This is a genomic window from Clavibacter sp. B3I6, from assembly GCF_030816895.1.
Classification (GTDB): Bacteria; Actinomycetota; Actinomycetes; order Actinomycetales; family Microbacteriaceae; genus Clavibacter.
On record NZ_JAUSYL010000001.1, the window covers coordinates 2084946 to 2140080 of the forward strand.

The 55135-nt window shown below is 73.6% G+C and carries 52 protein-coding genes and 1 pseudogene (2 of these 53 only partly in view); 14 read left to right on the forward strand and 39 right to left on the reverse strand.

Annotated elements, in window-relative coordinates; translation table 11 throughout:
- From QFZ62_RS09975 to QFZ62_RS10010, 8 genes are all read right to left on the reverse strand, one after another.
- A protein-coding gene (locus QFZ62_RS09975) for an excinuclease ABC subunit UvrA (protein WP_307505019.1) crosses the window boundary here: on the reverse strand, positions 1-435 show its beginning. Its footprint begins 1932 nt before the window's first position; the window shows 435 of its 2367 coding nt (coding positions 1-435); its start codon is at positions 433-435; its stop codon lies off the left edge, out of view.
- A gap of 49 nt (positions 436-484) precedes the next feature.
- The gene (locus QFZ62_RS09980) at positions 485-1543 is read right to left on the reverse strand and encodes a methionine synthase (RefSeq protein WP_307505022.1); all 1059 of its coding nucleotides are present in this window, start codon (positions 1541-1543) and stop codon (positions 485-487) included.
- On the reverse strand, positions 1540-2532 hold the full coding sequence (locus tag QFZ62_RS09985) for a putative oxygenase MesX (protein ID WP_307505026.1): 993 nt from the start codon (positions 2530-2532) through the stop codon (positions 1540-1542). The genes QFZ62_RS09980 and QFZ62_RS09985 overlap by 4 nt, the downstream gene beginning before the upstream one ends.
- Positions 2533-2834: 302 nt before the next feature.
- Positions 2835-3716, reverse strand: coding sequence for a carbohydrate ABC transporter permease (locus QFZ62_RS09990; RefSeq protein WP_204568856.1), 882 nt, complete (start codon positions 3714-3716; stop codon positions 2835-2837).
- Positions 3713-4699: a carbohydrate ABC transporter permease gene (locus tag QFZ62_RS09995; RefSeq protein WP_307505030.1), complete on the reverse strand. Its 987-nt coding sequence runs from the start codon at positions 4697-4699 to the stop codon at positions 3713-3715. The genes QFZ62_RS09990 and QFZ62_RS09995 overlap by 4 nt, the downstream gene beginning before the upstream one ends.
- Positions 4700-4741: 42 nt before the next feature.
- Positions 4742-6070 (reverse strand): ABC transporter substrate-binding protein, encoded by a 1329-nt coding sequence (locus QFZ62_RS10000; protein ID WP_307505032.1) that lies wholly within the window; start codon positions 6068-6070, stop codon positions 4742-4744.
- A gap of 59 nt (positions 6071-6129) precedes the next feature.
- Positions 6130-6942, reverse strand: a complete 813-nt coding sequence (locus QFZ62_RS10005) for a hypothetical protein (RefSeq protein WP_307505036.1) — start codon at positions 6940-6942, stop codon at positions 6130-6132.
- Complete coding sequence (locus QFZ62_RS10010; RefSeq protein WP_307505040.1) at positions 6939-8012, reverse strand: Gfo/Idh/MocA family protein; 1074 nt, start codon at positions 8010-8012, stop codon at positions 6939-6941. Before QFZ62_RS10010 ends, QFZ62_RS10005 begins: the two co-directional genes overlap by 4 nt.
- A 256-nt stretch (positions 8013-8268) precedes the next feature.
- Between QFZ62_RS10010 and QFZ62_RS10015 the strand changes: the two genes are divergently transcribed.
- On the forward strand, positions 8269-8871 hold the full coding sequence (locus QFZ62_RS10015) for a TetR/AcrR family transcriptional regulator (protein ID WP_307505043.1): 603 nt from the start codon (positions 8269-8271) through the stop codon (positions 8869-8871).
- Positions 8872-8929: 58 nt separating this feature from the next.
- Here QFZ62_RS10015 and QFZ62_RS10020 read toward each other — a convergent pair whose 3' ends face one another.
- The gene (locus QFZ62_RS10020; RefSeq protein ID WP_307505047.1) at positions 8930-10471 is read right to left on the reverse strand and encodes a DHA2 family efflux MFS transporter permease subunit; all 1542 of its coding nucleotides are present in this window, start codon (positions 10469-10471) and stop codon (positions 8930-8932) included.
- 187 nt (positions 10472-10658) lie between these two features.
- Here QFZ62_RS10020 and QFZ62_RS10025 point away from each other — a divergent pair, with 187 nt between their 5' ends.
- Positions 10659-11246, forward strand: coding sequence for a TetR/AcrR family transcriptional regulator (locus QFZ62_RS10025; protein WP_307505050.1), 588 nt, complete (start codon positions 10659-10661; stop codon positions 11244-11246).
- A gap of 61 nt (positions 11247-11307) precedes the next feature.
- Here QFZ62_RS10025 and QFZ62_RS10030 read toward each other — a convergent pair whose 3' ends face one another.
- The 7 genes from QFZ62_RS10030 to QFZ62_RS10055 all read right to left on the reverse strand — a co-directional run bounded on the left by QFZ62_RS10030 (position 11308) and on the right by QFZ62_RS10055 (position 17406).
- Complete coding sequence (locus QFZ62_RS10030) at positions 11308-12615, reverse strand: LLM class flavin-dependent oxidoreductase (protein WP_307505052.1); 1308 nt, start codon at positions 12613-12615, stop codon at positions 11308-11310.
- A 2-nt stretch (positions 12616-12617) separates the two neighbouring features.
- On the reverse strand, positions 12618-14051 hold the full coding sequence (locus tag QFZ62_RS10035; protein WP_307505055.1) for an O-acetylhomoserine aminocarboxypropyltransferase/cysteine synthase family protein: 1434 nt from the start codon (positions 14049-14051) through the stop codon (positions 12618-12620).
- Positions 14048-15235: a cobalamin-independent methionine synthase II family protein gene (locus tag QFZ62_RS10040; RefSeq protein WP_307505060.1), complete on the reverse strand. Its 1188-nt coding sequence runs from the start codon at positions 15233-15235 to the stop codon at positions 14048-14050. The genes QFZ62_RS10035 and QFZ62_RS10040 overlap by 4 nt, the downstream gene beginning before the upstream one ends.
- Positions 15232-15501 carry a hypothetical protein gene (locus QFZ62_RS15610; protein ID WP_373425954.1) on the reverse strand — a complete coding sequence of 90 codons (270 nt, stop codon included), beginning with the start codon at positions 15499-15501 and terminating at the stop codon, positions 15232-15234. The genes QFZ62_RS10040 and QFZ62_RS15610 overlap by 4 nt, the downstream gene beginning before the upstream one ends.
- Positions 15498-16508, reverse strand: coding sequence for an aminotransferase class I/II-fold pyridoxal phosphate-dependent enzyme (locus QFZ62_RS10045; RefSeq protein ID WP_373425955.1), 1011 nt, complete (start codon positions 16506-16508; stop codon positions 15498-15500). Before QFZ62_RS10045 ends, QFZ62_RS15610 begins: the two co-directional genes overlap by 4 nt.
- A gap of 87 nt (positions 16509-16595) precedes the next feature.
- A complete protein-coding gene (locus QFZ62_RS10050) occupies positions 16596-16958 on the reverse strand; it encodes a hypothetical protein (RefSeq protein ID WP_307505063.1) in 363 nt (120 codons plus the stop codon).
- Positions 16959-17037: 79 nt separating this feature from the next.
- Positions 17038-17406: a nuclear transport factor 2 family protein gene (locus tag QFZ62_RS10055; protein WP_307505066.1), complete on the reverse strand. Its 369-nt coding sequence runs from the start codon at positions 17404-17406 to the stop codon at positions 17038-17040.
- Between the two features lie 125 nt (positions 17407-17531).
- On the opposite strand from QFZ62_RS10055, the gene QFZ62_RS10060 reads away from it, so the two are divergent.
- The gene (locus QFZ62_RS10060; RefSeq protein ID WP_307505068.1) at positions 17532-18347 is read left to right on the forward strand and encodes a MerR family transcriptional regulator; all 816 of its coding nucleotides are present in this window, start codon (positions 17532-17534) and stop codon (positions 18345-18347) included.
- Between the two features lie 31 nt (positions 18348-18378).
- Here the strand turns inward: QFZ62_RS10060 and QFZ62_RS10065 are convergent, their stop codons facing one another.
- Positions 18379-19758, reverse strand: coding sequence for an NAD-dependent succinate-semialdehyde dehydrogenase (locus tag QFZ62_RS10065; protein WP_307505070.1), 1380 nt, complete (start codon positions 19756-19758; stop codon positions 18379-18381).
- 95 nt (positions 19759-19853) lie between these two features.
- Entirely contained in the window at positions 19854-20747 is an 894-nt protein-coding gene (locus tag QFZ62_RS10070; protein WP_307505073.1) for a LysR family transcriptional regulator, read from the reverse strand.
- A 69-nt stretch (positions 20748-20816) separates the two neighbouring features.
- On the opposite strand from QFZ62_RS10070, the gene QFZ62_RS10075 reads away from it, so the two are divergent.
- The 4 genes from QFZ62_RS10075 (at position 20817) to QFZ62_RS10090 (ending at position 22878) form a co-directional block, all read left to right on the forward strand.
- On the forward strand, positions 20817-21344 hold the full coding sequence (locus QFZ62_RS10075; protein ID WP_307505076.1) for a GNAT family N-acetyltransferase: 528 nt from the start codon (positions 20817-20819) through the stop codon (positions 21342-21344).
- Between the two features lie 79 nt (positions 21345-21423).
- Complete coding sequence (locus tag QFZ62_RS10080) at positions 21424-21765, forward strand: transcription initiation protein (RefSeq protein WP_307505079.1); 342 nt, start codon at positions 21424-21426, stop codon at positions 21763-21765.
- Positions 21766-21795: 30 nt separating this feature from the next.
- Positions 21796-22623 (forward strand): phosphotransferase family protein, encoded by an 828-nt coding sequence (locus QFZ62_RS10085; protein ID WP_307505082.1) that lies wholly within the window; start codon positions 21796-21798, stop codon positions 22621-22623.
- A 51-nt stretch (positions 22624-22674) separates the two neighbouring features.
- A complete protein-coding gene (locus QFZ62_RS10090) occupies positions 22675-22878 on the forward strand; it encodes a hypothetical protein (RefSeq protein WP_307505085.1) in 204 nt (67 codons plus the stop codon).
- 13 nt (positions 22879-22891) lie between these two features.
- Here the strand turns inward: QFZ62_RS10090 and QFZ62_RS10095 are convergent, their stop codons facing one another.
- The 4 genes from QFZ62_RS10095 to QFZ62_RS10110 all read right to left on the reverse strand — a co-directional run bounded on the left by QFZ62_RS10095 (position 22892) and on the right by QFZ62_RS10110 (position 26429).
- Positions 22892-23599 carry an alpha/beta fold hydrolase gene (locus tag QFZ62_RS10095; protein WP_307505087.1) on the reverse strand — a complete coding sequence of 236 codons (708 nt, stop codon included), beginning with the start codon at positions 23597-23599 and terminating at the stop codon, positions 22892-22894.
- A 150-nt stretch (positions 23600-23749) separates the two neighbouring features.
- A complete protein-coding gene (locus tag QFZ62_RS10100; protein ID WP_307505090.1) occupies positions 23750-24133 on the reverse strand; it encodes a cupin domain-containing protein in 384 nt (127 codons plus the stop codon).
- Between the two features lie 70 nt (positions 24134-24203).
- Positions 24204-24422, reverse strand: a complete 219-nt coding sequence (locus QFZ62_RS10105; RefSeq protein WP_307505092.1) for a hypothetical protein — start codon at positions 24420-24422, stop codon at positions 24204-24206.
- Between the two features lie 144 nt (positions 24423-24566).
- On the reverse strand, positions 24567-26429 hold the full coding sequence (locus QFZ62_RS10110) for a glycoside hydrolase family 2 protein (RefSeq protein ID WP_307505094.1): 1863 nt from the start codon (positions 26427-26429) through the stop codon (positions 24567-24569).
- A gap of 50 nt (positions 26430-26479) precedes the next feature.
- Between QFZ62_RS10110 and QFZ62_RS10115 the strand changes: the two genes are divergently transcribed.
- On the forward strand, positions 26480-27493 hold the full coding sequence (locus QFZ62_RS10115) for a LacI family DNA-binding transcriptional regulator (protein WP_307505099.1): 1014 nt from the start codon (positions 26480-26482) through the stop codon (positions 27491-27493).
- Between the two features lie 655 nt (positions 27494-28148).
- Here QFZ62_RS10115 and QFZ62_RS10120 read toward each other — a convergent pair.
- The 10 genes and pseudogenes from QFZ62_RS10120 to QFZ62_RS10165 form a co-directional block, all read right to left on the reverse strand.
- Positions 28149-29963: pseudogene (locus QFZ62_RS10120) on the reverse strand (TIM-barrel domain-containing protein); the annotation flags it as partial.
- A 28-nt stretch (positions 29964-29991) separates the two neighbouring features.
- Entirely contained in the window at positions 29992-30873 is an 882-nt protein-coding gene (locus QFZ62_RS10125; protein WP_307505104.1) for a carbohydrate ABC transporter permease, read from the reverse strand.
- Positions 30870-31805 (reverse strand): carbohydrate ABC transporter permease, encoded by a 936-nt coding sequence (locus QFZ62_RS10130; protein ID WP_373425956.1) that lies wholly within the window; start codon positions 31803-31805, stop codon positions 30870-30872. The genes QFZ62_RS10125 and QFZ62_RS10130 overlap by 4 nt, the downstream gene beginning before the upstream one ends.
- 37 nt (positions 31806-31842) lie before the next feature.
- Positions 31843-33135, reverse strand: coding sequence for an ABC transporter substrate-binding protein (locus QFZ62_RS10135; RefSeq protein ID WP_307505106.1), 1293 nt, complete (start codon positions 33133-33135; stop codon positions 31843-31845).
- A gap of 86 nt (positions 33136-33221) precedes the next feature.
- Positions 33222-34016 (reverse strand): aminotransferase class V-fold PLP-dependent enzyme, encoded by a 795-nt coding sequence (locus QFZ62_RS10140; protein WP_307505109.1) that lies wholly within the window; start codon positions 34014-34016, stop codon positions 33222-33224.
- A 613-nt stretch (positions 34017-34629) separates the two neighbouring features.
- Complete coding sequence (locus tag QFZ62_RS10145) at positions 34630-35505, reverse strand: carbohydrate ABC transporter permease (RefSeq protein WP_307505112.1); 876 nt, start codon at positions 35503-35505, stop codon at positions 34630-34632.
- Entirely contained in the window at positions 35498-36484 is a 987-nt protein-coding gene (locus QFZ62_RS10150; RefSeq protein WP_307505114.1) for a carbohydrate ABC transporter permease, read from the reverse strand. Before QFZ62_RS10150 ends, QFZ62_RS10145 begins: the two co-directional genes overlap by 8 nt.
- A gap of 5 nt (positions 36485-36489) precedes the next feature.
- Positions 36490-37806 (reverse strand): sugar ABC transporter substrate-binding protein, encoded by a 1317-nt coding sequence (locus QFZ62_RS10155; RefSeq protein ID WP_307505116.1) that lies wholly within the window; start codon positions 37804-37806, stop codon positions 36490-36492.
- A gap of 32 nt (positions 37807-37838) precedes the next feature.
- Positions 37839-39020, reverse strand: coding sequence for a Gfo/Idh/MocA family protein (locus tag QFZ62_RS10160; RefSeq protein ID WP_307505118.1), 1182 nt, complete (start codon positions 39018-39020; stop codon positions 37839-37841).
- Positions 39021-39223: 203 nt separating this feature from the next.
- Complete coding sequence (locus QFZ62_RS10165; RefSeq protein WP_307505120.1) at positions 39224-40054, reverse strand: DeoR/GlpR family DNA-binding transcription regulator; 831 nt, start codon at positions 40052-40054, stop codon at positions 39224-39226.
- Between the two features lie 236 nt (positions 40055-40290).
- On the opposite strand from QFZ62_RS10165, the gene QFZ62_RS10170 reads away from it, so the two are divergent.
- From QFZ62_RS10170 to QFZ62_RS10180, 3 genes are read left to right on the forward strand one after another with little or no spacing between them, the layout of a single operon-like run.
- On the forward strand, positions 40291-41628 hold the full coding sequence (locus tag QFZ62_RS10170) for a D-tagatose-bisphosphate aldolase, class II, non-catalytic subunit (protein WP_307505122.1): 1338 nt from the start codon (positions 40291-40293) through the stop codon (positions 41626-41628).
- Positions 41621-42778, forward strand: a complete 1158-nt coding sequence (locus tag QFZ62_RS10175; RefSeq protein ID WP_307505125.1) for an SIS domain-containing protein — start codon at positions 41621-41623, stop codon at positions 42776-42778. The genes QFZ62_RS10170 and QFZ62_RS10175 overlap by 8 nt, the downstream gene beginning before the upstream one ends.
- 2 nt (positions 42779-42780) lie before the next feature.
- Positions 42781-43770, forward strand: coding sequence for an N-acetylglucosamine kinase (locus QFZ62_RS10180; RefSeq protein WP_307505127.1), 990 nt, complete (start codon positions 42781-42783; stop codon positions 43768-43770).
- Between the two features lie 46 nt (positions 43771-43816).
- Here the strand turns inward: QFZ62_RS10180 and QFZ62_RS10185 are convergent, their stop codons facing one another.
- On the reverse strand, positions 43817-44605 hold the full coding sequence (locus tag QFZ62_RS10185) for a DeoR/GlpR family DNA-binding transcription regulator (protein ID WP_307505130.1): 789 nt from the start codon (positions 44603-44605) through the stop codon (positions 43817-43819).
- Positions 44606-44748: 143 nt separating this feature from the next.
- Between QFZ62_RS10185 and QFZ62_RS10190 the strand changes: the two genes are divergently transcribed.
- Both QFZ62_RS10190 and nagA read left to right on the forward strand, forming a co-directional pair.
- Entirely contained in the window at positions 44749-45696 is a 948-nt protein-coding gene (locus QFZ62_RS10190) for an ROK family protein (RefSeq protein WP_307505132.1), read from the forward strand.
- Positions 45693-46826 (forward strand): N-acetylglucosamine-6-phosphate deacetylase, encoded by a 1134-nt coding sequence (nagA, locus tag QFZ62_RS10195; protein ID WP_307505134.1) that lies wholly within the window; start codon positions 45693-45695, stop codon positions 46824-46826. Before QFZ62_RS10190 ends, nagA begins: the two co-directional genes overlap by 4 nt.
- 34 nt (positions 46827-46860) lie before the next feature.
- Here the strand turns inward: nagA and QFZ62_RS10200 are convergent, their stop codons facing one another.
- From QFZ62_RS10200 to QFZ62_RS10220, 5 genes are all read right to left on the reverse strand, one after another.
- Positions 46861-47778 (reverse strand): carbohydrate ABC transporter permease, encoded by a 918-nt coding sequence (locus QFZ62_RS10200; protein ID WP_307505137.1) that lies wholly within the window; start codon positions 47776-47778, stop codon positions 46861-46863.
- The gene (locus QFZ62_RS10205; RefSeq protein ID WP_307505140.1) at positions 47775-48746 is read right to left on the reverse strand and encodes a carbohydrate ABC transporter permease; all 972 of its coding nucleotides are present in this window, start codon (positions 48744-48746) and stop codon (positions 47775-47777) included. Before QFZ62_RS10205 ends, QFZ62_RS10200 begins: the two co-directional genes overlap by 4 nt.
- Complete coding sequence (locus tag QFZ62_RS10210) at positions 48743-50080, reverse strand: ABC transporter substrate-binding protein (RefSeq protein WP_307505142.1); 1338 nt, start codon at positions 50078-50080, stop codon at positions 48743-48745. Before QFZ62_RS10210 ends, QFZ62_RS10205 begins: the two co-directional genes overlap by 4 nt.
- A gap of 39 nt (positions 50081-50119) precedes the next feature.
- The gene (locus QFZ62_RS10215; protein WP_307505144.1) at positions 50120-51436 is read right to left on the reverse strand and encodes an alpha-glucosidase/alpha-galactosidase; all 1317 of its coding nucleotides are present in this window, start codon (positions 51434-51436) and stop codon (positions 50120-50122) included.
- A 167-nt stretch (positions 51437-51603) separates the two neighbouring features.
- Complete coding sequence (locus QFZ62_RS10220; RefSeq protein ID WP_307505147.1) at positions 51604-52071, reverse strand: VOC family protein; 468 nt, start codon at positions 52069-52071, stop codon at positions 51604-51606.
- 106 nt (positions 52072-52177) lie between these two features.
- Here QFZ62_RS10220 and QFZ62_RS10225 point away from each other — a divergent pair, with 106 nt between their 5' ends.
- The gene (locus QFZ62_RS10225) at positions 52178-53173 is read left to right on the forward strand and encodes a YafY family protein (RefSeq protein WP_307505148.1); all 996 of its coding nucleotides are present in this window, start codon (positions 52178-52180) and stop codon (positions 53171-53173) included.
- Positions 53174-53200: 27 nt separating this feature from the next.
- On the opposite strand, the gene QFZ62_RS10230 is transcribed toward QFZ62_RS10225, so the two are convergent.
- Positions 53201-55135, reverse strand: the 3' portion of a protein-coding gene (locus QFZ62_RS10230; RefSeq protein WP_307505149.1) for an iron ABC transporter permease. 219 nt of this gene lie beyond the right edge of the window; only the last 1935 of its 2154 coding nucleotides appear in the window; its start codon lies beyond the right edge, outside the window; its stop codon occupies positions 53201-53203.

The following is a 55135-nucleotide window of genomic DNA, read 5'->3' on the forward strand; positions in this document are numbered from 1 at the left end:
CACGCGCACGCTGGGCACGTTGAAGGAGAACGCGTTGGCCGAGCCGATGTGCGGGTCGCCCAGGCGCGAGAAGAGGATGCGCAGCATGGCGTTGACGTCGGTCGCGGTGCCGACGGTCGAGCGGGGGTTCGCGCCCAGGCGCTCCTGGTCGACGATGATCGCCGTCGTGAGGCCCTCGAGGCGGTCCACCTCCGGCCGCGCGAGCGACGGCATGAAGCCCTGCACGAACGCCGGGTAGGTCTCGTCGATCATGCGCTTGGACTCCGCCGCGATCGTGCCGAACACGAGCGACGACTTGCCGGACCCCGACACCCCCGTGAACACCGTGAGGCGGCGCTTCGGGATGTCGAGCGAGACGTCCTTGAGGTTGTTCTCCCGTGCACCCTGGACGCGGATGAGGTCGTGACGGTCGGCGGGGTGCGGTGCGGCGCTCATCGTGCTCCAGGGTTCGACGACGCGCACCTCGGCGTGCGTGACGCGCCGCTCAGCCTATGGCCCCGAGCTCCTCGCGGACGATGGCCGCTCCCGCGCTCAGGGCGCTCAGCTTCCCCAGCGCGAGGGGTCGCGCCAACGGCGCCATCCCGCAGTTGGTGCTCGGGAGGAGCAGCTCCGGGTCGACGAACCGGAGGGCCCGTCGGAGCGTGTCGGCGACCTCCTCCGGGGTCTCGATGACGTCGCTCGCCACGTCGATGGCCCCGAGCATGACCTTCTTCCCGCGGACGAGCTCGATCAGCTCCATCGGGACGTGCGAGTGGTGGCACTCCAGCGAGATGATGTCGAGCGTGGACCGCTGCAGGAGCGGGAGCGACTCCTCGTACTGCCGCCACTCCGACCCGAGCGTCGCCTTCCAGTCGGTGTTGGCCTTGATCCCGTAGCCGTAGCAGATGTGCACGGCGGTCTCCACGTGGAGCCCCTCCGCCGCCCTCTCGAGGGCCGCGACCCCCCAGTCCTTCAGCTCGTCGAAGAAGACGTTGAAGGCGGGCTCGTCGAACTGGACGATGTCGACTCCCGCGGCCTCGAGCGCCTTCGCCTCCTCGTTGAGGATGCCCGCGAACTCCCACGCCAGCTCCTCCCGGCTCCCGTAGTGGCGGTCGGCGAGGGTGTCGATCATCGTCATCGGACCGGGCAGCGCCCACTTGATCGGCTGGTCGGTCTGCTGGCGCAGGAACCGGGCGTCGGCGGCGAAGACCGGCTCCTCGAGGCTGACGGCACCGACGACGGTCGGCACGCTCGCGTCGTACCGGTCGCGGATGCGGACGGTCTCCCGGCGCTCGAAGTCGACGCCGGAGAGGTGCTCGACGAACGTCGTGACGAAGTGCTGGCGGGTCTGCTCCCCGTCGCTGACTATGTCGATGCCCCGCTGGTGCTGCTCGTGGACGGCGGCGCGCAGGGCGTCCTGCGTGCCCTCGACCAGGGCGTCGCCGTCCAGCCGCCACGGGGACCACAGGGTCTCCGGCTGCGCGAGCCAGGACGGCTTCGGCAGGCTGCCGACGGGCGCGGTGGGCAGCAGACGATCCGTGGCCCGGGATCCCCGGCCGGTCATCGGGCTGCCCCGACGCGCTCGGCGGCCCATCGCCGCAGCTGCTCCCCGTGCGGCTCCATCAGGTGCTCCTCCGCGTACCTCGCCTGCTCGACCGCGAGCCGTCCGCGCTCCTCGCGGTCGTACGTGATGGTCGGGCGCGCGTGGTCCTCGGCCGTGAGGTCCGGTCGGTAGACGTCCGCGGCGACCGCGCGGGCGCAGTAGATCTCGGGCCGGTAGATCCTCTGGAAGGTCTCCATCGTGCTGATGGTGCCGATGAGCTGCAGGTCCGAGTAGTCGGCGAGCAGGTCACCCGAGGAGTAGAACGCCAGGGGCGCCACGCTGCCGGGCGGCATGAAGAAGCGGGCCTGCAGCCCCATCTCGGCGAAGTACCGGTCGGTCAGCGAGGACGCGTCCTGCTGGTACTCGACGCCGAGGACCGGGTGCTGGAACCCGGTCCGCCGGTACGTCCTGCTCGTCGAGACGCTGATGCAGACGACGGGCGGCGTCGCCGAGTGCTCGGCGTAGAGGTCGGAGTCGCGGAAGTGCCGGAAGAGCATGCCGTGCAGGACCCCGAAGTCGTCAGGGGCGACGGATCCGGGCCGGGATCGGCCGTGCGCCGGCAGCAGCACGCTGAAGTCGTAGTCGCGGATGTAGGACGAGAGGTTGTTGCCCAGGATCCCCGGGTGACATCGACCGGTCCGGCGGTCGAGGATCCGGGTCCTCAGGATCTCCAGCAGGGGGAACTCGCGTTCGCCGCGGTCGGCGGCGAAGCGCAGCCCCACGGAGACGATGTCGAGCCCCACGGTGTACCGGTCCCGGTCCGGGTTGTCGGCGTGCGCGAGGCCGTTGAACCGGTCGTCGATCAGCGCCAGGGCGTCGCGGAGGTTCTCCCGGCGGCGCTCGCCCCGGGCCAGGTTGGCGAAGTTGGTGGTGACCCGCGAGCTCTCCGCCGGCGCGTAGTCCTCGTCGAAGGGCGTGATGGTGATGCTGAACGTGAACTCGTCCGTCATGAGCGGCCATTCCGTGGGAGGGACAGTGCGGGGAGGGACAGGGCGGGGCGGGCCCGAGGTGGCGGCGACGTGCGCCGGTGCGGTGATCGTCACGGGGTGCTCCTGTCCAGGTGCCCGGCAGCCTGTCAGGTCGCGGCGGGTGCACGCGGGTACGTGACGGAGTGTGACCGCCGCAGGGCCCCGCGCACGACGAGAGCCCGCCCCCGCGATCCGGATGGATCGCGAGGACGGGCTCTCGTGCGGGACACGGCCTCACCCGGGTCCCGGCCGCGCTGCGGCTTGCCGCGCTGCGGCCGGTCGGCTCACCTCCCGGCGAGCGACCCGCCGATCCCGCCGACGCTGAAGTACTTGTTCAGGAAGGCGAAGATCAGCACGGGCGGCAGCATCATGATGACCGCGACCGCCATCACCGAGCCCCAGTCGGCCGCGTTCTGCTGGAAGAACGTGTTGAGGCCGATGGGGAGGGTGTACTTCGTGAAGTCCTGCAGGAACAGGAGCGCGATCAGGTAGTCGTTCCACGCCAGCAGGAACGAGAAGATCGCGGTCGAGAGGATGCCCGGCAGGGAGTTGCGCATCACCACGTGGATGAAGCCGCTGAACACGCTCGCGCCGTCCATCCACGCCGCCTCCTCGAGGGTGATCGGGATGGAGTCGATGTAGGCCGCCATCATCCAGATCGCGACCGACATGGTCGACCCGATGTAGATGATCGCCACGCCCTGCAGCGTGTTGATGAGGCCCATGGCCGAGAACGTGATGAACAGCGGGATCGCCGCCGTCACCACCGGCAGGGCCTGCACCACGAACAGCACGAGCGAGTACCCGGAGACGAGCCGCGACCGCGAGCGGCTGAGCACGTACCCGGCGGGAGCGGCGATGACGACCGAGACCACGACCGTCACCAGCGCGACGAGCAGGCTGTTGCCGAGCCAGATCATCACGTCGGTGCCGCCGAGCACGCGCTGGAAGTTCTCCAGCGTGAACCCGGTGGCCGTCGAGTTCTGCCCCGGCTGGGTGGAGAGGAACAGCACCGCGAGGATGGGCGTGATCACGATCAGCGTGATGACCGCGATGAACAGGAAGCGCCACCACTGGCCCTTCTGCTCCCGCTCCTTCGCGGACGTGCGCTTGATGTCGCCGACGGTCGCCGAGGTGGCGCCGACGGCCGCGAGTGGCTGGCTCATTCGATGTCCGCCTTCTTGATCTGCCGGTACAGCAGGGTCGACACGATGACCAGCACGGCGGTCATCATGAAGGCCACCGCGGTCGCCGGGCCGGTCTGCAGGTTCTGGAACGCCTGCTGGTACGCCAGCACGATCAGCGACGTCGTCGCGTTCACGGGACCGCCCTGCGTGAGCAGGAAGATCGTCGGGAAGTCGTTGACGCAGAAGATCGTCATCAGCACCCAGCTGATGTAGGTGGTCCGCGAGATGATCGGCAGGGTGACGCCGCGGAACGCCTGCCAGGCGCTCGCGCCGTCCATCTTCGCCGCCTCGTAGACGTTGGTGTCCACCGACGCGAGCGCCGAGGACATCATCATCAGCATGAACGGGAAGCTGATCCAGACCTTGAAGACGCAGACCACGACCTGCGCGAGCACGGGGTCGCCCAGGAAGTTCGCGTCAGGGAACCCGAGCGTCTCCAGGATGATCGGCACCGGGCTCTGGGGCGTCGCCACCAGCCAGTTCCACGACGTCGACGACACGACCACCGGGACGATCCACGGCAGCAGCAGCAGCACCTTGAAGAGCCCGTTGGCGGGGATCCGGGTGCGCAGCAGCAGCGCGAGGGCGAGGCCCACGAGCCACGAGCCGAAGACGCCCACGACCGTGAACACGATCGTGAACGTCGTCGCGTTGCGGAACTGCTCCGACGTGATCACGTCGGTGTAGTTCTGGAGCCCGACGAAGGGCGTCTCCCACGGCAGCGTCGACGGCGTCCCCTGCTGCAGCGACTGCAGGAAGGAGTAGACGACCGGGTAGACGTTGAGCAGCACGAGCAGGATCAGCGACGGCAGCGCGAACAACGCCAGCGTCGCGCCCGCACGCCCGAGCGGCGTCTTGCCGGAGCGCTTGCGCGGCTCCGTGGGCCGCCGACCGGAGCCGGCGACGCCCACTCCGCGACGCGCCAGCCCGATCTTGTCGGCGACGCGCGTGTCGACCGCCATCAGCTCACCCCGTCCATGTCATGACCTCCCGGTGGTCGCGCATCACGCGCCGGCCTCGAGCTCCTTCTGGAGCTTCTCGAGGGACTCGCGCGCCGTGACGGTGCCGCCGAGGACGGCCTGCGCGAACGAGATCGTCGGCTGCGTGCCGTCGACCTTGGTGACGTTCTGGAAGACCGTGTTGGACCCGGGGGCGCCCCACGTCTTCGAGATGGGCTGCCAGTCGTTGAGGATCTTCGTGGTGTTCGCGTCGTCCGCGTACGCCTCCTCGGCGATGGACTTCAGCGGCGGCAGGCCGATGCCCGTCTGCTTCGTCCAGAGCGACTTCATGTTCTGGTAGTAGTACGTGAGGAACGCCTCGCTGTTCTCCTGGCTGGGCGTCGACTTGTACATCATGATGTTGTTCGGGAAGTAGAGCGCGCCCTTCTCGCCGCCGGGGCCCACGAGCGGGTCGCCGACCACCATGTTGGCCGCGGTCTCCGGGCTCACGTTCGCCGTGGCGCCCGCGCCGTCCCAGAGCATGCCGAACGTGCCGGCGTCCATCTGCTGGTACGCGTTGTCGGAGGTGTAGGTGGCGCTGCGGGGGTCCACGTAGCCGTTCTTCACCATGCCGAGGACCCACTCGACGGCCTCGATGTTCTTGTCCGTCACGACGTCCGGGTTCTGGTCGGGGTCGAACAGGCCGCCGCCGTTGTTGATCATGTGGGCGACGATCTGGTGGAAGCCGGTGAAGGCGCCCGCGCCGGAGCGCGTGCCGTAGCCGTAGACGCCGATCTTCTTGAGCCCGGCGCACGCGGCCTCGTACGTGTCCCAGTCGGTGGGCGCCTCGACACCGGCCTTCTCGAGGAGGTCCTTGCGGTACCAGTACATGCGCATGTCGAGGTTGTACGGGACGGCCGCGTAGCCGTTGGCCGTCTTCAGGGTGTCGACGAGCCCGGGCAGGAAGTCGTCGTAGATGCCGTTCGACTTCCACGACTCGATGAGGTCGTCCGCGTACGCGATCTTGCCCTGCGACTCGAAGAGGAACGCCGTCGTCCCGCCTCCGGAGCTCACGGCCGGACCGTTGTTCGCCGCGACGGCGGTGGAGAAGGTCTGCGTGAAGTTGGCCCACTGGACCTGCTGGTAGCTGACCTTGCCCATGCCGCTCGCGGGCTCGTACGCCGCGGAGATCGCCTTGTCCTCGGTGAGGAAGGCGGGCGCGCCCCAGGGCATGTTCCAGAACTTGAGGGGGGCGCCGGCGCCTCCGCCCGCGCCTCCGCCGCCGCCGCCGCTGCAGGCGGCGAGGAGGCCGACCGCCGCGGCGCCGACGCCGGCGCTCAGGAGGGATCGACGGGTGAGTCCGTTGCCGAAGGCGCTGGATGACTGCTGTGGCATTTCGTGCTCCGTTGCATGTTGTGGTGCCTGATGTGTGGTGGAGGGGAAGGGATCGTGGGTCAGCTCGCCCGCCCGCCGGCCAGCGCGGGCGCGGCGGCGAGGAGGGAGCGGAGGTCGGCGACGTCGTCGGGGACGCATCGGCCGTGGGCGGCGTCGCGGGCGAGGCGCATCGCGGTGCGATGGCCCGACTCGAAGACGACGGGGAGGTCCTCGCGGCCGGCGGCGTCGGTGACGCTCGCGCGGCCGGGCGCCGCCGTGTCCGGCGCCGGGAGGGCGACGTGCGCGGCGCGGTCGCCGACGACGAGGCGGAACGTGGCGCACCGGTGGGCGTGGGCCGTGACCACCGCGCTGACGATCACCTGCACTCCCGAGGCGGAGGTGCCGGAGAGCATCAGGTGGTCGGGCGTCCGGGCGAGCGGCGCGAGCGCGGTGAGGGGCGAGCCGAGCAGCGCCTGCGCGGTGAGCGCGAGGGCGCGGGCGGGGCCCTCGAGGTCGTCCCCGTCGGCGAGCGTGGCGCGCGCCTCGAGCAGGGCGCCCGGGGCGGCGAGGCGGTGGATCCGCGGGGCCACCCGGCGCACGGCCTCGTCGTGCCGCCACGGCACGTCGAGCACCACGGGCACGCCGGTCGCGGCGAGGACGGCGAGCTCCTCGTCGTCCGCGGCGCCGGGGGCGAGCACGAGCAGGGCGCGGGCCCCGGCGCGGGCGGCGGCGGTCGCGCGGCCGGCCCAGCCGGGGGTGCCCGCGACCACGACCACGTCGCCCGCCTCCTCCGTGCGGCGGAAGGACTCCGGCAGGGAGGCGAGCGTCGCGGCCGCCGTGCCCGCGTGCGCCGGCGACGCGGCGGGGTCGATGAGGAGGGTGAGGGCGGTCATGCCGCGACCTCCGTCCGGGAGGCGCGGACGGCGTCGCCGTCCGCCCGGATGAGCACCGAGGCCTGCTCGGCGATGTCGATCGCGAGCCCAAGGTCGGCGAGGAGCACGTCCATCGGCACCGGCTCCGCGGCACCCGTGATCACGTCGTGCACGTGCTCCCACTCGCGGATGTAGCCGTTGTCGGGGAACGGGCCCCAGCCGGTGGTGCTGCGGGCGTCCGTGAGGGCGGCGGTGCTGGATCCGGCGTGCACGTAGGAGAGGGAGAAGTCGAGGTGGAGCGAGCGGTCGCGGGCGACGGCGTCGAGCGTCCACTCGGGATCCCAGGACGCGCCGCCGATGCCGTGCACCTCGAGGACGCTCTCGCCGACCATCGCGACGATCTCGTAGCCCCACGGCCGGAGGGCGCGCGCGCTGAGGACCCGGGGCGGCGCGTCGGGCAGGAGCCGGCGGGCGAGCGGGAGGTCGTGGATCGCGAGGCCGAGCACGCCGCCGCTGACGGCGGCCGCGCGCGCCTCGACGTCGGGCTCGCCCGCCGCGCGGGGAGCCGGTCGGCCGACGATCTCGGTGGCGGAGTCCTCGGAGTCGGGGTTCGGCGGGATGACGGCCGAGATCCGGACGGTGTGCGGCGCGCTGCCGGTGGCCTCCCACGCGTCGACCGCGGCGATCCAGGCGGGGTCGAACGCGTGCATCGTGCCGACGACCACGGGCACGCCGTGCTCGGCGGAGGCGCGGGCGATGGCCCGGCCCTCCTCGACGGAGACGGCGAGCGGCTTCTCGCAGAGGACGGCGCGCTTGCCCGCCCGGCACGCGGCGATGACCTGCTCCGCGTGGAAGCGGTTCGGGCTGCCGATGACGACCACGGCGACCTCGGGATCCGCGATGAGCGCGTCCGCGTCGGTCGAGTGCCGGGCTCCGGCCCGGGCCGCGACCTGCTCGGCGACGGCCGCGTCGACGTCCATCACGTGGACGACCCGGAAGCGGTCGGGCATGCGCGCCAACGTCGGCAGGTGGATCGCCTGCCCTACCGGTCCGGCCCCGATCAGGCCCACACCGAACACCTCTTCGCCCACGACGCCCTCGTCCCTAGCTGATCACCGCACGACGAATGCTGACGCACCGTTTACGGTTGAGTCACCATACGTCCGGGCCCATGGAGGCACAAGAGGGAGCAACGAGATCGTGACCGAGTCGAGAAGCGCCGCCCCGGAGCGCCGCGGGTCCGCGGGGCCGGAGGAAAACTTTCCGCGCGCTGATGCGGATGAGAGCGCGGCCACGGGATCGGCCGCCGGTCCTGGTTCGTCGGCCCGCGGCCCGTACTCGACGGGTGTGCGGCGACGCGCGGAGATCGTCGCCGCGGCCGTGCGCGTGTTCGGCATCCGGGGCTACGGCGCGGCCACCATCAAGGAGATCGCCGACGAGGTGGGCGTCTCCCCCGCGGCCGTGCTCCGCTACTACCGCAAGGAGGAGCTGCTCACCGAGGTCCTCCGCCAGTGGGACCGCCAGCAGCCGTTCGTCTCCGACGCCGCCCCGGGCCTCCCGGCGCTCCGCGCCTTCGTCGACCTCATGCAATACCACGTGGAGCACCGCGGCTTCCTCGAGCTGTACCTGACGTTCGCGACCGAGACCAGCGACGCGACCCATCCCGCGCACGTCTACATGCGCGGTCGCTACGCGCGGACGATCGCGCAGATCCGACGCCGGATCGCCGAGGCCGTGGACCTCGGCCAGGTGCCGCCGCTGGACGACGCGACCCTCGACTACGAGGCCGCGTGCTTCCTCGCGATCCTCGACGGGCTCGAGATCCAGTGGATCCACAATCCGCGCATCGACCTGCCGGCGCTCGTCGGCGAGTACGTGGAGCAGTCGATCGCGCGCTGGCGCGGAGGCACGCGGGCGGCGGTGCCGCCCGGCTCCGCGTCCTGGGACTGAACGGAGCCGGGCCGGGCCGGGCCGGGCCAAGACCCGCTGGATGCGCCGGACGGACGCGCTAGTGCGCGACCACGCCCTCCGGCAGCGGCTCCGTCGGGCGCCGCACGAAGAAGGACGCCACGATGGCGGCGAGCGAGATGAAGCCGCCGATCATGAAGGCCGCCTGCACGCCGGCCGCGGTCGCGGAGACCTCGGACATGCCGTCCTCCAGGCCGCCGACCGTCGTCGTGGTGAGCACCGTGACGAACAGGGCCGTGCCGACCGCGCCCGCGAGCTGCTGCATCGTCGAGACCGTCGCGCTGCCGTGCGAGTAGAGGCGCGGGGGCAGGGAGCCGAGGGCCGAGGTGAACAGCGGCGTGAACATGAGCGCGAGGCCCGCGTTCAGCACCAGGTGCACGGCGATGACCCAGCCGATGGACGTGCCCTCGTGCAGCATCGCGGTCATGCCCCAGAGGGCGATGGAGACGATGATCGCGCCGGGGATCACGAGCGGGCGCGGCCCGACGCGGTCGAAGAGGCGGCCGACGTACGGCGACATGACGGCCATGAGCGCGCCGCCGGGGAGCAGCAGCAGGCCGGTCTCGAGTGTGCCGAGCTCCAGCACGTTCTGCAGGTAGAGCGGCAGGACGATGAGGCTGCCGAACAGCGCCATCATCATGATCGCGACCATGATGATCGACACCGTGAACGGGCGGCTGCGGAACGTGCGGAGGTCCATGAGCGCCCGGTCGTCGCGCTGCAGCGAGACCTGGCGAGCGATGAACGCGGCGAGCGCGAGCGCGCCGACGGTGATCGGGACCCAGAGCGGCAGGGGCGCGGCGCCCTCGGCCGACTCGCCCAGGCTGCTGAGGCCGTAGATGAGCCCGCCGAACGCGAGCGTGGAGAGCACGAGGGAGAGGATGTCGAACGGGAGCTTCCGCGGGGTGGTGAGGTTCGTGATCCTCCAGAGGCCCAGCCCCAGCGCGACGAGCGCGATGGGCAGGACGATCCAGAACATCCAGCGCCACGACAGCGAGCTGAGGATGAGGCCGGACACCGTCGGGCCGATCGCCGGGGCGACCGCGATGACGATGGAGATGATGCCCATGAGCCGGCCGCGGCGGGCGGCGGGCACCAGGTTGAGGACGGTCGTGAACAGCAGCGGCAGCATGATCGCCGTGCCGCTGGCCTGCACGACGCGGCCGACGAGGAGCACGCCGAAGCCCGGAGAGACGGCCGCGATGAGCGTGCCGGCCGAGAACAGCGTCATGGCGGCGCCGAAGACCTGGCGCGTCGAGAAGCGCTGGAGGATGAAGCCGGTCGCGGGGATCACGACGGCCATGGTCAGCATGAAGCCGGTGGTGAGCCACTGCGCGGTGGCCGTGGTGATGTCGAGGTCGGCCATGAGGCTCGGGAGCGCGACGCTCATGATCGTCTCGTTGAGGATCACGACGAAGGCGGCGACGACCAGCAGGCCGATGACGAGGCCGGCGCCCTGCGGCAGGCGCTCGTCCTCGGGGGTGGCGCCGCGGTCGGCGGCGGCGTGGGCGGTGGTCGGCAGGGTCGCGTCGGCCGGGCGGCGGGCGTCGCGCGCGGTGTCGGCGGAGGGCGGCGTGGTCATGGGTTCTCCGGGAGTGGATGGCGGGCACGCGCGACGCTGCGGGGCTGGATGGGGCCGGATGTCAGATTCGGACCTTCTGGCAGTCTATGACACAATCGGCGTCGACGGCAGACGCCGGACGGACGGCAGGTGACGGGTGGACGAAGCGAGCGGGATCGCCGGCGCGGGGCTCCGCGAGCGACGGCGCATGGCCACCACCACCGAGATCACCGAGGCCGCGCTCTCCCTCTTCGAGCAGCGGGGCATGGCGGCCACCACGATCCACGACATCGCGCAGGCCGCCGGCGTCTCCGACCGCACGTGCTTCCGCTACTTCCCCAGCAAGGAGGAGTCGGTCCTCACGCTCCACCCGGTGTTCGACGCGCCGCTCGACGCCTGGCTCGCCGACGTCGACCGCGGATCCGCGCCGCTCCCCCAGCTCGAGGCCGTCTACGAGCGGGTGCTCGCCTCCCTCGACGGCGACCTCGCCGCCGTCGCGCACCAGCAGCTGCGCGTGCGGTGCCTCATGGCCGACGAGCCGCAGCTGCGGGCGACGGCCGTCTCCCTCGACGCCACGCGCTCGTGGGAGCTGGCCGAGCGGATCACGCACGCGTTCGGCGGCCGCATCACGGCGCAGGAGGCGCGGCTCGTCACCGAGCTCGCGGGCGTCGCGGTGCGCGCGGCCTTCGACGAGTGGGCGGATGCGCGCACCGCGGGCCTCGACGCGACCCTCGTCGCGTCCTTCGCGGCGGTGCGGCGCCGCCTGCGCGACATCGCGGGGACCTGCGCAGCCTGAGCCGTCCGCGGCCGGCAGGTCCCGGAATGGCGCCGCCCGCCCTCCGAGCGCCCGCCCTCCCTCAGCCGAACAGGTTCGCGCGCAGTCCTCCCGCGGCCAGCTCGTCGCGGAGGATCCCGCGGCGGCGGAGCACGGGCACGAGGTCGTCGAGCATCCGGTGCAGCGTCACGGGGTGGAGGTCGCCGGAGAGCAGCAGGCCGTCGTTGTCGGCGTCGTCGCCCAGCTCCTCGACGAAGTCGGCGAACGCCTCCGCCGTGCCGACGAAGCCGGCCCGCTCGGCGACGAGGCCCTTCCGCGCCTTCCGGGTGAGCAGCTCCCGGAGCGGCGCGTCCTCGGTGCCGCCGTAGAGCCCGGCGATGGTGCCGTGCGAGACGTGCTCGCCGAAGACGCCGCGGTCGACGGGCCGGTCGAGGTCGAGGCCCGTGAGGTCGGTCTCCAGGTCGCTCGACCAGCCGAGCGCGATCGCCCGGAGCACGTCGTCGGAGGGGTGGCGCGAGGCGTCGACGACCCGTCGCGCCTCCTCCTCGCTCGGCACGATCTCGGGCTTCACGACGAAGAGGATCCGGATGTCCTCTGGCCCGCGGCCGTGCCGCGCCGCCGCCTCCAGGACCTTCGCCCGGTACGCGAGCAGCTTCCCGGGCTCGAGCGGCGCGAGGCCGAGCTGCACGTCGGACTGGGTGCCCGCGAAGGACAGGCCGCGCGGGGATCCGCCGGGCGAGACGATCACCGGGTCGCCGTGCGCGGACGGCACGGCGTTGAGCGGGCCGTCGACGGAGAAGTGCTCCCCGCGGTGCTGGAACGCGTCGAGCAGCGCGCCGTCCGCGAAGCGGCCGGAGGCGGGATCCTCGACGAGCGCGCCGCCGTCCCAGCTGTGCCAGAGGCGGCGGACCACCTCCATCCACTCGTCGGCGCGGTCGTAGGCGCCGTCGTGCGAGAGCGGGTCGAGGCCCACGTGGCGGGCGCTGCCCACGTCGGTGACGAGGTTGATCCCGAACCGGCCGGCGCTCAGGTGCTGCAGCGTCTGCGCCTGCCGGGCGGCGAGGTACGGCGGCGTGATCCCGGCGTTCACGGTGGGCACCAGCCCGATCCGCTCGGTCGCCGCGAACAGCCACGGCGCGAGCAGCAGCGGGTCGTGCTTCGGGCCGCCGTACGCCCCGCGCACCCGGAGGTCGAGCGTCTCGGGCGAGCCGAGGGAGACGGCGTCCTCCATCACGATCAGCTCGAAGCCCGCCTGCTCGAGCTCGCGGGCGGACTGCTGGTAGAGGCCGGGGCGGGTCCAGTCGTGGTTCCACTCGCGATACGGGTGGCCCCAGCCCTGCGGCCCGAAGCCGCGGGAGAGGAACCAGCCGAGGTGCTGGCGGCGGGCCACCGTCAGCTCCCCGTCGCGGGCCGGGCGTCGCGGTCGCGCGTCGCGGGGAGGGCGCGCACGGCGGCCAGCCCGCGCTCGAGGTCGCGGAGGATGTCGGCGATGTCCTCGATGCCGATGGAGACGCGCAGGAGCCCCGGCCAGATCCCCGCCGCGTCGCGCTCCTCCGGGGTCCGGCCCGCGTGCGTGGTGGACGCGGGGTGCAGCACCAGCGAGCGCACGTCGCCGAGGTGCGTCATGCGGCTGAAGAGGCGCACCGCGTCGGTGAACGCCTCCGCCGCCGGCTCCCCGCCCGCGAGCGTGAACGAGAACACGGACCCCTGCCCGTCGGGCAGGTACCTCCGCGCCAGGTCGTGCGACGGGCTCGAGGGGAGGCCCGCGTAGTCGACCGACGACACCTCCGGCCGCGCCTCCAGGAAGCGCGCGACGGCGAGCGCGTTCGCCGAGTGCCGCTCGACGCGCAGCGACAGGGTCTCGATCCCCTGCCGCAGGAGGAACGAGCTGAACGGCGCCGGGGTCGGGCCGAAGCGGGACGCGACGACCTCGCGGGCGTACGCGATGAGGGCCCCGCGGCCGAAGCGGTCGGCCCAGCTGGCGCCGCCGAACGACCGCTCCGGCTGGTTCAGGTGCGGGAAGAGATCCGGCCGCGCGGCCCAGTCGAAGGTGCCGCCGTCGACGACCACTCCGCCGAGCACGGAGCCGTGGCCCGCGAGGAACTTGCTCGTGGAGTGCACGACGACGTCGGCGCCGTGCTCGATCGGGCGGAGCAGGTACGGGGTCGCGAGGGTGTCGTCGACCACGAACGGCAGGCCGTGCGCGTGCGCGACCTCCACGATGCCCGCGAGGTCGAGCAGGTCGTTCTTGGGGTTCGGGATGGGCTCGCCGAACAGCACGCGGGTGTCGGGGCCGATCCGGCGGGCCCACTCGTCGAGGTCGCGGTGGTCGTCCACGAAGTCGACCCCGATGCCCAGGCGGCCGAGGTTCTGCCGGAAGAGGCCGCGGTTGCCCTCGTAGATGCTGCTCGACGAGAGGATCCGGTCCCCGGCCTGCAGGATCGACAGCAGCGCGGTGGTCGTGGCGGCCTGGCCGCTCGCGACGAGGACCGCCTCGGTGCCGCCCTCGAGCTCGGCGAGCCGCTTCTCGACCTCGTCGGTGGTCGGGTTGCCGTTGCGCGTGTACAGGTAGCCCTCGTCGACGCCGGCGAACCGGTCGCGGGCCTCGGCGAAGCTGTCGAACACGAAGCCGGCGGTGAGGTGCACGGGCGGCACGCGCGCGCCGTGGTCCGCGTCGAGCGGCGCGCCCGCGTGGATCTGGCGCGTGGCGAAGCCGACCGCGACCGGCGCGTCGGATGCCTCGGGCGCGGCGGGAGCGTCGGCCGCGGCGGGAGCGCCGGGCACGATCGGCGCGTCGGCCCGGTGGATCCCCTCGACGACGCTCATGCGCCGAACACCCGGGTCGACGCGATGGCCGCGCCCTCGACGAGCGCGCCGAGCTTCGCCCAGGCCACGTCCTGCGCGACGAACTCGTAGCTGGCGAAGGTGGAGAGGCCGCAGTCGGTGCCGGCGATCACCCGGGCGGGGTCGCCGACGGCGTCGACGACCTCGAGGATCCGCTTCGCGATCACCTGCGGGTGCTCCAGGTAGTTGGTGGTCACGTCCACCACCCCCGGGATGAGGACGGCGCCCTCCGGCAGCGGGTGGTCGCGGAACGCGGGGGCCTCGTGCTGGTGCGCGGGGTTGCCGAGCGGGATGCTGAACGCGCCGACGCGCGCCCGGTACAGGTGCGGGAGCAGCACGTCGACGGGCACGTCGTCCTGGTGCGGACCCTGCCAGTTGCCCCAGCAGACGTGGAGGCGCACCCTCTCGGGCGGGATGTCGCGGATCGCGTGGTTGAGCGCGTCGACGTGCAGGTCGACCGCGGCGAGGAACTCGTCGAGCGTGGCGTCGCCGAACTGGATCACCCGCTCCATCGCGAGGTCGGGTGCGTCGAGCTGCAGGACGTGCCCGCGCGCGACGATGGCGTCGTACTCGGTCTTCAGCTGGTCGGCGAGCGCGAAGACGTACGCGCGGTCGTCGCCGTAGTGCGGGTTCGCGGCGTCGAGCAGCAGGGTCGTCGAGACGATGCCCGGGGTCGCCGCCGAGAAGAAGGTGCCCGCGGGCGCCAGGCCGCGGTCCGCCTGCACGGCGAGCTCGCGCGCGAAGCCGTCGAGGTCCTCCGTGATCCCGGCGAGCGTCGGGTCGTACGTCAGGAGGCCCTGCGCGACCGGCGGATCCCAGACGCGCGCGACGTCGGCGCCCTCCACGATCTGCCGCGCCTGGAACGCCGCGTACTCGGGGAACTTCAGCGAATCGAGCGTGGGCTTCCGGTGGCCGGCGCCGCCGAACCCGTCGATCCGCTCCCGCACGTACGTCGAGAAGCCGACGCGCGGCACCTCGCCGTCGTTGACGATGTCGAGCCCGGTCTCGAGCTGCCGGCGCACGGTGTCGGCGACGGAGGAGGCGGTGACGGCCGCGAGCTCGTCCGCGTCGAACGGCCGGCGCTGGTCGCGGGCGACGAGCAGGCGGGTCAGCTCCGGCGTGCGCGGGAGGCTGCCGGCGTGCGTGGTCAGGATGCGGTCGGTCATGCGGGGACTCCTCGGTGGATGGCGGGGCGGGCGCGGAGGGCGGGGGCGGCGGGCGAGGCGGCGCGGGGTGCCGCGCCGGTGGGCGCCGCGGCGGGGGGCGGCGGCGCGGTGGAGGCGGGCGCGGATCCGGCGAGCGCCGCGATGCGCCGCACGGCCTCCCGGAGCACGTCGGGATCGCAGGCGAGGTTGAGGCGGGCGTGGCCGGCGCCGCCGGATCCGTAGCAGTGGCCGGCGTTGAGGGCGACGCGGGCGCGGTCGAGGATCACGGCCGTCGGGTCGGCGCCGAGGCCGAGCGGACGGAGGTCGAGCCAGGCGAGGTAGCCCCCGCCTGGGGGCGGTGGTGCACGACGCCGGGCAGGTGCTCGGCGAGCAGGGACGCGAGGAGCGCGTCGTTCGCGACGATTCGGGCGATGGCATCGTCGAGCCAGTCGGTACAGGAGAACGCGACGACGTTCGCGTGCAGGCCGAGGATGCTCGTGCGGCAGGCGACCTCCTCCACGAACCCGTCGAGCAGCTCGTGGGTGCGGGCGTCCCCCGCGACGACGACGGAGCACTTGGCGCCGGCGAGATTCCAGCCCTTGCTCGCGGAGGTGACGCAGATCGAGCTGGCGCCGAGCGACTCGGCCAGCGGCGCGAAGGGCGTGAAGCGGGCGCCGGGCAGGGTGAGGGGCGCGTGCACCTCGTCGCTGATCACGAGCACGTCGTGGCGCGCGGCCAGCCGGGCGACCTCGGCGAGGATCCGGGCGTCGTGCACGAGCCCCATCGGGTTGTGCGGGTTGCAGAGGAGGAACGCGTCGACCCCGGAGGCGAACGCGCGCTCGAGGCCGGCGAGGTCGAGCGACGCCCGGCCCGCGTCGACGAGGAGCGGCACCTCCTCGATCCGGGCGCCCGCCTCCTCGACGAGCTCGAAGAACGGCGGGTACACGGGCGGGGTCACGACGACGCGGCCGCCGCGCGGCACCGCGAGGCGCAGGGTCTCGACGATGCCGACGCTCACGTCGGTGGCGATGCGCACGCGGCTCTCGTCGACGATCCAGCCCCAGCGCTCGCGGGCGAAGCGGGCGAACGCGGGCGCGAGCGGCCCGGGGCCGTCGAGGTAGCCGACGTCGGAGGCGCGGACCCGCCGCACCAGCTCCTCCACGACGGGCTCGGCGATGGCGTAGTCCATCTCGGCCACGAACAGGGGCAGCACGTCCGCGGGGAACCGCGTCCACTTGATGCTCGTGCGCTGGGTGCGGATCTGCTCGATCGGCGCCGTCGTGACCTTCACCATGACGCCACGATGCCGGGCCGGGCCCCGCCGTGGCGAGCGCGCGCGTCACACGAGGACACGGGCGCGGGCGCGGCGGGGGCGCGGCCGTCAGCGCCCGGTGCTCTTCGCGTCCCAGTCGGTGAGGGCGTAGACGGTGACGAGGGCGACGCCTCCGAGGATCCACCACGTCCGCGCGCGCGGCTCGCTCAGCACGCCCACGGCGATCGGCGCGGCGAGGTAGGCGACCCCGCTGTTCCTCTCGATCGCACCGTGCACGGAGAACGGCACGATCCCCGCCGCCGCGACGGGCTGCACCGTGACGGCGTTGAGGCCGCCCTGGATGAGGCCGAAGGCCGTGAAGAGGCCGCGGGCGTGCGGGCTGAGCCCGAGGAGGCGCGGGACGAGCAGGTTGGCGGCGGCGAAGCCGTAGTCGATGAGGCCGTGGACGCGGGGGGTGATGGGCTTGGTCATGCCCCCACCGAAGCACCGGCGCCAGGCGGCGCCAGGGGCCTTGACAGGGCGGGGCGCCGCCGGGCTCACGGCCCGGGTCCTAGTCGGCGACGGCGATGCGGAGCGCGGCGATCGCGCCCGTCTCGTCCAGCGTGAAGACGCTCGTCAGATCCACCCGGCCGCCGGGGAAGTCGCCCTCCAGCCGGTCGACCAGCACGACGCGGGCAGCCTCGACCGTGGTGGCGAGCCGCGTGCTCGTGTAGCGGAACGCCGAGGCCGCGCCGGTCCGCCAGGCGGCGATCTCCGCCCGGCCCCGGTGGGTGCGCCCGTCGTCCTCGACGACGGCGCCCTCCGCGAACGGCGCCGCCGCCGCGCTCGGCGCGCCGGCATCGCGCCCGTTCAGGTACCGCTGGACGGCCTCCGGCAGAGCGGTCGGGGCGGGGCTCGGATTCGGTGCGGGGTGGGTCATGGCTGCTCCTCGTGTCGACGGGTCCGGCGGGGATCACCTCGCCTCACGACGAGCGTCGCCCTTCCCGTGAGGGGAAGGTCAAGCGCGCGGAGGCCGCGGCCCGGGCGAGGCGGCAGGATGGGGCCGTGCCGCCGTCCGTCATGACCATCGGGGAGTTCAGCCGCGCCACGCGGCTCACCGCCAAGGCCCTGCGCTTCTACCACCGGGTGGGGCTGCTCGAGCCCACGGCCGTCGACGCCGGCACCCGCTACCGCCTCTACGGGCCGGAGCAGATCCACGACGCCCGGCTGATCCACCACCTCCGCTCCGTGGACATGCCGGTCGACGAGGTGCGCCGCGTCCTCACCGCGACCGACGAGGGCGAGCGCCGGGCGGCGATCGCCGAGCACCTCGCGCGGATGGAGCGCCTCCTCGCCGAGACGCGGGCGTCCGTCGACGCGATCCACGCGATGCTCGCCGACGTGCCGGTGCCCGTCGAGCTGCGGCGGGTCCCGGCGACGCGGGCCCTGGTCATCCGCGACGAGATCGACCTCGCCGACCTCGGCGAGTGGTTCGGCGCGACCCGCGCGGCGCTCCGGGACGCGTGCGCGCCCGACGACGTGGTCGGCCCGCTCGGCGGGCTGTGGTCCACGGAGCTGTTCTTGGAGGAGCGGGGCGCGGCGGCGCTGTTCCTCCCGCTCGCCGCGTCCGCCGCGCCGCCCGCGCGCGGCCCCGCCCGGGTGGAGACCCTGCCGGCGACGCTCCTCGCGGTCGTCGCGCACGAGGGGTCCGACGACACGATCGGCCAGGCGTACGCGGCGCTCGGCGCCCACGTGGCCCGGGAGGGCGTCGGCGCCGCCGGCCCGCTGCGGGAGGCGTACCTGGGCGAGGCGCCGACGGGCGGCGGCGTCACCGAGATCGGATGGCCGGTGCGCGAGGACGCGACGGGGCGAGCCGACTAGGTCCCGCGCCCCCGCGCTGCCGTCCCGCCCGTCACGCGATGCGGATCAGCTTCCGGTTGGCGAACTCGTCGACCGCGTGGCGGCCGAGCTCGCGGCCGGAGCCCGAGCGCTTGACGCCGCCGAAGGGCAGCTCGGCCGCGTCGCCGAGCACGAGGTTGACCCACACCATGCCCGCGTCGATGCCGTCGGCGACGCGCAGCGCCTGCTCCGGATCGGTCGTGTAGACGTACGAGCCAAGGCCGAACGGGGTGTCGTTGGCGAGCGCGATCGCCTCCTCCTCACTGGAGACGCGGTACAGCGCGGCGACGGGCCCGAAGAACTCCTCGCGGTAGGCGTCCATCTCGGGCGTCACGTCGGCGAGCACCGCCGGCGGGAACATGTTGCCGACCGGCTCCCCGCTCGCGAGGAAGGTCGCGCCCTGCGCCACCGCGCGGGACAGCTGCTCGGTGAGGCGCTCGGTCGCGGCGCGCGAGGAGAGCGGGCCGAGCAGGGTGCCGTCGGCCATCGGATCCGCAGGCTGGGCCGCCGTGAGCGCGGCCGTGAAGCGCGTGACGAAGTCGTCGTAGAGGGCGTCGATCACGAGGAAGCGCTTGGCGCCGTTGCAGGACTGGCCGTTGTTGTCGAGGCGGGCAGCCACCGCGTCCTGCACGACAGCGTCGAGGTCGTCGGTCGACAGAAGGATGAACGGGTCGGATCCGCCGAGCTCGAGCACGACCTTCTTCAGGTGCCGCCCCGCGATCTCCGCGACGGCCGCGCCCGCCCGCTCGGATCCGGTGACGGAGACGCCCTGCACGCGCGGGTCGGCGATGACCGTCTCGACCTGCGCGTTCGTGGCGCGCACGTCCACGTAGACGCCCGGGTCGGTGCCGAGCTCGGCGGCCGCGTCGGCGAACATCCGCTGGATCGCCGCGGCCGACTCGGGGCACTGCGGTGCGTGCTTGAGGAGGATCGCGTTGCCCGTGACGATCGCCGGCGCCGCGAACCGGGCCACCTGGTAGTACGGGAAGTTCCACGGCATGATCCCGAGCAGCACACCGAGGCCCGAGCGGCGCACGAACGCGGATCCGGTGCCGTCGGCGAGCGCGATCGGCTCATCGGCGAGGAACTCCTCGGCGTTCCGCGCGTAGTAGGAGTGGATGTCGGCGGCGAAGTCGACCTCGCCGAGCGCCTGGTCGAGCGGCTTGCCCATCTCGCGCACGATGATGCGGGCCAGCTCGTCCCGGCGCTCCCCGTGCAGCTCGGCGACCCGGGCGATGAGGGCCGCGCGCTGGGCGATCGTGGTGCGGCGGGACCAGCCGCGGTAGGCGCCCTCGGCCGCGGCGATCGCGTCCTGCAGCTCCGCGGCGGTGATCTCGGGATGCTCGGCGACGGTCTCGCCGGTGGTCGGATCGGTGACGGCGTAGCTGCTCATGGGTGCTCCTCCTCGAACGCCGCGCGGGTGGCGCGGGTGGGGCCCACGATATCGAGCGGGTGCGGCCGAGCGGGTGCCGGCCGCACCCGACCCCGTCAGCCGAGGCGGGCCGCGAGGAACGCGTCGACCACGGCGCGGCGGTCGTCGGCGCGGGTGGCGAGGTGCACGCCCGAGGTCGCGGTGGATCCGGCCAGCGGCAGCACCCGGACGCTCGCAGGTGCGCCCACGGTGGCGCTCCGCGGGGCGATCGTCACGCCGAGGCCGGCGCCGACGAGGTGCACGATCATCGACCAGGTCGAGCCCTCCTGCACCACGCGGATCAGCCGTCCGCGCTCGGTGACGGGCGCCAGGTTCCGGCGGTAGGCGTCCTCGCTCGCGCGGCGCGGCGGGAAGACGAAGGGCTCGTCGGCGAGGAGCGCGGCATCCACCTCGTCGGCGGCGGCCAGCGGATGCGCGACCGGGAGCACCGCCACGAACGGCTCGGTCATGAGCTCGAGCAGGTCGACGCCCGGCATCGGATCCGGGTCGCGCACGACCGCGACGTCGAGCTCGCCGCGGCGGAGGGCGTCCATCAGGTCGACCGTGAAGCCCTCGCGCACGCGCACCTCGACATCCGGGTGGCGGGCGCGGAAGCGGCGGATGCCCTCGATCGGACCGCCGTGCTCCGCGTCGATGGCGACCGTGGAGTGCACCATGCCGATGTCGAGGCGCCCCACCTCGCCGCGGGCGATGCGCGCGACCTCGTCGAGCCCGGACTCCGCCTGCCGGAGGAGCGCCCGGCCGCGCTCCCGGAGCGCGACGCCGGCCGGGGTGAGCGCGACGCTCCGCGAGGTGCGCGCGAGCAGGGTCACGCCGAGCCGCCGCTCGAGGCGCTGCACCCGCTGCGACAGCACCGGCTGCGCGATCCCGAGCTCCTCGGCCGCGCGTCCGAAGTGCAACTCGTCGGCTACGGCGAGGAAGGCGCGCACGAGGGCGAGGTCCAGATCCATGCAGTGAGGCTATCGATGGAGGCGCTTCCATATTGGACAGCGCGCGCCTGGAGCGGGGAGGCTGGGGGCATGAGCACGGAACCCGAGACCCGCACCGCCCCCGCCGACACCCCGCCCCTCGAGATCGGCCCCCTGCGCGACGCCCGTGACGCCCGGGCCTTCCGCGCGCTGAACGAGGCGTGGATCACGACCCACTTCGTGATCGAGCCCGAGGACGAGCGCGTGCTGTCGGATCCGCGGGGCCAGATCGTGGACCGCGGCGGCGAGGTGCTGCTGGCGCGCGCGGGCGACCGGGTGCTCGGCTGCGTCGCCCTCATCCCCGAGGGCGACGGCGTGTGGGAGCTCGCGAAGATGGCGGTCGACGAGACCGTGCGCGGCCGCGGCACCGGGCGCCTGCTGCTCGCCGCCGCCGTCGCCGAGGCCCGCCGCCGCGGCGCGACGACGCTCGTGCTCGCCAGCAGCGTCGACCTCCCGGCGGCCGTGCACCTCTACGAGGCCGTCGGGTTCCGGCACGTCGCGCCCGAGGAGGCCGGTCACGTGCCGTACGCGCGGGCGAGCGTGTTCATGCGGATGGAGCTGACGGGCGACGCCGCCTGACCTCGCCGCCGGCCGGATCCCGCGGCAGGATGTCCCCATCGCGGCGACGACGGCGCGGGTGACGGCGAGGAGGCCGGAGATGACGAAGTACCTGATCTCGTTCCCGAGCGGCGAGATGGACGTGCCCGACGGCGAGTGGCAGACGGTGGTCGACGAGTCGCACCAGGTGGTGCGCGAGGCGAAGGCCGCGGGCGTCTGGGTCTTCGGCGGCGGCATCGACGAGTCCGTGCCGCCCGTGCGCGTGGCGGCCGACGGATCCGTGACCCCGGGCACCTACCCGCAGACGAGCCGGCTCGAGGGCGGCTACTCGATCCTCGACCTGCCGGACCGCGCGGCGGCGTACGCGTGGGCGGCGCGCATCGCGGCCGCGTGCCGGTGCGCGCAGGAGGTGCGGGAGTTCGGGGACGATCCGGAGAGCTGACCGCCGCCCGCGGGTCGCTAGCGTCGGGGGATGGACGACGAGCGGGACCCGGGGCTGCGCGCCCCCGTCGGCGACCTCGTCGGGCGGCCGGTCGCCGCGCTGGAGGGCGTCCGACGCGAGCCGCTCGAGTACGACGCGTTCCTCGCGCACCGGTCGGTGACGCGGATCCGCGGGGTCGCCGTGACCGCCGACGGGACGCGCCGCCCGTGGTCGCTCGTCGAGAAGCGCACCGAGGGTCCGGCGCTGGCCGTGCCGTACCTCGTCGCGAACGGCGCCCGCGAGCTGGCCGCCTACCGGTCGGGGTTGCTCGACGCGCTGCCGTCGGGGATCCGCGCACCGCGTGCCCACGGCACGGCGCAGGACGCCGACGGCGGCGTCACCCTGTGGATCGAGGAGGTGCAGCACCGCGGGCCGCGCCCGCTCGACCGGGCGGCGCTGCTCGACGCGGCGGAGGCGCTGGGCGCGCTCGGCGGGCGCTGGCTCGGCCGGCCGCCGGCGGATCCCTGGCTGTTCCCCGGCTGGATCGACCGGCACGCGCAGCCCGAGGCGGCTGCGGCGGGCGCACGGATCCTCGCCGCGCCCGGACCGCGCGCGAGGGCGTTGCTCGGCGACCGGATCCCCGCCGCCGCCCGCCTGCTGGCGTCGCAGGACCGCGTGCGCGCCGTGCTCGAGGGCCTGCCGCGCACGCTCTGCCACCACGACGCGACGGGCGCCAACGTGTTCGCGGCCGGCGACGGGATCGTGCTCATCGACTGGGAGTCGATGGGCCCGGGGCCGGTGGGCGCGGACCTCGCGTCACTGTTGTTCTCCTCCGTCCGTCGGGGCGACGCCCCGGCGGCGGTCGTGGCGGCCGCGTAGGACGACGCAGTCGAGCGCTGCGCGGACGGCCTGCGCCGGGCGGGATCCGCGGTGCCGGCCGACGTCGTCCGCCGCGGTCTCGACGCCTCCGTCGCGCTCCGCTGGAAGCTCGCGGCCGACCTCGTCGCGGCCGTCGACGCCGGATCCGCGATGCGCCGCGGCAGCCTGCCCGACGAGCCCGCCGACGCGGCGCTCGCGGAGATGACCGCCCTGCTCGACGTGCTGCTCGCGGCGGCCGACCGCGTGCTCGGCTGACGGCGCGGTCGCCTCACCCCTGCTGCAGCAGCTCGGCGATCGCGTCGACCACGAGGTCCGGACGCGTCAGGAAGGGGTGGTGCCCCGTCGGGAGCTCGACGGATCGGGTCGCCCGGGCGGCGTGCGCCCGCTGCAGCCCGACGGTGGTGCTGCGGTCCTCCGCGCAGACGAGGTAGGTGGAGTCGACCCCGCGCCACCCCTCGGCGGTCGTCGGGGTGGTGAATGCGGCCGGCGACTGGGCGGTCGTGCGGCGGAAGGCCTCGTGCTGCGTGGCGGGATCCGCGTCGTGGAGGAACCGGGCGCCGAACGACGCCGCGTCGAGACCGGCGAGCGCGAGGGCTCCGTGGCCGTCGTCGCCGATCGCGACCGGATCCGGCTCGCCGCCCATGATGCCGCCCTGCGCGAGACCGGCTGCGGGCAGGTACGACGAGATCAGCACCAGATGGGCGACGGCCGGATGCGCGCCCGCCTCCGCGACGACCGTGCCGCCGTACGAGTGGCCTACGACGACCGCCTCGCCGACCTCGTCCAGCACGGCACGCAGCGCGACCGCGTCCTCGACGAGACCGCCCTCGGGCCGCCCCGACGCCGTCTCCCCGCAGGACGGGAGCTCGACCGCGCGGCTGCGGATCCCGAGCCGCGCCTCGAGCAGATCGGCTGCCGGCCGCCACCACCACGCTCCGTCGCGCACCAGCGCTCCGTGCACGAAGACCAGTTCCATGGGGCACCCGCTTCCCGCGCGGCGAGGATCCGCCCGCCCGGGTGGGCGGCGCCGCGTCGCGCTGAGGCCGACGGTACGCGGCGCGCGGGCCGCGGTCGGGCCGTTCCGCTCACGGCGGAGCCGCCCCGCCGTCGAGGTCGCACCCGCGGATCAGCGGAAGCCGCCCACCTGCCGCTCGACCGGGACGGTGCCGGGCACGATCACGTCGCCGGTGTGCGCGGTGGTGACGGTCTCGATGAGGACGATCTCCACCTCCTCGTCGGCGACCGGGTTGTGCTGCACGCCGCGGGGCACGACGTGGAACTGCCCGGGTCCGAGCACGACCTCCTGGTCGTCGGGCAGCTGGATGCGGAGCCTGCCCGAGACCACGAGGAACATCTCGTCCTCGGCCTCGTGCGCGTGCCAGGTCAGCTCGCCCCGCAGCTTCGCGACCTTCACGTACTGGTCGTTCACCCGCCCGACGACCCGCGGCGTCCAGTGCGCGGTCACCTCGCGGAGCTCGGCGGCGAGGTCGGTCACGGGGAGCGGCGTCATGGGTCCATCCTGCGGCACTCCCGGGGCCTCGGGCGCCCTTGCGCGGATCCGCCGCCGGGGCGATCCGGAGCTAGCGCATCCTGCGGAGGGCGACGGCGCAGAGGACGGCGATGACCACGAAGACGGCCGCGGACACGAGGAGAGCGGCCCCCATCGCGGTCATCACCTCGCGGCCCTCGGCGGCAGTGAGGGCGAGCACGCCGACGACGGCCTGAGCGACCGCGACGACCGCCGCCGCGACGGCCAGCACCCGGAGAGCCGTGCGCGATCGTGCCGGGGAGTGCGTCATCTCGCCGAGCCCCCCGAGAGGCTCCCGTCGACATGGACATGGGAGCCGATCGGCGCCGTCGCGGCCTGCGCTTCCTGCTCGGCGCGGAAGGAGGGATCGGCCATGCGTCGGGTCATGCCCCGACCGTACGCGGTGGCGACGTTGCTACGCCTCCTCGTCGCGCCCGGTGACGGCCCGGCGGATGCGCGCGATCTCCACCTTCGGCACGCGGTCGGCGGTCAGGAGGCCGTTGGTCTCCTGCATCGTGTCGGTGAGCTGCGTGTAGCAGGACCCCGCGAGGATCCGGCTCATGCGGATGGCGTCGTAGAGCCCGGTGATGCGCGTGATCCAGTCGTCGCCGTCGACCGCGGCCGTGTAGCCCCAGCCGTCCTCGCGGGGGCCGCCCGGCTGGAAGTCCACGCCGCCGAACTCGGTGAGCATGAGCGGCTGGCCCGCGTACGCGACGCCGTCGACGAGGATGCGCCGCCCGCCCGGGCCCATGGTGGAGAGCAGGCGGTCGCGGGCGGCGTCGTCGGCGTAGGTGCCGGCGAGGACGGATCCGACGCCCTCGTAGTCGTGGATGGAGACGATGTCGCTGGAGGTGTGCTCCCACCCGTCGTTCGAGATGACGGGCCGGGAGCCGTCGAGCGCGCGCGTGACGTCGGCGAGGGCGCGCGTGTACGCCTGCTGACGCGGATCCGACGGCACCTGCTGCACGCCCCAGCTCTCGTTGACCGGGACCCAGGTGACGATCGACGGGTGGGAGACGTCGCGCTCGACGGCGTCCATCCACTCGCGCATGAGCCGCTGGACGGCGGTGGGAGAGAAGGCGTAGGCATTGGGCGCCTCGCCCCACACGAGGAGGCCGAGCCGGTCAGCCCAGTACAGGAAGCGCGGATCCTCGATCTTCTGGTGCATGCGGGCCGCGGTGAAGCCGAGCTCCTTGATGAGCTCCACCTCCTGCCGGTGCGCGTCGTACGAGGGCGCGGCGAGGTGCGACTGCGGCCAGTAGCCCTGGTCGAGCACGGAGCGCACGTCGTAGGGACGGTCGTTGAGGAGGAACGACCCGCGGTCCGTGGCGACCATGCGGAGCCCGAGGTAGGAGGCCACGGCGTCCACGGGGGCGCCGTCGGGCGCCACGAGCGTCACGGTGGCGTCGACGAGGCGCGGCTTCTCGGGGCTCCACTGCAGCTCGTCCTCGGCCTGGCCGTGCGCCTGGCGGACGACGGGGACGACGAGGTCGACCACCTCGGTCTCGGTCGGCACGGCGACCTCGACCGCGCCCAGGTCCTCGCCGCGCTCCTCCCAGCGGAGGGCGACGCGGACGCGCGAGCCCGCGGGCGCCCGGCCGCGGAGCGCGATCCCGAGCGACACGTGCGCGTGGTCGACCGGCACCCAGCGGAGCGCGCGGATCGCGACCTCCGGCACGGCCTCCAGCCACACGGTCTGCCAGATCCCCGTGGTGCGGTGGTACCAGATGGCGTGCGGCGACTCGTGCCAGTCCTGCTTGCCGCGCGGCTGCGTGGCGTCGTGCGGGTCGTCCTCGGCGCGCACGACGACCTCGTGATCCACGTTGCCGGCGACGTGCTCCGTCACGTCGAAGGAGAAGGGCGTGTGGCCGCCCTCGTGCTCGCCGACGAACGCGCCGTCGATCCACACGCGGGCGCGGTAGTCGACCGCGCCGAGGTGCAGGAGCACGCGGGGCGCGCGGTCCGACCGGCCGGCCTCCGCGAGATCCGCCGCCGTGATCGTGCGGGAGTACCAGACCACCCGGTGGAAGCCGGGCTCGGCGATGCCGGAGGCCTCGGACTCCGGCGGGAAGGGGACGAGGATCGACTGCGCGTCGCCGAAGCCGGCCGCCCAGCCCTCCGCGAGGCCGGCGTCCGCGTCGTCGTGGCGGAACGACCACGTGCCGTCGAGGTTCGCCCAGTCCGCGCGCATGACCTGCGGGCGCGGGTAGGAGCCGTCCTGCCGGGAGGCGGTGGGGAGGTCGGGTGGCGTCGTGGCGAGGGATGCGGCGGTGGACATGGTGAACACTTTACAGCGCTGTAACGGCATCGCGTCGATAGCATGCGGGAATGGGACGGGTCACGCTGCAGGACGTCGCGGACCTCGCGGGCGTGTCGATGAAGACGGTCTCCAACGTCGTCAACGACTACCAGCACATCAGCCCGGGCATGCGGGAGCGCGTGCGGTCCGCCATCGACGAGCTCGGCTACCGCCCGAACCGCTCGGGTCGGAGCCTCGCCACGGGCCGGTCGCGCATGATCGGGCTCGCGTTCCCGGACCTGCGGCGCCCCTACTTCGCGGAGCTCGCGCACGTCTTCGCCCGCGTCGCCCAGGCGCGCGGGTACGGGATGGTGCTGATCGAGACGGGCGGCACCGCCGAGGGCGAGCGGGCGGTGCTCGACGACCGGGAGGCCGGGTTCGTCGACGGCCTCGTGATCCACCCGCAGTCGCTGACCGCGTCCGAGCTCGACGCGGTGCGCGGGGACGCAGCGGTCGTGTTCCTCGGCGAGGACCCCCAGCCCGCGGGATCCGACCAGGTCGCCGTGGACAACGTGGAAGCCGCGCGGTCGGCGGTCGCGCACCTCGTCGCGTCCGGGCGACGCCGCATCGGCTTCCTCGGCCACGAGCCCGACGACGTGTCCCGCACGTCGGCCCTCCGGCTCGAGGGGTACCGCCGCGGACTCGACGACGCCGGCCTGGCGTTCGACGCCTCGCGGCTCGTCGCGCGCGAGGCGGGCGACGCCCTGGGCGCGGAGGAGGCCCTGACGGAGGCCCTCGACCGGGGCCTCGACGTCGACGCGCTGCTGTGCCGCGAGGACCTCGCCGCCATCGGCGCCCTCCGCGCGCTGCACCGGCGCGGGATCCGCGTGCCGGACGACGTGGCGGTCGTGGGCTGGGACGCGATCGAGCTCGGGGCGAGCGTCATGCCCAGCCTGACCTCCGTGGCGCCGGACACGCGCGAGCTCGCGGAGCGCGCCCTCGACCTGCTGCTGCAGCGGGTCGGCGGCGACGAGGAGCCGGGACGCCACGTGACCGTCGGCCACCGGCTGGTGCTGCGCGAGAGCGCGCCGGCCGTCCCCTGACGACCGGCGGCGCCCCGCTCAGACGTCGGCCGAGGTCACCGACCCGAGGACCTCGGCGACGGCCCGCGATGACGGACGCCGGGAGGTCGACCGCCTGCAGCTCGACCAGCCGGTCGGCGGTCGCGCGTCCGCTGCTGACCACGCCCCACGCCTCCAGCTTCTCGGGGTTGCCGGCCTGCGCCTCCTCGAGGATCACGCGGGCGGCCTCGGTCGGATCCACCCCGACGCGCAGGGGGCCGGTGCGGACGACGGCGTCCGCGGAGGCTACGTCGACGCTCCACCGGCCGTCCCGGCCGCGCACCTCGACGGCGACGCCGTCCACGGTGACGGGCGACGCGGGGAGCAGCGCGAGGAACGTCGCGGTGTAGACGCGGCCCGCGGGGATGACGCCGTGGGGATCCTGCCGCTCGATCCGCAGCTCGCCGGCCGGATCCCACGCGAAGGCCGTGCGCGCGCTGCCCGCGGCCGTCGCGGAGGCGGACCCGGCGGCCCGATCGCGGGCGGACCGGTCGTCGGCGGCCCGGTCGTCGGCGGCCTCGGCGTCCTCGACGAGCACGAAGCGCCCGGCCGCGGCGGGCGCCACGACGACCTCGAGGTGCGCGGGGTTCCGGGTGGCGTCGAGCTCCGTCGTGGCGTCGAGGGGGAGGATCCCGCCGGCGCGGAGGAGCACCGGGACGCTCGCGATGGTGCGGTGCAGCTCGATGGTGCGGTCGCCGCGGTAGACGGTGCCGGTGACGAGGTCGGTCCACAGCCCGGCGGGGAGCCAGGCGCGGGTGCTGCCGCGCCGGGACGCCGGATCGCGCGGGGTCGTGATCGGCGCGACGACCAGCTCGGACCCGAGCTCGTACTGGTTCGGCACCGTGTACGCCTCCTGCCGCCGGGGCTCCGCGTGGTACATCGGCCGGACGAGCGGCACCCCCTCCTCCGCGGCGCGGTGGTTCATCGTGTGCAGGTAGGGGACGAGGCGGTGCCGGAGCCGCAGGGCGTCGTCCATCGCCGCGCGGTGCTCGGCCGGGAACAGCCAGGGCTCCTTGCGGATGAACGGGTTGTTCGCCGAGTGCAGCCGCGTGATGGGCGACAGCACGCCGAACTGGACCCACCGCGTGGCGAGCTCATCGTCGCGGATCCCGCGCGTGTGGCCGCCGATGTCGTGGCTCCACCAGCTGTAGCCGATGTTCGAGGCGGTGGCCGTGAACTCGGGCTGGAAGTCGAGGGAGGCCCACGAGACGACGGCGTCGCCGGAGAACCCGACGGCGTAGCGGTGGCTGCCGGGACCCGCGTACCGGGAGAAGGTCATGCCGGATCCGCCGTCGCGGGCCGCGTCGAGGTGGTGGAAGTGGTTGAGCACCCAGAGCGGGTCGACGCCGGGCAGGTCGGAGGTGCGGCCCTGCTGCCAGTCGATCCACCAGAAGTCGACGCCCTGCTCCTCGAGCGGGTGGTGCAGCTCGCGGAAGTACGCCTCGAGGAAGGCGGGGTCGGTCGGCGAGAACGGCACCGGCGCCTCGGTCGCGGGGTCGATGCCGACGGCGCGCGCGATCTCGGGGTAGCGGTCCTCGAAGGCGCGGACGCCGTCCGCGGGGTGCAGGTTGAGGGTCGTGCGCATGCCGCGCCGGTGCAGCTCGGCGAGGAACGCCGCGGGGTCGGGGAAGAGCGACGGCTCCCACGAGTAGCCCGTCCAGCCGTTCCCGAAGCGGGACGGCACCGAGTCGACGCGGTGCCAGTCCATGTCGATGACGGCGACGGACAGCGGCACGCCCTCCTCCTCGAAGCGGTCCAGGAGGGCGAGGTAGGAGTCGTCGCTGTAGGGGTGGTAGCGGCTCCACCAGGTGCCGAGCGCCCACCGGGGCAGGAGCATCGGGTCGCCCGACACGGCGTAGAGGGCGCGCACGGCGTCGGCGTGGTCGCGCCCGTGGACGAACACGTAGAGGTCCTCCTGCCCGGGGCGCCGCGAGCCGATCCACCCGTCGTCCTCGAAGAGCATCGACGCGGCGTCGTCCACGATCGCGATGCCGTCCGGCGCGACGACGCCGGACTCGAGGTCGGTCCGGCCGTCGACGTCGTCGAGGGTGCGGGCGGTGCCGCCGAGGTCGCGGGTCGGCTCCCCGTGCCGCCACCGTCCGGCGTCGGCGCCGATCACCTCGACGACGAGGCCGCTGGAGGAGAAGGGGCCGCCGTCGTAGCGGAGGCGCGCGCGGCGGGTCGTGACCGTGACGCCGTCGCCGTGCCGCTCGGCGGTGAACGACGCCGCGGGGAGGTCGCGGCGGATCGCGAAGGCCGACGCGCGGTCCTCCGGGCCCGCTCCCGGCACGGACGGGTCCCAGCGCTCGACGCGGAGGAGGCCCTCGGTGAGCACGGTGACGCGCCACCCGTCCCCGTGGATCTGCTGCTCGGCGCGCGCGACGGGCGCGCTCTCCGGGAGGGGGCGGATGGTGCGGGTGCCCGTGGTCGTGGATCGGACGGGTGCGGTCATGGTGCTCCTCGGGCTGGATGCGGTGGGGTCAGCTCTTCACGGCGCCCTGGGTCACGCCGCTGATGACCCAGCGCTGCGCGATCAGGTAGACGATGATCGTCGGCGCCATGGCCATCAGGTACGACGCGAAGGCGACGTTGTAGTCGGTGCCGAACTGGCTCTGGAAGATGTTCTGCACGACGGGGAGCGTCTGCAGGGCGGGGTCGGCCGTGATGAGCGACGGCAGCATGAAGTCGTTCCACGACGCGAGGAAGGCGAAGATGCCGACCGTGGCGTTCATGGGCGCGAGCAGCGGGAAGACGATGCGCCAGAAGACCTGCCACGTGCTCGCGCCGTCGATGCGGGCGCTCTCCTCGAGCTCGAGGGGGATCGAGCGGAGGTAGGCCGAGTAGAGCAGCACGCTGAAGGACAGCTGGAACATGGCGTGCAGGATCCCGACGCCCACGGGCCCGTCGAGGCCGAGGATCGCCGTGAGCTGGATCTGCGGCAGCGCGACCACGGGGAACGGCAGGAAGAGGGCGGCCAGCAGGTAGTACAGCGCCCAGCGGAAGAAGCGGTGGTCCCAGTTGCGGACGACCGCGTAGGCGGCGACGGAGCTGAGCAGCAGCGTGAGGACGACGGCGATGGCCGCGACGAGGAGTGAGACCCCGAAGGAGACGGGGAAGCGCGTCAGCTCCCAGGCGACGGCGAAGCTCTCCGGGTTGAACGGGGCGGGGAGCGAGAAGACGTTGCCGTCCGCCGACTGCGCGCTCGTCTTTAAGGCCATGCTCACGGTCGCGTAGAGCGGCAGGAGCACGGTGAGCGACGCGAGGATCAGCAGGATCGTGACCGGCCAGCTCCTCCGGTTGAGGCGCTTCCGGTGCGCGTCGCCCGCGGTCGCGTGCGTGCGTGGAGCTCGGGTGGAGGTCACAGTCGGACCGCCCTTCCGCGGGTGGCGATGAGCTGGATGACGGAGATGATCAGCGTCACGATGAAGAAGACGGACGCGTTGGCCATCTGGTACGCGTAGTCGCCTCCGGTGAACCCGCTGAAGATCGTCATGGCGACGCTGCGGGTGGCGGTGCCGGGGCCGCCGCCGGTGAGGCCGACGATGACGTCGTAGGCGCCGAGGTAGCCCTTGACGCCGAGGACCGTGTTGATGAGGACGAAGCCGGCGATCAGCGGCAGCGTGATGGTGCGGAACTGCATCCACCCGGTCGCGCCGTCGAGGGAGCTCGCCTCGTAGAGGTCGGCGGAGATCGCGGTGAGGCCGGCCGTGTAGACGAGCAGGGCGCCGGGGATGGTCTGCCAGGCGCTGACGATGACGATGGAGAGCCACGCGAGGTTCGGATCCCCGAGGATGCTCTCCTCCAGCGGGCCGAAGCCGACCGCCTGCGCGAGCGCCGGCAGCGAGTTGGAGAAGAGGAAGTTGAAGACGTAGGCGACGACGATGCCGGACACGACCATCGGGATCACCAGGATGCTCCGCAGAGGTGCGGCGAACCGGATGCGGCTCGACAGCGCGACGGCGAGCGACAGGGCGATCACCTGGGCGATGAGCACCGTGACCACGGCGAACCCGATGGTGAACCCGTAGGAGGCGAGGATGCTCGGGTCGGAGAAGAGGGTGGCGTAGTTCCGCAGGCCGAGGAACGACCAGGCGCCGTAGCCGACGTAGTCGGTGAAGCTGTAGAGGATGCCGATGACGGCGGGCCCGACCACGAACGCCGTGAACAGCACGAGCGCCGGCACGAGGAAGACGTAGTAGAGGAACTGCGGCCGCCTCCTGCCGGTGCGGCGCGCAGCCGTCCGAGGGGGCGGCGGCGCGGCCGTCATGGGCGCGAGCGGGGTCTGGACGGTCATCGTCGCTCCTCGGAGGGGTCGGTCGTGCCGGTGCGGGTCATACGAGGGCGTCCCGTCCGGCGACGAGGCGCCAGTCGGCGTCGAGCTGGCGGAGCATGCCCTCGAAGTCGCCGCTCCGGGTCGCCGACTGGAGGTAGTTGCCGAGGGGGATCGACGCGGGCACGAAGGTGCCGGCCCCCTGGTAGAAGGCGGCGGAGTCGATGTAGGGCTGCAGCCCGGCGACGCGCTCGTCGGTCTGCGGCGGGGCGTCGGCGGTGGTCGAGTACGCGAGGTTGTCGCGGTTGTACGCGTCGATGATCTCCGGCCGCATGAGGAACTCGACGAGCTCGACGGCCTCGTCGCGGTGCGCGGTGCCCGTCGGGATGTAGAGGCCGAGGTCGATGTTCACGCGCGCCTTCCGGTCCGCGGGATCCTCCGAGACGGGGAGCGCGAAGGTGCCGACCTCGAGGTCCTCGTCGATGAGGGCGATCTGGCTGAGCGCCCAGGGGCCCTGCAGGTACATGGCCGCCTCGCCCTTGCCGAAGGCGAGGTTGCCGTCGGCGTAGGTGCGCACGGCGTGGTCGGGGTTGAAGAACGAGGAGACGACCTTCGCGCGCTCCATCGGCACGGCGAGCGTGCTCTGGAACGACACCTCCGAGTCGGGGCCGACGTCGGTGCCGAGCGCCTGCATCCGCCCGAAGAAGGCGCCGGTGTCGACGAGGCTCCCGACGGAGTAGTCGAACAGGCCCTGCCAGAGGGTCCAGGTGTCGCGGTCCGTGGCGTAGATCGGGGTGATGTCGGTCTTCTGGATCTCCGTGCAGACGTCGACGAACTGGGACCAGGTCTCCGGTACGGGAAGCCCCATGTCGGCGAAGATGCGCTTGTTGTAGATGACCCCCGCGGCGGTGAGCGAGTACGGGAGCACGCTGGTCCGGCCGGGGTAGGTGGCGTACTGAGTGGCGAGCTTCGCGACGTCGGGTCGGATCCGCTCCGCCGACGGCAGCTCGGACAGGTCGCTGAGGACGCCGCGCCCGATGTAGCGGGCGAGCTCCAGGTTCGTGTTGAAGCAGCCGACGTCCGCGGGCTGGCGGCGGACGAACTGCGGGGCGATGGAGGCGGTGGCGTCGTGGACGACGCGGATGCCGCCGTGCTCCTGCTCGAACCGGCGGAGGAGGTCGTCGAAGTAGGCGATGACCTCCTGCTTCTGCTCGTAGAAGCCGATGGTCGTCGTGCCGCCCGTGCCGCCGGCGGAGGGGGCGCATCCAGCGAGCCCGAGCGCGGCGAGGGCGCCGGAGCCGGCGAGGAACGTCCGTCTGCTCAGCGGTGCGTGCGATTCTGCGGTCCTGCTCACGCGTCATCTCCTTCGATTGCGGCGGCAGTCGAATTTACAGCGCTAGAAACGCGAAGCGCAAGGGACGGCGGTCGGGACGGAGCGGATCAGGACGCCGTCGCCCACTCCCAGAGCCGGGGCACGCAGCGCTCGGCGAAGTCCTCGTAGTCGGCCGGGGTGTTGTAGACGTGCGTCGAGATGCGGAGGTAGCCGACGCCGTCGAACGCCGTGAACGCGCAGAGGGCGCCGAGCTCCTCGATCACCCGGTCGCGCAGCGCGTTGCCGCCGCCGGGGCCGGTCGCGAGCGGAGCGGGGAGGCGCACGAGCCGGAGGGCCGCCACCGGCATGCCGACGTCGACGCGGTGGTCCTCGCCCGTGAGCGCGCCGAACGCGTCGGCGATCACGTCGACCGCGTGGTCGGCGAGGGCGGACATGTATGCGCGGGCGGCGCCCCAGCCCCACGTCCGGTCGACGAGGTCGAGGGACGTCGGCGCCGCGAGCCAGCTGGTGAGGTCGAGGGTGCCCTGCTCGTCGAACCGCTCCGGGTACGGGCGGCCGGCGCCCCAGCTGTCGATGAGCGGGTTGAGCTCCGGCACGAGCGGGCCGCGGGCGACGAGGACGCCGGTGCCGCGGGGCGCGCAGGGGAACTTGTGCATGTTGCCGACCCAGAAGTCCGCCTCGAGGTCGCGCAGCGGATCCGCGAGGAGGCCGGGCGCGTGCGCGCCGTCGACGAGCATCGGCACGCCCCTCTCGCGGGCGATGCGCGCGACGGCGGCGACGGGCAGCTCCCGGGCGGTGGGCGACGTCACGTGGTCGAGGACGAGGAGCGAGGTGTCCCCGGTGACGGCCTCGGCGATCCTCCCGAGGGCCTCGTCGTGGTCGGCGCCGAGGGGCACCGGCACGGTGCGCACGGTCCCGCCCCACCGCCGCGCCAGGCGCTCGCGCACCCATCGTCACGGCCCCGTAGCCGTGGTCGGTGACGACGACCTCGAGGCCGCGGGCGACCGGGAGGCTGGAGAACACGACGCTCGCGCCGGCGCTCGCGTTCGGCACGAAGGCGAGGGACGCGGGAACCGTGCGCAGGAAGCCGGCGACGCGACCTCGCGCCTCGGCGACGAGGTGCGGCAGGCGCGGGAACCACACCAGCGGCGCCGCCTCCATGAGCGCCCGCGACCGCGCCTGGTGCGCCTGCGACTCCCGGGGGACGGCGCCGAAGGACCCGTGGTTGAGGTGGAGGAGGGCGGGATCGAGGGTGAAGGCGTCGGCGGCCGGGCTCCCGTCCGGCAGGAGGAGCGGCGCGGGGGCGGCGACGCGCGCGGTCCGGCGGCCGCCTCCGTCCGGCACGTCGACGGGCGGCACGGAGGGCTGCGAGCTCATGGGCCGAGGCTAGTGCAGCGCTGTAGAGGCGACCGGGCTCGGGGTCGGCCGGCGTCGGGGACGCGGCCCGGACGGCGACGCGCGGGTCCCCCGGGGTCCCCCGCCTGCGACGAGGGACCCGCGGGGTGGCACCGGCGGCTACTTCAGGCCGCTGGACGCGAGGCCGTCGATGACCCGGCGCTGCAGCACGATGAACAGTATGAGCACGGGTGCCATCGCGAGCAGGCTCGCCGCCATCACCACCGGGTAGTCGGTGGTGCGGTCGCCGATCAGCGTCGCGAGGCCGGCGGAGAGCGGCATCCGGTCGCTGAACGTGGTCACGACGAGCGGCCAGAGCAGCTCGTTCCACGACCACAGCACGGTCGTGATGGCGAGGACGCTGATCGTGGGCTTGGCGAGCGGCAGCATGATGCGCCAGAAGATCTGGAAGGGGTTCGCCCCGTCGAGCCGGGCCGCCTCCTCGAGCTCGGCCGGCATCGCCAGGAAGGCGGTCCGCATCAGGTAGGTGCCGAAGGCGCTGAAGAGCCCGGGCAGCACGAGACCGCCGAGGCTGTCGAGCAGGCCCAGGCCCTGCACGATCTGGTACTGCGACAGCAGGTACACCTGCGAGGGCACCATCAGGATCGACAGCACCATCGCGAGCAGGATCGCCCGTCCGCGGAACCGCATGCGCGCGAACGCGTAGCCGGCGAGGGTGCAGAACAGGATCTGCGCGACCGTCCGGATCACGGTGACGAGCACCGACGTCTGCAGCTGCTGCACGAACGGCAGGCGCTCGAGGACCTCGGCGTAGTTCGACCACTGGATCTCCTGCGGCCAGAACACGGGCGTGACGCTCTGCACCTCCGCGTTGGTCGACAGCGACATGATGATCTGCCAGAGGAACGGGAAGGCCATGACGAGGCCGCCGACCCCGAGCACGAGGTGCGCGACGACGTGGGAACCGCCGCGGCGCCGTCGACGACGCGACGCGGCCGAGGCCGCCGGTCGGACGCGGATCGCCTGCTCAGTCACCCTGCACCCACCTCCTCTGGAAGCGGAACTGGACGGCGGTGACGATGCCGATGATCAGGAAGATCGCCATGGCGACCGCGGCCGCGTAGCCCTTGTCGTTGTTCACGAATCCCTCGCGGTAGAAGAAGTAGACGAGCGACATGCTCTTGGGCAGCACGGGGTTGCTGCTGCCGAGGATCGCGTACAGCAGGTCGAACACCTGGAAGCTCGAGATGACCGTGACGATGGTGACGAAGAAGACGCTCGGCGACAGGAGCGGCACCGTGATGTCGCGGAACTGCCGCCAGCGCGTGGCCCCGTCGAGCTCGGAGGCCTCGTAGAGCTCCGGCGGGATGTTCTTGAGGCCCGCCGCGAGCACGATCAGGCTGAAGCCCAGCGAGGACCAGAGCCCCACGACGGCCACGGCGATCGTCGCGAAGACGGGTGTGCTGATCCAGTACGGCCCGTCGACGCCGACCAGCGCGAGCGCGTGGTTGAGCAGCCCGAAGTCGCCGTTGAAGATCACCCGCCACACCATCGCGACCGCGGTCGGCATCGCGACGTACGGGAGGAAGAACAGCACCCGGTAGAGCGACGCGAAGCGCAGCCCCGGGAGGTTGAGCAGGCTCGCCAGGTAGACCGCGATCGGGATGCCGAGCAGCACGATGGCCGTGTAGAGCAGCGTGTTGCCGAGCGAGAGGTACAGCTGCGGGTCCTGCAGCAGCCGGACGTAGTTCTCGATCCCGGCGAAGGTGGATCCGCCGAACGGCCCGGTCTCGGTGAACGAGCTCCCGGCCGTCTGGACGATCGGCCAGATGTAGAAGACGAGCACCCCGAGCACGAGCGGGGCGACGAAGAGCCAGGGCCAGGCCCCGTCCCCGGCTCCGCGGCGCGGACGCGACGCGGACCCGGTCGGCGGGGATGCGGTCGAGGGCGCGTCTCCCCTGGCGCCGTCCGGGAGGGACGGCGCCGGTGCGCGGGAGTGGGCGGCGGTCGTCATCAGCGTCACTCCTCGGCCAGCGCCGCGTCCATCTCCGCGGCCAGCTCTTCGGTGACCTCGGCCACCGGGCGGTCGCCGGAGAACCCCTGCGGCAGCAGGTCGGTCTCGAGCGCGTTCCACACGGCGGTGTTGCCGCTCACGGGCAGGGGCTGCGCGTAGTCGAGCGCGTCGAGGAAGACCTGGAGTCGGGCGTCGGGCATGGAGCCGGTGAACGCGGTCTGGGTCCCGGTGAAGGCCGGGATGACGGCGCCGGCATCGCCCTGCTGCTGCTGCGCCGCCTCGCTGGCGAGGAACACCTGCAGGGCCTGCGCGGCCTGCTTCTGCTCGGAGGCCGCCGAGACGACGTTGGAGACCCCGTGGATCACGGTGGCCTGCTCCTCGCCCTGCGGCAGGGGGAGCACGACGACGTCCTGCTCGAGCTCCGTGTCGGTGAGCGCCGACCGGAACCAGCTGCCGCCCCAGTACATGGCGAGCTTGCCCGAGGTGAACCACTGGTCCGCGGTCGTGTCGGTGAGCTGCTGGATGGAGGGGGAGCCGCCGCCGTCGATGAGGTCCGTCCAGAACTGGATGCCGGCCTGCGCCTCGGGGGACGCGTAGCCCGACCGGTCGCCGTCGATCACGGTGCCGCCCGCCTGGAGGACCGTGTTGTAGTAGGTCGTCTGGCCGTCCATGCCGCCGGCGGCGCCGTAGACGCCGTCCGCGCTCAGCGCCGAGGAGATCGCCGCGGCGGTCTCCTGGAACTCCTCCCACGTCCAGTCGCCTTCGGGCACGGGCACGCCGGCCGCCTCGAAGAGGGCCTCGTTCGCCCAGATGCCGATGGTGTCGAAGTCCTTCGGCACGCCGTACGACACGCCGTCGACCGTGTCGAGGTCGACGAGCGCCTCGGGGTAGTCGCCGAGGTCGATGTCGCCCGCGTCGACCGCGCCCGTGATGGGCTCGATCTGGTCGTTCGATGCGTAGAGCCCGAGGTTCGGGCCGTTCATCCAGAACAGGTCGGGGAGGGTGTCGCTCGACGCCTGGGTCTGCAGCTTGGTCCAGTACTCGGAGAAGGGCGTGACGTTCACCGTCACCTCGATGCCCGGGTACTCCTCGTTGAAGGCGGCGATGTTCTCCTCGATGGCGGGGACCTGGTTCTTGTCCCACACGCCGTACGTGATGGACGCCGTGAGGTCCTTCGCGGGCGCGGCGTACTCCGCGGGGGAGCTGCCCGCGCCGTCGGAGCTGCAGCCGCTGGCGGCGAGGGCGACCCCGAGGACCAGGGCGGTGCCGAGGACGGCGCGCCGGCGGGGTCGGTGCGGGGCGGACGAGGGGGTGGTGCTCATCGGGTGGTCCTTCCGGGGGTGGGTGCGGGGGATCATGCGGGGAAGTGCTGCGCGACGTGCGCGGGGAGGTCGGGGACGGTGACGGGCACGGAGCCGTGACGGAGCGAGTGCGCCGCGAGCGATCCGGCGGCGACGGCCTCCCGCGCGGCGATCGGCGAGACGAGCGTGGGCGCGCCGTCGAGCAGGTGCGCGAAGAACTCGGTCATCGTGAGGAGGTCGGCGTCCTCGTGGCCGCTCGCCGCGCCCGCGATGGGGTGCTCGACGTCGCCCTCGACCTGCCACTCGTGCCGGCGGTTCCAGACCTTGACGACGCCGCCCGCGGTGTCGCCGACGTTCTCGAGGCGGCCCTCGGTGCCGATGACGGTGTAGTTGCGCCAGTAGTCGGGGGTGAAGTGGCACTGCTGGTAGCTGGCCATGACGCCGTTGTCGAGCGTCATGAGCATCATCGACACGTCCTCGACGTCGACGACCGGGTTGAGGCCGGACTGGCTGGCCGGCGGCCAGTTGTCGAACGAGAACCAGTCCGGCATGGTCTCGCCGCGTCGGTCGCGCCGGTCGGTCACGTCGCCGTAGACCATGAGGTCGCCCATGCCCACGACGCGGCGCGTGTAGCCGGACGCGAGGTGGTGGATCACGTCGATGTCGTGGCTGGCCTTCTGCAGCAGCAAGGTCCCCGTCTTCGTGCGGTCGGCGTGCCAGTCCTTGAAGTAGTAGTCGCCGCCGTTGCCGACGAAGTGGCGCACCCACACGGCCTTGACCTCGCCGATCTCGCCGCGCTCGATGATCTCGCGCATGACCCGGACGACGGCCGCGTGGCGGAAGTTGTGGCCGACGTAGAGGACGGTGCCGCTCCGGGCCGCGGCGTCGAGCACCCGGTCGGCCCCCTCGAGGGTGATCGCGAGGGGCTTCTCGAGGTAGACGGGGATGCCGGCGTCGAGCAGCGTGACCGCGATGGCCTCGTGGGCGTGGTCGGGGGCGGTGACGATCGCGGCGTCGACGTCGCCCGCGGCCACGAGGGCGTCGAGGTCGGCGTGGATCACGGCGTCGGGGTAGGCGCGCTGGGCGCGGGCCCGTCCGTCGGCGTCCGGCTCGACGATCGCGACGATGCGCGCGCCCTCGCGGGCGGCGCCCACGTGCTGGGCGATGGCGGCACGGGCGCCGAAGCCGACGACGGCCACGCGGACCGTCGCGGAGATGGGCGTCGAGGAGGTCATGAGAGGGCGATGCCCGTCGTTGCGCATGCATCCATGGTGCAACCCATGATCGTTTTTGTCACTACCAGCGGTGAAATGAGCATGTTGCGACAGTAACGGTCACGTCCACGAGCGCGACATCGTCGGCCGCTTGTTTACGAGGCCGTAACACGACGGGCGGCGGGAGCGCTCCCGCGGCCCCCGCCGCCCCTCCCCTGCCGGCGTCAGGCGGCGTCGCCGCCCCGGAGCTCGACCACGTGCACGGCCACGCCCGCGGCGATCAGCAGCTCCCGGGCGAGCGGATCCGCGCCCGAGTCCGTGACGAGGTCGTCGATCTCGCCGGCGTCCGCCATCTTCGCCAGCTGCACCTGGCCGACCTTCGCCCCGTCGGCCACCACGATGACGCGCTGCGCGTTGGCGACCATCGCGTGGTTGGTGCGCGCCTCGGTCTCGTCGTGGGTGGTGACGCCGCCCGCCGCCGTCACGCCGTCCGCGCCGAGGATCGCCGTGCCGACGTTGATCGCCTGGAGCGTGCCCTCCGCGAGCATGCCGACCGCCTCGTAGGAGCTCGGCCGCACGACGCCGCCCGTCATGATCACCTTCTGCCGCGGCCGGGCCGCGCACTCCGACGCGATGGTGAGCGAGTTGGTGATGATCGTGAGCCCGTCGCGGTACCGGAGCTCGCGGGCGACCTCGGCCGTCGTCGTCCCGCCGCTGAGGGCGAGCGCGTGCGGGCCGGCGGGCAGCAGCTCGACCGCCCGGCGCGCGATCAGCTGCTTGATGTGCCGGAGGCGCGTGCTCCGGAGGCGCACGGGGATCTCCCGCAGCGAGTCGCGCTCGCGCACGCCGCCGTGCGTGCGCAGGACGAGGCCCTGCTCGTCGAGGTCGGCGACGTCCCGGCGGAGCGTGGCCGCCGAGACGCCGAGGTGCTCCTCGAGCTCCGCGATCGAGACGCTCGAGCGCTCGTGCAGCAGTGCCAGCACGAGGCGCATGCGCTCCGCGCGCTTGGTCGACACCGCGCGCGGCAGGGACGGATTCGACGGGTCATGGGACATGGGCCACCTCGGCGATCAGCAAGCACGCAATCGGTCTGCGCATTTCAGACCGGATTGGCGTCAAAACTACACGAAACGCTCACTTCTCCCCGACGATCGGAGCACGAGCCGCTGCCGTCGCAGGACACGCGGGGCCGGCCGTCGCCCCGCGCGCTCGCCGGGGGCAGCAGGGAGGCCGGGACAACCGCCGCCCTCGCCCCGACCGGAGCGCATCCACCGACATGCCAAGGAGAACCATGGTCAACCACCTGTGGGACACGATCACGCAGCACAAGGCGGGTGGGTCCGTCGGCGTCTACTCGGTCTGCTCGGCGCACCCGACCGTCCTCGAGGCGGCGATCCGGCAGGCGGACGAGGACGGGACGTACCTGCTCGTCGAGGCCACGTCGAACCAGGTGGACCAGTTCGGCGGGTACACCGGGATGCGGCCCGCCGACTTCCGCGAGCTGGTGCACGGGATCGCCGCCGAGGTCGGGCTCCCCCGTGACCGGCTGGTGCTCGGCGGCGACCACCTCGGCCCGAACCGCTGGCAGGCGCTGCCGGCGGAGGAGGCCATGGTGAACGCCGAGGGACTGGTCGTCGCCTACGTCGAGGCCGGCTACACGAAGATCCACCTGGACTGCAGCATGTCCTGCGCGGGCGACCCGGTGCCGGTCGGCGACGACCTGGCCGCCGAGCGCTCGGCCCGCCTGCTCCGCGCCGCCGAGGACGCGGCGGCGCGCGCGGGACGCGAGGAGGCGATCCTCTACGTGATCGGCACGGAGGTGCCCGTGCCCGGCGGCGCCCACGAGACGCTCGGCGAGCTGACGCCCACGTCGCCGACGGCTGCCCGCGCCACCCTCGACCGCCATCGCCGCGCCTTCCAGGACGTCGGCCTCGACGGCATCTGGGACCGGATCATCGCGCTGGTCGTGCAGCCCGCCGTCGAGTTCGACCACCTGCGGGTCGTCGACTACGTGAGCTCCGGCACCACCGGGCTGCGGACGGTGCTCGACGACGAGCCCGGCCTCGTCTTCGAGGCGCACTCCACCGACTACCAGGGGAGCGCGCAGCTCGCCCAGCTGGTCGAGGACCACTGGGCGATCCTCAAGGTTGGCCCCGGCCTCACCTTCGCGATGCGCGAGGCGCTCTTCGCCGTCGCCCTCATCGAGGACGAGCTCGTCGCGGTGGAGGACCGGTCCCGGCTCATCGAGGTGCTCGAGGAGCGCATGCTCGACGAGCCCGGGTACTGGCAGGGCTACTACGAGGGCTCGGCGGACGAGCAGCGCATCGCGCGCCGCTACAGCTACAGCGACCGGATGCGGTACTACTGGCCGGACGCACCCGTCGCGGCGGCGGAGGCGCGGCTGTACGAGAACCTCGCCGCGCTCGAGATCCCGCTCCCGCTCATCAGCCAGTTCCTCCCCGACCAGTACGCCCGCGTGCGCGCAGGGCTCCTCGCCCCCGACGCCCGCGCGCTCGTGATGGACCGCGTCCGCGACGCGCTCCGCCCCTACGCCTCCGCCTGCTTCCCCGAGGTCCGCGACCGCGACCGCTCGACGACCACCGCCACCCCTGGAGCGCTCCATGCCTGACATCACCCCCGGCTCCGAAGCCACCGTCCGCGAGATCACGCAGCAGCCGGACGTGTGGCGCGAGGCCTCCGCCCGCGTCGCCGACGCCCGGCAGGACCTCGACGCCTTCCTCGCGCCGCTGCTGGCGCAACCCGATCTGCGCATCGTGCTCACGGGCGCGGGCACGTCCGCGTTCGTGGGGGAGATCGCCGCCCCGGCGCTGAGCCGCCGACTCGGACGCCGCGTCGAGGCCGTCGCCACGACCGACATCGTCTCGAACCCCCGCGAGTACCTCGCGGAGGACGTGCCCACCCTGCTCGTGTCCTTCGCCCGCTCGGGCAACAGCCCCGAGAGCAGCGCGGCCACGCGCCTCGCGGACGAGGTGCTCTCCGACGTGAGCCACCTCGTCATCACGTGCGACGAGACCGGCCTCCTGTCGCGGGACCACCGCGACCGCCCGGGCTCCCGCGTGGTGCTCATGCCGACGCGCGCCAACGACGAGGGCTTCGCGATGACGTCGAGCTTCACGTCGATGCTCCTGTCCTGCCTGCTGATCCTCGGGGGCCCGGACGACGCCGCCGTCGAGGCCCTCCGCGCGGCCGCGACGCACGTCATCGAGGAACGGCGCGACGACATCGCCGCCCTGGTCGCGACCGGGTGCACGCGCGTCGTCTATCTCGGCAGCGGGCCGCTCGCCGGCCTCGCCCGGGAGTCCGCGCTCAAGCTCCTCGAGCTGACGGCGGGGCGCGTCGTCACGTACCACGACTCCGCGCTGGGGTTCCGGCACGGGCCGAAGGCGGTCCTCGACGACGCGACGCTCGTGGTCGTCTACGTCTCCTCGGATCCGCACACGCGGCGCTACGACCTCGACATCCTGGCCGAGCTGCGCTCGACGCTGCCCGCGGAGCGCGTCGTCGCGATCTCCTCCGAGCCGCTCCCGGACGACGCCCCGCGCGCGTGGGTGCTGCCCGGCGTGGCCGGGCAGGAGGACGCCCTCCTCGCCGTCGCCTACGTCGTCGTCGCGCAGCTCCTGGGGCTGTCCTCCTCGCTCGCGCTCGGCGCGACGCCGGACAACCCGTTCCCCGACGGCACGGTCAACCGCGTGGTGCAGGGCGTGCGAATCCACCCGCTCGATGCGGGCGTCGCGGCCCTCGCCGAGGCGCGCAGCTGACCGTGGCCCTGTTCCTGGGCGTCGACGGTGGCGGATCCAAGACCGAGTTCGTGCTCGTGGACGGGGACGGGCGCGTGCGCGCCCGGGTGCGGGGCGGGAGCTCCTACTACTTCGGCGAGGGACTCGACCTGGTCCGACGCGTCCTCGCCGACGGCGTGGCGCGCGTCACGGCGGAGGCGGGGATCGAGGCGACGGACATCGACCGGGCGTTCTTCGGCCTCCCCGGCTACGGGGAGGTCAGCGCGGACGTCGCGGCGCTCGACGCGCTCCCCCGCGAGGTGCTCGGGCACGCGCGCAGCACCTCGGACAACGACATGGTGTGCGGCTGGGCGGGCTCGCTCGCGGCCGCGGACGGCATCAACGTCATCAGCGGCACCGGATCCATGACCTACGGCCGCCGTCGCGGCCGCGGGCACCGGGTCGGCGGCTGGAGCGAGCTGTTCGGCGACGAGGGCTCCGGCTACTGGGTGGGGATCCGCGGGCTCAACGCCTTCACGCGCATGAGCGACGGCCGGCTGCCGCGCGGCCCCCTGCACGAGCTGATGCGGACGCGCACCGGCGTCGGCGCCGACCTCGACCTCATCGACGTGGTCATGAACGACTGGAAGGGCCGCCGGGCGGACATCGCCGCGCTCTCCACCACGGTCGTCGCGGCCGCCGGCCAGGGCGACGCGGTGGCCGAGCGGATCCTCGCGGACGCCTGCCGTGAGCTCGTCGAGCTCGTGCGGGCGACACGCACGCACCTCGGCTTCGCGGACGACGAGGTCGTCCCCGTCTCGTGCTCGGGCGGCATGTTCGACGCCGAGCCCCTCAGGCACGGCTTCCGCGAGATGCTCGCCGCCGAGCCGACGCCCACCGACCTGCGCCGGCCGGTGCTCGGCCCCGGCGTCGGCGCCGCGCTCTACGCGGCGACCATCGCGGGCACGCCGTTGAGCGCGGCGGCCGTGGACGCGCTCCGCGCGGACGCCGTGACCGCACCGCCGACGCCGTGATCGCGACCGGCGCCCCGGCGCGGGCCCGGGGCCGGGCGCGGGGGGATCACCCCGCGACGATGACCTCGACGCCGGCCGCGTCGAGCGCCCGCTGCATGTCGGCCTCGACCGGGAGGTCCGTCACGAGCACGTCGACGACCTCGAGCGGGGCGATCCGCGCGAACGTGGAGCGGGCGAGCTTCGTGCTGTCCGCCACCACGACGACGCGCTTCGCCACCGCGGCGAACTGGCGGCTGACGTCCGCCTCCCCCTCGTGCAGGGTCGTGGCCCCGAAGCGGGCGGTGAGGCCGTCCACCCCGAGCACGGCCACGTCGAGCGCCATGTCGGCCAGCGAGCTGGTGACCATCGGCCCGACCAGCTCGTACGACTGGCGGCGGGAGACCCCGCCCGTGACCACGATCTTGACGTGAGCCCGCACCGACAGCTCGTACGCGATGTTCAGCGCGTTGGTGACGATGGTCAGGCCGAAGTCCCGGTCCGGGCGCACGAAGCGCTCCAGTCGACCGAGCTCGCGCGCGACCTCGCTGGTGGTGGTGCCGCCGTTCAGGCCCACGGAGTCGCTCACGGCGATCAGGCCCGCGGTGGCCTTCGCGATCGCCACCTTCGCCTCCGCCTGGCGCGCGATCTTGTACTGCAGGGGCAGCTCGTAGCCGCTGCCGAGGGCGGCGGCTCCGCCGTGCGTGCGGGTCACGAGGCGCTGCGCCGCCAGCGTCGAGAGGTCCCGACGCGCGGTCGCCGCGGAGATCCCGAGCGCCTCCCCGATCTCCGCGATGCTCATGTTGCCGCGATCGCTCACGAGCTCGAGCAGTCGGTTGAGCCTCTGCTGCTGTGTCACTGGTCTCCCTGGTGGTCGCGTGACCTCGATCCTAGGGTCCGCGCATCGATCGGATGTGAGCGAACATGACGCGCGCGCGGGACTTCGATCATCATCCGCCGCCTACCATGCTCGAAGGCCCACGTGGGCCGCGAGAGGACCGCATGGACCCGACCCGATCAGCACCGCCCCGCCCGACGAGGGTGCTCGGGATCGACGTGGGCGGCACGACCGTCAAGGCCCGGCTCCTGGACGTGGGGACCGCGCGGCGGGCTCCCGGCGACGCCGCTCCCGCGTGGGAGCGGCGCATCCCGACGCCGGCCGACGACCCGAGCGCGCGCCGAACGGTGGAGGCGCTCGTCGCCCTGGTCGACGAGGCGCGCGGCCTCGGCGACGTGTCCGCCGTGGGGCTCGTCGTCCCCGGCGTCGTCGACGACGCGGCCGGCGTGTGCGTCGCCTCGATGTCGCTCGGCTGGCGGGACGTCCCCCTGCGCGACCTGCTGGAGCGGGCCGCCGGGGCGCCCGTCGCGTTCGGCCAGGACGTCCGGGCGGGCGCGCTCGCCGAGGCCGCCACGGGGGCCGGTGCCGGACGCCCGGGCGGGCTCGCCTTCGTCCCGGTGGGCACGGGCCTGGCGTCGGCGTTCGTCGCCGACGGGGAGGCGCTCGTGTCCGGCGGCTGGGCGGGTGAGATCGGGCAGGTCGTGCTGACGGGCCCCGCGCACCTCGCGGGCCTGCGGGTGGAGGACGTCGCCTCGGCGGGCGGTCTCGCGCGCCGCCTCGGCGTGCCGCACGCGCTCGCCGCCACCCGGCTCGTCCGCTCGGGGGATCCGGACGCGGTCGCCGCATGGCGGGACCTCGTCGCGGTGCTGGCCGACGCGCTCACCGGCATCGCCGCCGTGGCCGCACCCGAGACGCTCGTCGTGGGCGGCGGCCTCGCCCGCGCGGGCGACCTCCTGTTCGCCCCGCTCGCCGCGGCGCTGGACGTCCGCCTGGCGCACTCCCGGCGCCCCCTCCTCGCGCCCGCCCGGCACGGGGACGGCGCGGCCATGGTCGGCGCCGCGCTGCTCGCGGAGGACGTCCTCGCCGCCGGCGGGGTCGAGGCGCGCGCGTGACCGCCCTGCTGCGGGCGGACCGGCTCGTCACGGCGTCCGGCGACCAGGGCGAGGCCTGGCTGGTCGTCGACGGCGGCCGCGTCGTGCGGACGGGATCCGCCGACGCGCCGCCCGCCGACCTGGAGCGCCTCCCCGTCGAGCGGATCGCGGGCACCGTCGTCCCCGGTTTCGTCGACCAGCACGTGCACGGCGCCCTCGGCCGGGACTTCGGCTCGGCCGACGGGGAGGGCGCGCGGGAGATCGCCGCCCATCACCACCGCTCCGGCTCGACGCGCCTGGTGGCCTCGATCGCCACCGCCGCGATCCCCGACATGGCGCGCGCCCTCCGCACGCTCGCGCCGCTCGTCGCGGACGGCACCCTCGCGGGGCTCCACCTCGAGGGGCCGTGGCTCTCCCCCGCCCGGAGGGGCGCCCACCGGAGCTCCCTCCTGTGCGCGCCCACCGCGTCCGACGTGGAGGTGCTGCGAGACGCGGGGGGCGACGCCCTGTGCATGGTCACGCTCGCGCCCGAGCTCGACGGGGCCGAGGAGGCGATCGCCGTGCTCGTCGCGGGCGGCGTCACGGTGGCCCTCGGGCACTCCGACTGCACGGCCGCCGAGGCGCACGCGGCCGTCGACGCCGGAGCGCGGGTGGCCACGCACGTGTTCAACGGCATGCGCCCGCTGCACCACCGCGAGCCGGGGCTCGCCGGAGCCGCGCTCGCGGACGACCGCGTGGCCGTGGAGCTCATCCTCGACGGGCAGCACGTGGCCCGGGACGCCGCCGAGATCGTGCGCCGGTCGGCCGCCGGCCGGCTGGTGCTCGTGAGCGACGCCATGGCGGCGACCGGATGGAGCGACGGCGCGTACGAGATCGCCGGCTCGGCGGTCGTGGTCGCGGACGGCGTGGCACGGCTCGCCGACGGCACCTCGCTCGCGGGCAGCACCGGGACGGTCGCAGAGGGGTTCGCGCGGCTGGTCCGCGAGCACGGCGTGCCGCTGCCGGAGGCGGTGACCGCCTCGTCCGCCGCCTCCGCGAGGGCGCTCGGCCTCCCCGGGGTCGGGCTCGGCGCGGGCGACCGGGCCGACCTCGTCGTGCTCGACGACGACCACCGCGTGACCCGGGTGATGCGCGCCGGCGCCTGGCTCTGATCCCCGCCCGCCCGACCCCGGGCGGGCGGGACCGCTAGCCCTTCAGGCCCGAGAAGGTCATCGTGGCGACGAACTGCTTCTGCGCGACGAGGAAGAACAGGATCAGCGGCAGCGTCGCGATCACGTTGCCCGCCATGAGGAGGCTCCAGTCGGTGCGCCGCGTGCCCTGGAAGTTCGTCAGCCCCAGCTGCAGCGTGAACGCCTGGTCGTCGTTGATGGCGATCAGCGGCCACACCAGGTCGTTCCACGAGCCCAGCAGGGTGAAGATCGCGAGCGTCGCCAGGGCGGGCCGCGCCAGCGGGAGGACGATGCGGAAGAACACCTGCATGCGGGTGCAGCCGTCGATCATGCCCGCCTCCTCGAGCTCGGCGGGCAGCGAGAGGAAGAACTGGCGCATCAGGAAGATGCCGAACGCGGAGGCCAGCCACGGCACGATCGCGGCGCCCAGGCTGTCGATGAGGCCGACCCGCGCGAACAGCACGTAGGTCGGGATCATGAGCAGCTGCGTGGGGATCATGATCGTCGCGAGCACCATGAGGAAGCCGGCGTCGCGGCCGGGGAACCGCAGGCGGGCGAACCCGTACCCGGCCAGCGAGCAGAGCACGAGGTGCGAGGCGATGGCGGCCACCGACACGATGACCGTGTTCAGCAGCCAGTGCAGGATGTCCGACTCGGCGAACAGCCGCGCGTAGCCGTCGCCGGTGACCGACGAGGGGAGGAAGGCCGGCGGGAAGCGGTTGATCTCGCTCGCCGGCGTCACGGACGTGAGGAACATCTCCGCGAACGGGACGAGGAAGAGCACCGCGACCGGCACGAGGAGCAGGTGCCAGCCGCTGAACGGCAGGCCGCGCCGGGTGCGGCGGGCAGGGCGAGGCGCGCGGGAGGGCGGTCCGACGACCGCTGCGGCGGTCTCGAGGGGGCGGTGCGGCAGCCCCGGGGCGTCGACGCTCATCGCGTCGTCTCCTCGCGCGCCGCGGCACGGCGCTGCTGGACCGCGATCGACACGGTGGCGATGATCGTGACGAAGAACAGCCCGTAGGCGATGGCCGAGCCGTAGCCGAAGTCGAGCTCGCGGAACGCCGTCTGCCAGAGGTGGTAGACGATGGTCTCGGTCGCGTTCAGCGGACCGCCCCGGGTCGTCGTGTAGACGAGGTCGAAGAGCTGCACGGCCTGGAGCGTCATGTAGATCGCGACGAACGTCGTGACCGGCGCGAGCTGCGGCCACACGACGCGCCAGAAGATCTGCCAGGAGCCCGCGCCGTCGATGCGGGCGGCCTCGAGCACGTCGCCGGGCACGTCCTGCAGCGCCGCGAGGTAGATGACCGTGGTGAAGGCGGCCTGCCCCCACAGCGACATGATCGTGATGACGACCATCGACTGGGCGGGGTCCTCGAGCCACCCCTGCTGCGGCAGGTGGAGCACGCGCAGCACGTTGTTCATCAGGCCGAACTGCGGGTTGAAGAGGTACGTCGTGAGGATGCCGGTCGCGGCCGCGGAGGCCACGAACGGCACGAAGATCGCGGTGCGGTAGAGGCCGATGAACCGGATGCGGCGGTTGAGCGCCACCGCCAGGGACAGCCCCAGCAGCACGACCGACGGCACGAACAGCATCGTGTAGAGGACCGTGTGCAGCACGGCCCCGCCGAGCTCGGCATCGCCGACGAGCCGGACGTAGTTGTCGACGCCCACGAACTCCGCCTCGCTGAACCCGTCCCACTCCTGCAGGGACAGCACGAACGCCCAGACGGCCGGGAAGATCGACAGCCCGAGCACGATCACGAGCGCCGGACCGACGAACGCCCAGCCCTCGAGCGCCCCGCCGGTCCGGCGCCGGCGGCCGGCGCCGGCGGCGCGGCGCGGGGACGCGCTCCCGCCGCCGTCCGGGGCCGCGGCGCGGGCGGGCGCCGAGGTGGTCGTCATTCGTCGGCCAGCGCGGCGTCGGCCGTGTCGGCGGCGCGGGAGAGCGCGTCGGCCGGATCCCCCTGGCCCTGCAGCACGGCGGAGACGGCCTCGCCCACGGCCGCCGAGACGTCCACGTAGCCGGGGACCGTCGGCCGGGCGTGCACCGCGTTGGCGGCGTTCGCCTCCATCACGTCGAGGCCCGGGAGCTCGGCCGCCTTGGCTTGGAACTCGGGGGTGTCGGCCTCGCTCGAGCGCAGCGGCAGGTTGCCGTACGCGACGTTGAAGCGGAGGTCCTGCTCGGCCGAGGTGAGCCACCGGGCGAACTCGTACGACCAGTGGGCCCGGTTCGCGTCCTGGTGGTCGAACAGCGCCCAGATGTCCGGGCCGGAGACGGTCTGGTGGTCCCCGTCCGTGCCGGGCAGCACGGTCACGCCGTACTGCGTGCCCGCCAGCTTGAGGTCGTTCAGCTGCCAGGGCCCGGACGTGATCATGCCGATGCGGTCGCTCGCGAAGAGCTGGCCGGACTTCGTGTCCGTCTGATCGAGGTAGACGCTCTCGTCGTCGACGGCCATGCCCTGCAGCATCGTGAGCGCGTCGACGCCGGCCTCGCCGTCGAACTCCGACTCGGTGCCGTCCTCGCTGAGGATCTCGCCGCCGCGCTGCCACAGGTGCGGCCACAGCTGCCAGGTGCTCTCCTCGCTGCCGGACACCGAGTACGCGTAGCCGTACGTGCTGCTCGCGGGGTCGGTCAGCTCGGCTGCGGCGGCGCGGAAGTCCTCCCAGGTCCAGTCGGGCGTGGGGTACGCGACGCCCGCGTCGTCGAAGACCGTCCTGTTGTAGAGGAGGCTGATGTTGTCCACGACCGCCGGGAAGCCGATCGTCCGGTCGCCCGTGGGCTGCACCGTGCGGCGAGCGGCCTCCGGGAACTCGTCCCACGCGACGGCCGGGTCCGCCACCTGGTCGCTGATGTCGAGGGTGCGCTTCGAGCCCTCGAGCTGGCTCGCCCAGGATCCGAACGCGTAGGAGATGTCGGGGTAGGTGCCGCCGGCGAAGGACGCGGAGAGCTTCTGCAGCAGGTCCTCGGTCGACGACGCCCCGGGCGACAGCTCCAGCGTGACGTTCGGGTGCTGGTCCATGAACTCCTGCGCGAGGTCGTCGAGCAGCTGACCGGCCGCGTCGTCCTGACCGGTCCACATCGTGATCTCCACGGGGGCGGACGTGTCGAGCTCGGAGGACCCGGACGAGCCGGCGCAGCCGGAGAGGGCGCCGGCCGCCGTGACGGCGGCGAGCCCGAGGGCGAGGGCGCGCCGCAGGTGCACGCGGGGGCGGGGGCGGTGCGAGGGAGAGGACATCATCGTGCTCCGATCGGTGGGGGTGCGGTTCGGTCGTCGTCAGAGGGCGCTGGCGGGGAGCCGCTCGCGCAGCGGCTCGGGGAGGAGGTCGCCGTGGGCCGCGACCATCTCGTCGCAGAGCGCCCAGATGCGCTCGGGGGTGAGGGTGGAGCTCGCGTTCGGATCCACGAGGACGGCCTGGCGCAGCAGGCGCGGGTCGCCGGTGCGCATCGCCTCGACCGTGAGCTCGGCCACGGAGACGTAGGGGCGGTTGATCGCGGCGCACTGCACCGGCAGCGCGCCCATCGGCAGCGGGGCGATGCCGTCCGGTCCGACCGTGGTGGGCACCTCGACGACGGCGCCCTGCGGCAGGTTGTCGATGAGGCCCCGGTTCGGCACGTTGGCGTGGATCTCGCGCGGGGTGCCGGTCACCAGCGAGTGGATCACCTGCGGGGCATACTCGGCGGCGCCCTCCTCGAGGGCGAGCGGCTCGCCGGACGCGAGGGCGGACTCGGCGTGCTCGAACTCGGCGACGTTCTGCTCGCTGATCCCGATGTACTCGAGCGGCTGCAGCCGGAAGCGCTCGACCTGCTCGGGGGAGCGGAGGAACCACGGCAGGTACTCGGAGGAGTGCTCGCTGGTCTCGGTCGGGTAGAAGCCGATGCGCCGGAACATCTCCACGCGCACGCGGCGCTCGAGCCCGGGGTCGGCGCGGATGCGGTCGCGGAGCACGGGGTAGAGGTCGCGGCCCTCGTGGGTCCACTCCAGCATCCAGCTCTGGTGGTTGACGCCGGCGGCCCGGTGGACCGTCTCCTCGACGGGCACGCCGACGAGCTCGGCCAGGTCGTGGGCGGTCCAGTAGACGCTGTGGCAGAGGCCGAGCGCTGTGATGTCCGGCGCGACGACGGAGGCCCACCAGATGTTCATGGCCATCGGGTTCGTGTAGTTGAGGAGCACCGCGTCCGGGCACACCTCGCGCATGTCGGCCGTGAGCGCGGAGAGGAAGGGGAAGGTGCGGAGCGCCCGGAAGACCCCGCCGACGCCCGTCGTGTCCCCGATGGTCTGCAGCAGCCCGTACCGGGCCGGGATCTCGAGGTCGGTGCGCGTGGCGTCGATCCCGCCGACCTGCACCATGTCGATGACGAAGTCCGCCGCGTCGAGCGCGGCTCGGCGGTCGAGCGACGCCGTCACGGTGATCGGGCGGCCGAAGCGGTCCGCGAGGGCCCGCGTCGTCCCCTCCGCGACGTCGAGCCTCCGCTGGTCGATGTCGTGCAGGGCGATGTGGAGGGGGCCGAGGTCGTCGAAGCTCAGCAGGTCGGCGACGAGCTGGCGCGTGAAGACGACGCTGCCGGCACCCATGAAAGCGACTCGAGTCATGGGAGCGATCCTCGGGCACCCCCCTTCTCAGTGCAATGGCATGCGCGTTATCACCTCAAGGCGATCAAAACAAATCGTCATTGTGTGCCCTGGCCGTCCTGGCGGAGGACGGGAGCCGGGCGCGCGACCGACGCGGATCGCGGGCCCGGCTCCTCCCGTGCGCCTGCTCAGCCGGCGGCGGGGGCCCGCACGTCGAGGACCCACGTCACGCCGAAGCGGTCCGTGAGCATGCCGAACCCGGGCGTCCACGCGGACGCGGCGAGCGGCTCGACGACGGTGGCGCCGTCGGCGAGGCCCCGCCAGTACCCCTCCACCTCCTCGAGCGTCTCGCCGCGGACGGACAGGAAGAAGGTGCGGTCGGTGAGGGTCGCGCCCTGCTCGCGGGTGGTCGTGCCCGCGATGGCGGCGGGGTCGGGGTCGTCCTGGCCGGGGATGTCGTACGCCATGACGCGGAAGCCGTCCTCGCTCTCGAGCTGGCCGAAGACGAGCCCGTCGGCGCCCGGTGCTCCCGCCGGCATGCCGTAGTCGGCGTAGGTGGCGCTGGTGATCCGCCCGCCGAAGACCGAGCGGTAGAACTCGAGGGCCGGGCGCGCGGTGCCGCGGAGGTTGAGGTGCGTGGTGGTGACGATGCTCATGGTGCGTCCTTCTGATCACGGGGTGGTGCGGCGCGTTCCGCCGCATGGACGACGATGCCGGGAGAAGAGGTCAGTTCCGGTCCTCTTCCTGCGCCACGATGGATCCATGACCGGGAGCACGTCGCGCATGCTGTCCCTCCTGTCGCTGCTGCAGACGCCGCGCGACTGGCCGGGGCAGGTGCTCGCCGCGCGCCTCGACGTGAGCCCGCGCACCGTCCGGCGGGACGTGGACCGGCTGCGGGAGCTGGGGTACCGGATCAGCTCCATGAAGGGCCCCGACGGCGGGTACCGGCTGGCCGCGGGATCCGAGCTGCCGCCGCTGCTGTTCGACGACGAGCAGGCGGTGGCCATCGCGGTCGCGCTGCAGAGCGCGCCGGCCGGCGGCGTGGACGTCGACGAGGCCGCCGCCCGGGCGCTCGCGACCGTGCGGCAGGTGATGCCGTCGCGGCTCCGGCACCGCATCGACGGGATCCGCTTCACGGGCACGGAGGCCGCGACCCGGGTGGATCCGGCGGTCCTCGAGACGGCGAGCGCCGCGGTGCGCGACCACCTGGTGCTCCGCTTCGACCAGGCCGGGCGGGACGGGGCGCCGCGCCGGCTGGAGCCGCACGCGATCGTCGCGCGCCACAGCCGCTGGTACCTGATCGGGTGGGACCTCGACCGGGACGCCTGGCGGACGTTCCGCCTCGACCGGATCGCCCCGCGGACCCCGACCGGACCGCGCTTCGCACCCCGCACCCTGCCCGCGCCGGATGCCCGGACGTTCCTGGCCGCGCGATCCAAGGGGTCGGCGGACGAGGACCGCTGGCCGTGCACCGGGCAGGTGCTCATCGGGCTCCCCGCGCGCGACGTCGCCCCGTGGATCGGCGACGGCGAGCTGGAGGAGGTGAGCGCCTCGTCGACGCGCGTCACGATCGGCTCCTGGTCGTGGACGGGGATCCTCGCGGCCGTCGCCCGCTTCGACGCCCCGTTCGAGGTCGTCGGCCCGGAGCCGCTCCGCGAGGCCGCCCGCACGCTCTCGGGCCGGTTCCGGGATGCCGCCCGGCCGGTCGACGACGTACCGGAGGACGACGACCGGCCGGAGGACGACGACCGCGGATGAGCGCGCGGCGATCCGGGCGGATCCGCCCTACCGCCCCCGAGTGGCCCGCCCCCGCCCGAGCAGCCACACGAAGTAGGGCGTGCCGACGAGCGCGGTGACGAGTCCGGCGCCGAGCTGCCCGGGGGCGATCACGGTGCGGCCGAGCAGGTCGGCGAGCGTCACCAGGGCGGCGCCCAGGAGGACCGCGACCGGCAGCACGCGCGCATGCCGGGAGCCGACGAGCGCGCGGGCCGCGTGCGGCGCGACCAGGCCGACGAAGCCGATGACGCCGACCGCCGCGACGGCCGTCGCGGTGAGCACCACGGCGGTCGCGAGGGCGATCAGGCGCGCGCGGCCGAGGCCGACGCCGAGGAGGCGCGGGGTGTCGTCGTCGAGGGCGACCAGGTCGAGCATCCGATGCCGCGGCGCCGCGACCGCGACGGCGAGCGCCACGGCGGCCAGCACGGGCAGGGCGTCGTCGAGGCCGCGCCCGTAGGTGGATCCGGAGAGCCACGTGAGCGCCTTCGTGCCGTCGAACGGATCGGTGAGCACGATGATCAGGCTGATCGCGGCGGCCGTGCCCGACGAGACGCCGACGCCGATGAGCACCAGCCGGTTCTGCGGGAATCCGCCGCGCGCCGCCAGGCCGAACACGACGGCCGCCGCGGCGACCGCCCCGAGGCCGGCCGCTCCTGCGATGCCCCAGCCGGACGCGAGCGGCACGGTGGTCACGAACAGCACGGCGCCGAGGCCCGCGCCGCCGGAGACGCCGAGGATCGCCGGATCCGCGAGCGGATTCCGGGTCACGGCCTGCACGAGCACGCCGGCCAGCGCGAGGGCCGCGCCCGCGAGCACGGCGGCGAGCACGCGGGGCACGCGGGTCTCCAGCACGTAGCTGACGACGGGGCCGGCGGTGCCGCGGATCCCGTTCACCACGTCGCCGAGGAGCAGCTTCGCGTCGCCGAGGAGGACGGCCGCGACCAGGAGGCCGACGAGCACCGCGACGAGCGCGCCCATGACGAGCGCGGCGCGCCGGCGCGTGATCACGCCGTGCCGCTCGGTGGGCGCGGGCGCGGCGCTGTCGCGGGTGCGCACGGCGAGCACCACGAGGACCACCGCGCCGATCGCGGACGTGACGAGGCCCGTCGGCACGGACACCGACGCCTCGGCGCCGATGGCGGCCCGGAGCGCCACGTCGGCCAGCAGCACGACGGCCGCGCCCATCAGGCCGGCCGTCGGGATGAAGACCCACGACCGGCGGACGCCCGGGACGAGGCGGCGGAGGGGCCGCACGAACGCGGGCGCGTACAGGCCCACGAAGCCGATCGGGCCGGCGACCGTGACGGCCGCGGAGGCGAGCAGGACCGAGGCGAGCACGGCGATCACGCGGGTCGCCCGCACGCCGACCCCGAGGCTGCGGGCGGCGTCGTCGCCGAGCCCGAGCGCGTCGAGCCGACGGCTGACGAGCACCAGCACCACCAGCGCCGCGACCACGACGGGCGCCATCTGCGCCACCGCGTCGCCGCCGTTCTGCCCGATGCCGCCCTGGCCCCAGCGGTAGAGGCCGCCGGTGCGCTGCGGGAAGAGGAGGAGGAGCGCGCTCGTGACGGATCCGAGGCCGAGCGCGAGCGCGCTGCCCGCGAGCACGAGGCGCACGGTGCCGGATCCGAGTCCCGAGACCGCGAGGACGATGGCCGCCGCGACGAGCCCGCCGACGAACGCGACGCCCGCGCCGGCGAGGACCGGCAGGGTCAGGCCGGTGACGGCGGCGACCGCGAGGGCCGCGTAGGCGCCCGCGTTCACGGCCAGCGTGTCGGGCGACGCGAGCACGTTGCGGCTCACGGTCTGGAGGGCGGCGCCCGCGGCTCCGAGCGCGAGGCCGACGAGGATCCCGGCGGCCATGCGCGGCAGGCGCGACGCGACCACGACGGACGCGTCCCCCGGGGTCGCGCGGCCGGTGAGCGCGTCCCAGACCTCGCGCGG

What these genes read in the sequence shown, in the direction of transcription:
- QFZ62_RS09980 (WP_307505022.1), bottom strand. Translation starts at nt 1,543, where the DNA reads ATGACCGGCCGGGGATCCCGGGCCACGGATCGTCTGCTGCCCACCGCG.
- QFZ62_RS09985 (WP_307505026.1), bottom strand. Translation starts at nt 2,532, where the DNA reads ATGACGGACGAGTTCACGTTCAGCATCACCATCACGCCCTTCGACGAG.
- QFZ62_RS09990 (WP_204568856.1), bottom strand. Translation starts at nt 3,716, where the DNA reads ATGAGCCAGCCACTCGCGGCCGTCGGCGCCACCTCGGCGACCGTCGGC.
- QFZ62_RS09995 (WP_307505030.1), bottom strand. Translation starts at nt 4,699, where the DNA reads ATGGCGGTCGACACGCGCGTCGCCGACAAGATCGGGCTGGCGCGTCGC.
- QFZ62_RS10000 (WP_307505032.1), bottom strand. Translation starts at nt 6,070, where the DNA reads ATGCCACAGCAGTCATCCAGCGCCTTCGGCAACGGACTCACCCGTCGA.
- QFZ62_RS10005 (WP_307505036.1), bottom strand. Translation starts at nt 6,942, where the DNA reads ATGACCGCCCTCACCCTCCTCATCGACCCCGCCGCGTCGCCGGCGCAC.
- QFZ62_RS10020 (WP_307505047.1), bottom strand. Translation starts at nt 10,471, where the DNA reads ATGACCACGCCGCCCTCCGCCGACACCGCGCGCGACGCCCGCCGCCCG.
- QFZ62_RS10025 (WP_307505050.1), top strand. Translation starts at nt 10,659, where the DNA reads ATGGCCACCACCACCGAGATCACCGAGGCCGCGCTCTCCCTCTTCGAG.
- QFZ62_RS10035 (WP_307505055.1), bottom strand. Translation starts at nt 14,051, where the DNA reads ATGAGCGTCGTCGAGGGGATCCACCGGGCCGACGCGCCGATCGTGCCC.
- QFZ62_RS10040 (WP_307505060.1), bottom strand. Translation starts at nt 15,235, where the DNA reads ATGACCGACCGCATCCTGACCACGCACGCCGGCAGCCTCCCGCGCACG.
- QFZ62_RS10045 (WP_373425955.1), bottom strand. Translation starts at nt 16,508, where the DNA reads ATGGTGAAGGTCACGACGGCGCCGATCGAGCAGATCCGCACCCAGCGC.
- QFZ62_RS10050 (WP_307505063.1), bottom strand. Translation starts at nt 16,958, where the DNA reads ATGACCAAGCCCATCACCCCCCGCGTCCACGGCCTCATCGACTACGGC.
- QFZ62_RS10055 (WP_307505066.1), bottom strand. Translation starts at nt 17,406, where the DNA reads ATGACCCACCCCGCACCGAATCCGAGCCCCGCCCCGACCGCTCTGCCG.
- QFZ62_RS10065 (WP_307505070.1), bottom strand. Translation starts at nt 19,758, where the DNA reads ATGAGCAGCTACGCCGTCACCGATCCGACCACCGGCGAGACCGTCGCC.
- QFZ62_RS10070 (WP_307505073.1), bottom strand. Translation starts at nt 20,747, where the DNA reads ATGGATCTGGACCTCGCCCTCGTGCGCGCCTTCCTCGCCGTAGCCGAC.
- QFZ62_RS10075 (WP_307505076.1), top strand. Translation starts at nt 20,817, where the DNA reads ATGAGCACGGAACCCGAGACCCGCACCGCCCCCGCCGACACCCCGCCC.
- QFZ62_RS10080 (WP_307505079.1), top strand. Translation starts at nt 21,424, where the DNA reads ATGACGAAGTACCTGATCTCGTTCCCGAGCGGCGAGATGGACGTGCCC.
- QFZ62_RS10085 (WP_307505082.1), top strand. Translation starts at nt 21,796, where the DNA reads ATGGACGACGAGCGGGACCCGGGGCTGCGCGCCCCCGTCGGCGACCTC.
- QFZ62_RS10095 (WP_307505087.1), bottom strand. Translation starts at nt 23,599, where the DNA reads ATGGAACTGGTCTTCGTGCACGGAGCGCTGGTGCGCGACGGAGCGTGG.
- QFZ62_RS10100 (WP_307505090.1), bottom strand. Translation starts at nt 24,133, where the DNA reads ATGACGCCGCTCCCCGTGACCGACCTCGCCGCCGAGCTCCGCGAGGTG.
- QFZ62_RS10105 (WP_307505092.1), bottom strand. Translation starts at nt 24,422, where the DNA reads ATGACGCACTCCCCGGCACGATCGCGCACGGCTCTCCGGGTGCTGGCC.
- QFZ62_RS10110 (WP_307505094.1), bottom strand. Translation starts at nt 26,429, where the DNA reads ATGTCCACCGCCGCATCCCTCGCCACGACGCCACCCGACCTCCCCACC.
- QFZ62_RS10115 (WP_307505099.1), top strand. Translation starts at nt 26,480, where the DNA reads ATGGGACGGGTCACGCTGCAGGACGTCGCGGACCTCGCGGGCGTGTCG.
- QFZ62_RS10130 (WP_373425956.1), bottom strand. Translation starts at nt 31,805, where the DNA reads ATGACCGTCCAGACCCCGCTCGCGCCCATGACGGCCGCGCCGCCGCCC.
- QFZ62_RS10150 (WP_307505114.1), bottom strand. Translation starts at nt 36,484, where the DNA reads ATGACGACCGCCGCCCACTCCCGCGCACCGGCGCCGTCCCTCCCGGAC.
- QFZ62_RS10155 (WP_307505116.1), bottom strand. Translation starts at nt 37,806, where the DNA reads ATGAGCACCACCCCCTCGTCCGCCCCGCACCGACCCCGCCGGCGCGCC.
- QFZ62_RS10160 (WP_307505118.1), bottom strand. Translation starts at nt 39,020, where the DNA reads ATGACCTCCTCGACGCCCATCTCCGCGACGGTCCGCGTGGCCGTCGTC.
- QFZ62_RS10165 (WP_307505120.1), bottom strand. Translation starts at nt 40,054, where the DNA reads ATGTCCCATGACCCGTCGAATCCGTCCCTGCCGCGCGCGGTGTCGACC.
- QFZ62_RS10170 (WP_307505122.1), top strand. Translation starts at nt 40,291, where the DNA reads ATGGTCAACCACCTGTGGGACACGATCACGCAGCACAAGGCGGGTGGG.
- QFZ62_RS10175 (WP_307505125.1), top strand. Translation starts at nt 41,621, where the DNA reads ATGCCTGACATCACCCCCGGCTCCGAAGCCACCGTCCGCGAGATCACG.
- QFZ62_RS10190 (WP_307505132.1), top strand. Translation starts at nt 44,749, where the DNA reads ATGGACCCGACCCGATCAGCACCGCCCCGCCCGACGAGGGTGCTCGGG.
- QFZ62_RS10200 (WP_307505137.1), bottom strand. Translation starts at nt 47,778, where the DNA reads ATGAGCGTCGACGCCCCGGGGCTGCCGCACCGCCCCCTCGAGACCGCC.
- QFZ62_RS10205 (WP_307505140.1), bottom strand. Translation starts at nt 48,746, where the DNA reads ATGACGACCACCTCGGCGCCCGCCCGCGCCGCGGCCCCGGACGGCGGC.
- QFZ62_RS10210 (WP_307505142.1), bottom strand. Translation starts at nt 50,080, where the DNA reads ATGTCCTCTCCCTCGCACCGCCCCCGCCCCCGCGTGCACCTGCGGCGC.
- QFZ62_RS10215 (WP_307505144.1), bottom strand. Translation starts at nt 51,436, where the DNA reads ATGACTCGAGTCGCTTTCATGGGTGCCGGCAGCGTCGTCTTCACGCGC.
- QFZ62_RS10220 (WP_307505147.1), bottom strand. Translation starts at nt 52,071, where the DNA reads ATGAGCATCGTCACCACCACGCACCTCAACCTCCGCGGCACCGCGCGC.
- QFZ62_RS10225 (WP_307505148.1), top strand. Translation starts at nt 52,178, where the DNA reads ATGACCGGGAGCACGTCGCGCATGCTGTCCCTCCTGTCGCTGCTGCAG.